This is a genomic window from Streptomyces sp. NPDC058335, assembly GCF_042723915.1.
Lineage (GTDB): Bacteria > Actinomycetota > Actinomycetes > Streptomycetales > Streptomycetaceae > Streptomyces.
On record NZ_JBHXHX010000017.1, the window covers coordinates 80,042 to 134,785 of the forward strand.

A 54,744-nucleotide genomic window follows, 5' to 3' on the forward strand; every position below is an offset into this window, starting at 1 on the left:
GTCGGGACGAAGGACCACAAGGTCGAGGACGTCACCCTCGCCTCCCTCACCGTCACCGGCTTCACCCGCAGTGGGGTGTACGCCGTCGCCACCGACGGGCTGACCGTGCGCAACGTCACCGCGGTGAAGAACGGGGTGTGGGGCATCGCCCAGGAAGGGTCGGTCCGCGGTGTGTTCCGCGCCAACACCGCCCGGGACAACGGCGACGCCGGTCTCTTCCTCGCCAACACCATCAGCGCCGAACAGGGCGCCACCGACTCCGGCGGCACGCTCGTCGAGCGCAACCGGCTGGAGGGCAACCGGATCGGCGTCACCGTCCGCCGGCTGCGCAACCTCACCGTCGCCGGCAACCACCTCACCGGCAACTGTGCGGGAGTGTTCGTCGTCGGCGACGAGAACAAGCCCAGGGCCGGCGCCGTGACCGTCGCCGAGAACCGCATCGTGCGCAACAACAAGTCCTGCCCCAAGACCGCGCGGCTGGACGCCCTCCAGGGTTCCGGCATCGTCCTGACCGGCACCGAGGACACGCTGATCACGCGGAACGTCATCCGGGACAACGCCGGCGAGTCCCCGCTGTCCGGCGGCATCGTGCTGTTCAAGAGCTTCGTCGGCACGGCCAGCGAGCGGAACCGGATCACCGACAACGAACTGAGCGGCAACTCCCCGGCCGACCTCGTCGACCAGGAGACCGGCAAGACCAACACCTTCGAGGCCAACACCTGCCAGGTGTCCAGGCCCGCGGGCCTGTGCTGACCGGCCGTAGCCACCCGTGAACACGACGAAAGAGGAAAGGCGGCACATGACGACCGCAGAAACTGCCCCGGCGCCGTCCATGCGGCTGCGGGAGCTGGTGTTCGGGGCGGCCTGTGCCGCCGCCCTCCGTGCGACGGCCCGCCTGGGCGTCGCCGACGCCCTCGGCGACAGCCCCATGGCCGTGGAGGACCTCGCGGCCGCGGTGAAGACCGAACCCAAGCCCCTGCGACGGCTGTTGCGGGCCATGTCCTGCTACGGCGTCTTCGCCGAACAGGGCGACGGAACCTTCGCGCACACGGAGATGTCGCGCCTGCTGCGCGAGGACGACCCGAACAGCCTGCGCTACATCACCCTGTGGTGCACCGAGCCGTGGACCTGGGACGCCTGGCCCAAGCTCGACGAGGCCGTGCGCACCGGCCACAACGTCGTCCAGGACCTGTACGGCAAGGAGTTCTTCACCTACCTCAACGAGGACGCGCCCGAATCCGCGCTCGTCTTCAACCGCGCCATGACGACGTCCAGCGCGCAGTCCGCACGGGACGTCGCGCAGCTCCTCGACCTGTCGGGGAGCGCCTCCGTCGCCGACATCGGCGGCGGTCAGGGGCATGTGGTGGCGAGCCTGCTGGAGAAGTACCCCACGCTCCACGGGACGCTGCTCGACCTGCCCCGCGTGGTGGAGAACGCCGACCCGCGGCTGCGTCCGGGCGGCGTGCTCGCGGACCGGATGCGCATCGTGCCCGGCGACTGCCGCGAGGCCATCCCCGTCCAGGCCGATGTGTACATCATCAAGAACATCCTGGAGTGGGACGACGACAGCACCGCCAGGACCCTGCGCAACGTCATGGCGGCCGGCGGGCCCGGCGCACGGGTCGTCGTCATCGAGAACCTCGTCGACGACTCGCCCTCGATGCGCTTCAGCACCGCGATGGACCTGCTGCTGCTCCTCAACGTGGGCGGCGCGAAGCACACCACCGAGAGCATGGTGGGCCGGCTGACCGGGGCGGGCCTGGTCATCGACGACATCCGGCCGGTCAATCCCTACCTGCACGCGTTCGACTGCACCGTGCCCGCGTGACACCCCGGACCACCGGTGGCCGGGCCCGCGACGAACGCGGACCCGGCCACCGGTGGCCACCGGCGTCTCAGGCCGTGGAGTCCCGCTCCCAGCGGTAGAAGCAGTGCGCCATCGCGTCCTTCGGCGAACGCCAGGTCGCGGGGTCGTACGCGCTGACGTACGCGGTCAGCCGCTCGCTGATGTCCCGGAACTCGGGGTGCCCGGCCACCTTGGCGATCGCGGGTCCCGGGTCCTGCTCGGACTCGATGAGATGCAGGTACACGTCGTCGAACTGGAAGAGACTGCGTCGGGAGACGCCCACGAGGTGCGGCAGCTCCCCACGGTCCGACTCCTCGAACAGCTTCGCGATGTCCGGGGCGGACCCCGGGGCCATCCGGGCGACGATCAGGGCTTGGTGCGTCATCCTGTCCTCCGTCCGGTTCAGTCGGCCAGGCTCGGCACGGGCCGGTGCTCCGTGGCCGCCTGCTCGATGCGGTCCCGGATCAGGGCCATCTGGACCTTGGAGTTCCGGTTGATGTTGTCGGTCATCCAGGCGTCGTCCACCGGGGCCTCGGGCTTCATCTCGAAGTCCTGGGTCCACACCATCCGGGTGCCCTGCGGCACCTCCTCGTACCGCCACCGGATGTTCATGAAGGCGAACGGGCCGGTCTCGACGCGGCGGGCCCGCACGGTGAGCGTGTCGCGGTCCGCCTCCCGCTCGGAGACCCAGCTCCACACCTTGCCGTTCTCGTCGGGGTGCATGGTGAGCCGGAAGGTGGTCTTCTCGCCCTCCTGCCGCAGGATCTCGGCCGAGGCGTACTCGGTGAACAACTGCGGCCAGTTCGCCACGTCGTTGGTCATGTCCCAGACCAGGTCCAGCGGAGCGGCGATCACGATCTCGTTCTCGGTGTGTGCGGACATGTCACGCCCCTGCCATGAGAGCACTGTTGACCTGGTCGAGGAACTGCCGGGGCGTCTTGCTGCGCTCCGCGTCCGGTGGCATCGGCGTGCCGTAGCGGTTCTCCAGCTCGCCCACGATGCCGAGCAGTCCGAGCGAGTCGATGCCGAGGGCGTCGAAGCCGATGTCGTACTGCCGCTGGAGGTCGTCCGAGGCGACGGTGATGCCGGCGGACTTCTTCATCAGCTCGGCCAGTTCCTCGACGGTGATGCGGTCACTCATGCGGTACCTCTCCCTTTGCTCTGTTCCTCTGGTTGTCCTGCGCCTCTTGTTCCGCGCCCCGTCATGAGGCGTCGGTGGCGCCGTGCCGCAGCACCAGCGCCGAGTTCGACCCCATGAGGCCCCTGCTGAGCACCAGTGCCGTGCGCAGTTCGGCGGGGCGGGCCCGGCCGGTCACGAGGTCGAGGTCGTGGCAGACGTCGAAGACATGCGGGGTTGGCGGGATCAGGCCGTGCTCCATGGCGAGCACCGCCGCCGCGCTGTCCAGCACCGGCGCCGCGCCGTAGCCCCGCCCGATCCCGGTCTTCGGCGCGGTGACCGGCACTCGCCTGCCGTGCGCACCGAGGGCGTCGGCGATGGCCAGCGCCTCGGCACGGTCCGCCGCAGGCACACCGAGCGCGTCGGCGAAGACCACGTCGATCTCCTCCGGCGCACAGTCGGCGTCCGCCAGGGCCGCGCGGACGGCTTCCGCGAGACCCTCCCGGGACTGCTCCCAGCGGGAGGCGCCGGTGAAGGTCGCCGCGTGCCCGGCGATCCTGGCCCGCACCCGCGCGCCGCGCTCCCGGGCCACCGACTCCTCCTCGACGACGAACATGGCGCCGCCCTCGGCCGGGACGAACCCGCAGGCCCCCTCCGTGAAGGGACGGTAGGCGCGCTCCGGGTCGTCGCAGGTGCTCAGCTCCTCGTACCCGAGCTGGCAGACCACCGAGTAGGGGGCGAGCGGCGCCTCGGTCGCACCGGCCACGATCACGTCGGTGCCGCGCCGTACCGCCCGCGCCGCGTGGGCCAGGGCGTCCAGTCCGCCGGCCTCGTCGGAGGCGACCACCGAGCAGGGCCCCTTGAAGCCGCGCCGGATGGAGATCTGGCCGGTGCTGGCGGCGTAGAACCAGGCGATCGACTGGTACGGCCCGACGAAACGGCTGCCCTTGCCCCACAGGCGCTGGAGCTCCCGCTGGCCGAACTCGCCGCCGCCGGAACCGGCCGCGGTGACCACGCCCACGGAGTACGGCGCGGCACCGGTGTCGGCCTGCCCGAGGCGGGCGTCCTCCAGCGCGAGGTCGGTCGCGGCCAGCGCGAAGTGCGTGAACCGGTCGGTCTGGACGACGTAACGCTCCTCGACCGCCGCCGACGGTTCGAACTCCCGCACTTCGCCCGCCACCCGCAGCGGCAGGTGCTCACAGCCCTCGCGGGTGACCGGGCCGAGGGCGCTGAGGCCCTCCTGGGTGGACTTCCAGAAGGACTCGGTGCTGGCTCCGTTGGGCGCGACCACACCGATACCGGTGACGGCGGCGCGCCTCGGATGGGGTTCGGTCATCTTTCCCTCTCCCTCGGCCGGTTCAGGACCACCGCCGACTGGAATCCGCCGAAGCCGCTGCCCACGGAGAGCACGCTGTTCAGCTTCCGCTCGCGCGCGTCACGCGGCACGTAGTCCAGGTCGCACTCGGGGTCCGGGGTCTCGTAGTTCGCGGTGGGCGGCACCACCTGGTGGGCCAGGGCCAGCACACAGGCGACGACCTCTATCGCGCCGATCGCGCCCAGGGAGTGCCCCACCATCGACTTGATGGAACTCATCGGCGTGTCATAGGCGTGCTGCCCCAGGGTCCGCTTCACGGCGGCGGTCTCGTGCCGGTCGTTCTGCTTGGTTCCCGAGCCGTGCGCGTTGACGTAGTCGACCGCCGTGGGATCGACCCGGGCGTGGTCGAGGGCCTCCTCGATGGCCCGCGCCATCTCCAGGCCCTCGCTGGTCAGACCGGTCATGTGGTACGCGTTGCCGAAGGTCGCGTAGCCGCCCAGCTCGCAGTAGACGTGCGCACCGCGGGCCCTGGCGTGCTCCAGTTCCTCCAGGACGAGCACCGCACCGCCCTCGCCCATGACGAAGCCGTCACGGTTGGCGTCGAAGGGACGCGAGGCGTGCGCCGGATCGTCGTTGTTGCACGAGGTGGCCTTGATGGCGTCGAAGCAGGCCATGGTGATCGGGGAGATCGGCGAGTCCGAGGCGCCGGCGATGCAGACGTCGGCCCGGCCCTCCTCGATGGTGTGGAAGGCGTACCCGACCGCGTCGAGCCCGGAGGTGCAGCCCGTCGACACCGTCTGCACCGGCCCCCGCGCCTCGAACCGCTCCGCCACCGTGGAGGCCAGCGTGCTGGGGGAGAAGGCACGGTGCAGCTGCGGCCGAGCCCGGTCGTGGTCCACGTCCCAGCGCTGTCCACCGTGGCTGACCAGCACATAGTCCTGTTCCAGCCGGGTGGTTCCGCCGACCGCGGTGCCCAGCGACACCCCGACCCGCCAGGGGTTCTCCCGGCCGAGGTCGAGACCGGAGTCCCGGACCGCCTCCTCCCCGGCGACCAGGGCGAACTGGATGTACCGGTCGCACCGGGCGACCTGCTCCGCGTCCAGCCCGTGCGCCGCCGGGTCGAAGTCGCACTCGGCCGCGATCCGCGACCGCAGCCCCGTCGGGTCGAAGAAGGTGATGCCCCGCGTCGCGGTGCGCCCGTGGGACAGCTGGTCCCAGAACGCCGGCACGCCTATGCCTCCCGGAGCGACGACGCCTATGCCCGTGACGGCCACCCGCCGGGTCATGAACCGGCCTGCCGACGCTCGGCCGTTCGGACCGCGCCGCCGTGGGCCCCCTCCGCCGCGACGGCGACGGGCTCGGTCTCCTCGGTGTCGACGTGCCCGAGCGGCGGGCTCGGCGCCAGCGGACCGAGGTGGAAGACGAGGCGCGCCTCCACCTTGCCCACATTGCGGAACCGGTGCCGCATGTGCATCGGGATCATCAGCCCCTGCTCGGGCCGGAGCGGGTGCGGTTCGCCGTCGAGGTCGACCTCCAGCTGCCCGCACACGACGTACACGAACTCCTCGGAGTACGGGTGGTAGTGCTCACCGATGCGGTCACCCGGCTGGACGATGGCCACGCCCATGAAGCCGCTGGTGGCGCCGGACGTGGTGGGCGTGAGCATGGCGCGCAGGTCACCGCCGCGCCGGGTGTTGGGCTCGACCTCGCTGAGGTCCACGATTCTGGGACGGGATGTGATCACGACGTTGCTCCGTTTCGTGTGCTGTGTCGGCGTGGGCGACCGGCGCCCCGCCTGCCGGACGGCTCAGGCGTCGGGCGAGCGGCGGTCGGTGACGAGTTCCATGCGGGCGAGCGTGAGGAGCCGGGCGGCCGCGCCCTCCCGCAGTGCGGAGGCGTCCACACCGAGGGCGTCGGTGTCCAGCAGGGCCGTCACCTCGGCCGTCCGGGCCCGGTCCGTCAGACCGAGCACCTGACCGGGGTCGGTGTCGCCGCCGCGTACGTCGACCAGGCGCACGACGACGTCGTCGCGCTGGAAGATCGTGCTGCGCAGCACCGGGCTGTGCGGGTCGTCCGCCGCCTTCTCGTCCTGCTGGGAGAGGAGTTGGGCCAGCCGCAGACCGCCGCCGTCCCGCGCCGGGTAGTACAGCGCGTGCCGTACGGCGTCCGGCTTCGCCTCGCCCGCCGTCACATGGTGGACGGCCGGCAGTGCCGCGCGGGTGAAGAAGACGCGGGCCGACTCGGGGTCGTCGAGGTCCCGGTCCTGCTCCAGATAGGGGTTGATGGCCTCCTCGACGGCCCGCACCTCGGGCTGCCGGGCGACGTGCCGCAGCGCCGCGAGCAGGTCGCCCCGCACCTCGATGGCCCGCACCACGCGGTTGCCGTGCATGAAGAGGGAGGTGCGGATCAGCCGGGTCGTGTCGTCGACCCGGGGTTCGGGCGAGGCGTAGTCGGCGAGGATCTTCGCGACGGCCTCCTCACTGCCCGGCTTGACCGTGAAGGTGAGCGCGTGACGGATCACGCCGTCGCCGATCCGGGGCGACGACTGGAGCCTGCGCTCGCCGGGCTCGGCGTGCGCGGCCGGGCCGCCGGTCTCGCGGACGACGTGGAACCGCAGCGACCGGGTGTCGCGCACGCAGCTGTGCAGCGGCTCCACCATCCGGACGTGCTCCTCGCTGTTGACCCAGGTCAGGAACGGCGGGGCACTCTCCCACTCACTGGTGATGAGCCACTGCGAGGGGTTCTCGATCGACTGGCACAACTGGTCGCTGACGTGTCCGGGGACCGACGCGACCTGGTTGCAGAGCTGCTCGTACGCCTCCAGGAACTGCTGCTGGGCTCCGTCGTAGACGTCCACCAGAAGGACGACCCGGAGGTGGGAGCCGTCGAAGACGGACTGGGAGACGCGCTGCGACACCTGACGTGTCAGCGCTTCCGAAACGGGGGCGGAAGTGGTGGTCATCGTGGGAAATCTCCTTCGGGGAGCGAGACGGAACCTCGGCTGCGGTGAAGCGACGTGAGCGTGACTTGATCCTGTGGCGGTCCAGACCGGTGCGCGACCGGGAGGGACTACGCGGGTGACCTGCTCCCCTCGTCCGTGTGATGTCGCGTCACCTGAGGTGCGCGAAGACCACGAGGTTCTCCGTGTAGTCCTTGACCGTGCGGTCGTAGTCCCCCGCGCAGGTGATGAGGCGCACCTGGGCGTCGGCGGTGTCGGCGTACACCCGTCGGCTGGGGAAGCGGTCCTTGTCGAACGTCTCCACACTGTCGACGACGAAGACGGGCGCGCGTCCGTCGGCCCGCCGCACGCGGAAGACGTCGCCCTTCTTCAGTTCGCCCAGTTCGGCGAAGACGGCGGCGGAGGTGGCGGTGTCGACGTGCCCGGCGATGATCGAGGTGCCCGTCTCGCCGGGGGAGGCGCCCTTGGCGTACCACCCGACGAGGTTGGTGTTGTGCGGCGGCGGGGCCTGGAGCTGCCCGTTGGCGCCGATGGCGAGGTCGGTGAAGGGGGCGTCGACGGAGATCTTCGGGATGAGCAGGCGCACGGGGCTGGACCGTGGCAGGTGCTCTGCCACCGGCCGGGCGTCGGGCGAGGCCGGTGCGGCGGCCCGCGGGGCGGCCCGCGGGGCGGACTGCGCGTCGGGCGGCGGACTGGGCGCGCCGGCCTGCGGGGTGTCGTCGCCGAGCAGGCGCACCGCCAGCAGCAGCAACGCCCCGGCACACAGCATGGTCAGCCCCCGGCGGGGCTGCCGGGCCGACGCCGGCCCGTCTGCGGAGGAGTCGGAGGCGGAGGAGTCGGAGGAGTGGACAGCCATCTGAGGTGACCTCACTAGCTGGTTCACGGCAGCGGGAGGGGGCGGAAAGCGAGCCGGGCCGCCACATGGAGCTCAGGTGGCGGCCACGGCTGCTATGTCGCCCGGCATGGGTCAGGCCAGGCCGTGGGCCGACTTCTTACGGCGCGCGGCGTACAGGCCGGTCGCGGCGACGGCGAGGACGGCGATGCCGCCCGCGGTCGCGGTGGGCGCGTCGAGCGCGCCGCCACCGGTGTGCATGCCGCCGCGCGGCTTCTCCTCGCCGCTCCAGGACTCCTTCTGCTCGCTGTCCTTGGTCCAGGAGGAGTCCTTGCTCTGCTCGCTGTCCTTCTTGTACGTCTCCGGGTCGTGCTTCGGGTCCCGCGCGGTGCCCCAGTCGTCCGCCGTGACCGAGGCCAGCGCACCGCCACCCGTGTGCATTCCACCGCGCGGCGCGTCGTGCTTGCTCCCGTTGTCCTGCTCCTTCTCCTTGCTGTAGGAGGAGTCTTCGTGCTCCCAGTCACCGCCCGCCGCGTACGCGCCGGGCGCGGCGAGGGCGAGGGCGGCCGAGGCCGCCGCGGTGGCCAGGATCATGCGTGCTGAGCGCATATGTGGGTCCTTCCGTCGGCCGGGCAGCTGGCGGTTGGTCAGCTGAGGTGACCCGGCCCCGACGTGATCCACCGTCAGTCACCCCGCGGACTTCCACCACTCAAGGCGCTCAGCCGGGTGAGGGCGGGCGGCACCCGGGGGAATGCCGAAGGGCCTGTGCCGGCCTCCCCGAGGGACGGCCGCCACAGGCCCCGCGGACGCCCGTACGGCGTCCGACGACCGGTCAGGTCAGGTCAGCGCCAGCACCGTGGTCAGGACCCGCCGCAGCACGCCTTCGGCCTCCGGGACCGGGCCGGGTGAGCGCCAGGCGACGAACCCGTCGGGCCGCACCAGGACGGCTCCGCCGTGCGCCGTGCCGTGGCGCTCCCGCCAGTCCGCGCCGTCCTCGGGCACCAATTCGGCGTCCGGTCCCGCTCCCACGCGGTACGACACCAGGGGGACGGACAGTTCACCGGCGAGGCGGACGGCGGCCTCGTGCCATCCGCTCGGCCCGTCGGCGTCCGCTCCGGCGTCGCCGTCGCTCAGCAGGACCAGGGACCGCTCGTACAGGTCGAGCGTGGACAGCCGCCTGCCCTCGTGGCGGACCCACAGGTGGGGCGCCCGGGTGCCGGGGTCGCCGTTCAGGCCGAGTTTCTCCGGCACGACCGGCGAGGTGGGGTCGGTGCCGACGACGGCGCCCTGCGGGTAGCGGTAGCCGAGGGCCACGTTGAGGATGCCGCGCTGCGGCCCGCCTCCGGGCGCACCACCGCCCCCGCCCGCCGGCGGGGCGAAGCCGGGGTGGCTGTGCTCGGCCGACCGGACGGCGGCGCGGGCACTGGTCGCCTCCGCCACCGGGCGGCGTTCGAGGTCGTAGGAGTCCAGCAGTCCGTGTCCCGCCCAGCCCCCGAGCACCGCCGCCAGCTTCCACGCCAGGTTGTGCGCGTCCTGGATGCCGGTGTTGGAGCCGAAGGCCCCGGTGGGGGACATCTCGTGGGCCGAGTCCCCGGCGAGCAGGACGCGGCCCGAGCGGTAGCCGCGGGCCACCCGCTGGGCGGCGTGCCAGGGCGCCCGCCCGGTGATCTCGATGTCCAGGTCCGCCCGGCCGACCGCACGGCGGATGTGCTCCGCGCAGCGCTCGTCGGTGAAGTCCTCCAGCGTCTCCCCGCGTTCGGGGTGCCAGGGGGCGTGGAAGACCCAGTTCTCCCGGTTGTCCACGGGCAGCAGCGCACCGTCGCCGTCGGGACCGGTGAGGTAGCAGACGATGAACCGGCGCTCGCCCACCACGTCGGCGAGGAGGCGGGACCGGAAGGTGATGCTGACATTGCTGAACAGCTCGCCGGGGCCGCTCTGGCCGATGCCGAGCTGCTCGCGGACGGGGCTGCGGGGGCCGTCGGCGGCGACCAGGTAGTCGGCGCGGATCTTGGTGTGCTCGCCCGTGTCCCGGCTCTTGACGATCGCGGTGACACCGTCGGAGTCGGTGTCGAACGACAGCAGTTCGGTGGAGTACCGCAGGTCGCCGCCAAGCCCGGTGGCGTGGTCGAGCAGGACCGGCTCCAGGTCGTTCTGGCTGCACAGGCACCAGGAACTCGGGCTGAAGCGGGCCAACCCGCCGCCCGGGTCGATGTCCTTGACCAGCCACTCACCCGGGTCGCCGACCAGGTCGCGGGCCTGGAGGATGCCGTGGTTGTCGGCCAGGGTGGCCGCGGCCCGATGGATCGCCGGCTCGACGCCGGCCACCCGGAACAGCTCCATCGTGCGGACGTTGTTGCCGCGTCCGCGGGGGTGGCGGGAGGTGCCGGAATGGCGCTCCACCAGGGTGTGCCGTACCCCCAGACGGCCCAGGAACAGTGAGGTCGACAGGCCCACGAGGGAGCCGCCGACGATCAGGACGGGGACCCTGTGGATCGCGCCGCCCGGTTGGTCGGTTCTTTGGTTCATGATGTGTCTCCAGCACGTCGTGTCCGCCGACTCGGCCGGTGCGGCCGGGACGGCCGGGACTCTCATGCATGCCCCACACGACGAACGGCGGCTCAGGCTTCACCCACCTGACCCTGCGCAGCCGGAGCGGCCGCCGCGGCTGGGGTCCTGGCGCGCGCGAGGGCCGCCGCACGCGCCGGTGAGCCATGGAGCACGGACCGGCAGCGGCGACGGCCCTCAGGGCTGGTTCGGGCCTCTCAGATGCCCGAACCCAGAGACCTCGTCGTGTAGGCGCACTCGGTGTAGATGTAGCCGGACTCCAGCTTCGCGGTGTCCGTGGCCGGGGTGGAGATGGAGTCCGAGGTCGACTTGTGCACGAAGTAGGTGGTGCCGGGCGGCAGGCTGATCGTGCGCTGCGGGTAGCTCTTGCTGCCGCTGCACGGCTCGAACGAGGGGTTGAGGGTGCTGGACAGGGAGTATGCCTTGCAGCTGCCGCAGCCCTTGAGGGTGAGGCTGCCCGTCACCGGACCGGTGTAGAGGACGGTGACCTCGTCGGGGCTGTCGTTCTTCACCGTGACGGAGATGCTGCCGCCGGACCGGGTCGTGGGCAGGGTCTTGCCCGCGGCGGGCAGGGTCTGGGCGATCTCCGCCCCGATCGCGATCTTCTTCGCGCGGGCCGCGTTCTTGGCCGTCCTGTGCGCCGAGACGTACTCGTTCATCGTCTTCTGCGCGGCCTCGAAGTCACCGTCCCGGTACTGGTCCACCCCGCAGGTGTACGTGCCCGCGTCGGCGCTGCTCGTGGCGCGCCCGGCGTCCGCGGTGAGGGCGGCCTCGATGCCCGCCTCGTCTCCCGGCAGGTCCGCGATGCGGGAGCCGAGGTCGTTCAGCCGCTCGACCGCCGTGCAGGGTTCGGCTCCGGAGAGGCCCTTGACCTCGCGGGTGACGGCGGCGGCCACGGCCGGCTGGACCTTGGCGGCCTGGTCGGAGTCGGGGAAGGTGGTCAGCAGCTCGCCGAACTGTGCCGCCCAGGTGGACTGGTCGGAGGCGAGGCCCCGCGAGGCGCACTCGTACAGGGACGTGGCCAGCCGGTCGTCGGGCCACTTCTCCAGGCTCCCGAGGTCCGTGGACGGCATGTCCTCGGGGACGGTGCGCAGATAGGTGAGGGGCGCTATGGCCGTGCAGTAGTCGGCGTCCTCGTAGGGGGCGGCGATCGTGGTGTAGAAGGTCTTCATCCGGGTCGGCACCCGCTCGGCCGCCCGCGAGTCGGGGTGGTCGGATCTGAGGTCCTCGTAGGCCTTCAGCGCCTCGCGGTAGCCGGCCTGGCCGCTGCCGAACTCCTTCTTGCCGGACGCGGTGACCAGCTTGTCGGCCTCGTCGAGCCGGTCGAGGAGCATCTGCTCCGTCGCCTCCTTGCGCGCGTCGTCGTACAGGACGACACCACCGGCCGGTACGGCGAGCAGGACCAGACCCAGCAGCAGGGCGACGGGCGCCCGTCGGAGGATGGCCGTGCGGGAGCGCAGGCCGACGAGCGCGCCGTGCGCCGCGGCCCCGGCGAGGAACACGGCGTACAGCAGGAGGGCCGCCACCGGGACGCCGTCCGGGTCGGCCGGCAGCGCCACGAGGAGCAGCACGGCGGTGGCGGTCCAGCACAGCAGCATGAGCACCCAGCGGCGCAGCAGCGCGTACCCGAGCCCCAGGCCGCTGAGGTTGAGCACCGCGACCGCGACGGCCCGCGCGCCGTCCGGCGGCGCGGGCGGGGCCGGCGGCGGCCCCGACGGCATGGGTGGCACGTGGAAACTGTGGTCCTGCATGCCGTACGGATCCCCGGACATGGCTGTCCTCCCCCATCAACAGCGCCCGAACTTCGGTGACTTGTCAGTCTACGGGCGCCGATGCACGGCTGACAGAGGCGGCGGGTACCGATCCCCCCGTTCGCCCGATCATGCCCGACGTGCGGCGGGATCACCCCTTCGGCCCAGCGACGAATCGATTCGCTGGGTGAAACGGGTGCGACGTCCGACCCGGCGGGGGAGCGCCCGGTGATGCTGGCGCAGGCCTTTCCATGACTCTTCCTCAAGGAGTTCCGCTGTGCGTTTTCCTCGTACGGTGCTCAGCACCCTCGGTTCCGCCGCTCTCGTTCTCGCGTCCCTGGGTGCGGTGACCGCCGTCACCGCGAGCCCCGCCGCCGCGGACCCCTGCGGCTTCTACGAGACCGGCTCCGACGCCTACTACAACCACTGCACCTCCGACGGCTCGCGCGTGATCGTCAAGGTGGAGGTGGCGTGGGCGCCCGACTACGAGCGGTGCGTCGCGCCCGGCAAGACCTGGCTGGGCTCCGCCGGTGAGATCCAGGGCGCCTACTACACCGGGCGCACCTGCTGACCGGAGCGGTGGCGGTGCGGAGGGCCGGGACGGCTTCGTCCCGGCCCTCCGGCATGCGGTCCTCCGGAACGGAACGGAGTGCGACAGGGGCTGGAAAATGAAAATGGTTATCGCTAGCGTGTGGATGCGCGCAGCCCGGCATCCTCGCTTCCGGCGAGGGTTCGCCGGGCTGCCCTGGCGCGCCCGAACTCGCGGCTCGAAAAGGGGAATTGTGGCTCATCTGCTGATGGTCGAGAGCTGGGTCGGATCGATGAGCAGGCTGCTGCCCCGGGCGATCGGGGAGGGCGGGCACACGTTCACCTTCCTCACCCGCGACCTGCACCACTACCTGCGGTCGGCCCCCGAAGGGACGGCACACCCGCTGCTCGGCGCCCGCAACGTCGTCACGGCGGACACCAACGACGTCGACACCCTGCTCCCCGAAGCAGAGCGGCTGCACGCGGCGCTGGGCTTCGACGGCGTCCTCACCTCCTGCGACTACTACCTGCCGGCCGTGGCCCTGATCGCCGACCGCCTCGGCCTGCCCGGCCCCGGCCCCGAAGCGGTCGGGAACGCCTGCCGCAAGGACGCCACCCGCCGCGTCCTCGGCGAGGCCGCGGTGCCCGGCCCCCGCTTCGCCCTGCACGAGGAGTGGGCCGACCTCGCCCGGTCCGCGCGGGAGATCGGTTACCCGCTGGTCGCCAAGCCGGTCGACCTGTGCGCCGGCATGTACGTGCGCCGCGTGGACGACGAACGCCAACTCGCCGACGCCGTACGGGCGATGGCTGGATTCCCGGTGAACGCGCGCGGGCAGCGCCGGTCGCCCGCCGTCCTGCTGGAGGAACTGCTGGACGGGCCCGAGGTGAGCGTCGAGACGGTGTCGCACGCGGGCGCGGTCCATGTGGTCGGTGTGACCGACAAGAGCGTCGGCGGGGCACCCGCCTTCATCGAGACCGGCCACATGTTCCCCGCCGACCTGACGCCCGCCGACACCGAGGCCGCCGAACAGACCGCGCTGAGCGCGCTCAAGGCCCTCGGCCTGACCGACGGGGTCGTGGCGCACACCGAGATCAAGCTGACCTCCGCCGGACCGCGCGTCGTCGAGGTCAACCCCCGCCCGGCCGGAAACCGCATCACCGAGCTGGTCCGCCATGTCACCGGCGTCGACCTCGCCGCCGCCTTCGTGGACGTCGCCCTCGGCCGCGCGCCCGACCTGCGGCGCACCGACACCGGGGTGCGCAGCGCCGCGATCGGCTTCCTCGTCCCGGAGCGCGCCGGCACCCTGGAGGCGCTCGACGGAAGCGGCGTACGGGACGCGGACGGCGTGCTGGAGGTGGAACTCGCCGAACCCGGCCGGGCGGTGAAGGCGGCGGGCAGCAACAACGAGTACCTGGGGCACGTCATGACCGCGGACACCGGCGGCCCCGGCGCCCGCGCCCGCGTCGAGGACCTGCTGTCCGGGCTGCGCGCGGGACTGGTCGTCCGATGACCACCGCGACCTTCCACGCCTACGACGATCTCGTCGACCGCGTCCGGGCCGGCGCCCTCGGCCCCGACCCGGCCACGCGGCGGATCGCCGTCGCCTTCACCACCCGGCAGGCCGTACGCCACGACGGGCGCGGCACCGGCTACCGCAACGAGGTGCTCAGCCTGCGCCTCGCCGAGGCCGTCGGTTCCTGCGCCGTCGAACCCGGGGAACTGCCGGACAGCGCGCTCGACGACTGCGTCGGCGCCGACGTGGCCGGGCTCCTGGAGCACCCTCTGCTGCCGGTGCGGGTCGCGGCGCTCGACGCCTACCTCCTGCACGTCACCCCGCACATTCCCGAGCACGGCGCCCTTCCGGTCCCGCTGCCCGCCGGGTCCTCGCTGGAGAAGTCCCGCGCCCGCGCCCGCGCCGTCGTCGAACTGCTCGACCTGCCCGCCGGGGCGACGGTCCTCGTCGTGGGCGTCGTCAACTCCCTCCTCGAAGCGCTCCGTTCCCGCGGACTCCGCTACCTGCCGAGCGACCTCAAGGGCGGCACCACCGAGTGGGGCGAGCCGGTCCTCACCGACGCGCTCGCCGCCGCCGACCGCTGCGACGCCCTGCTCGTCTCCGGTATGACCCTCGGCAACGGAACCTTCGAACCCCTGCGCCGGCACGCGCAGACGCACGGCAAACAACTGGTCGCGTTCGCCCAGACCGGCAGCGCCGTGCTGCCCCGCCTCCTCGGCCACGGGGTGAGCGCCGTGTGCGCCGAGCCCTACCCCTTCTTCTGGCTCGACGGCGGACCAGGAACCGTCCACCGCTACGGCTGTCCGGGAGGCGTGCGATGACCACGACCGCCGTTCTCCCCGACGCCCGCCGCGAACTCCTCGCGCTCCTCGGCCGTACGCCCGTGGTGCGTGTCACCGCCGACCTGCCCGGCGCCCACCCCGGGTTCTGGGCCAAGCTCGAGGCGCTCTCGGCCGGCGGGATGAAGGCACGGGCCGCGGTGTCCATGCTGCTCGGCGCCCGCGAACGCGGCGAACTGCGGCCCGGCGCCCCCGTGGTGGAGTCCACCTCGGGCACCCTCGGCATCGGCCTGGCCTTCGCCGGGCAGGCCCTCGGCCATCCGGTCGTGCTGGTCGGCGACCGTGAACTGGAACCGTCGATGCGGCAGTTGCTGCGCGCCCACGGCGTCCGCCTGGAGATCGCCGACCGCCCCGCGCTCCAGGGCGGCTGGCAGGCCGCCCGCCTCGCCCGCCTCCGCGAACTCCTCGCCGAACTCCCCGGCGCCTACTGGCCCGACCAGTACAACAACCCCGACAACACCGCCGGTTACGCCTCCCTCGCCGCCGAACTCGCCACCCAGCTCGACCACCTGGACATCCTGGTGTGCAGCGTCGGCACCGGCGGCCACAGCGCCGGCGTCGTCGGACCGCTGCGCCGCCACTGGCCCGCGCTGCGGCTGATCGGCGTCGACGCCACCGGCTCCACCATCTTCGGCCAGCCCGCCCGCCCCCGCCTGATGCGCGGCCTCGGCAGCAGCATCCACCCGCGCAACGTGGCCTACGACGCCTTCGACGAGGTCCACTGGATCGGCCCCGCCGAGGCCGTCGACAGCTGCCGCAGACTCGCCCGCGGCAGCTTCGTCACCGGTGGCTGGAGCACCGGCGCGGTCGCCCGTGTCTCCGCCTGGGCGGCCCGTGTGCACCCCGGCGCGGTCGTCGCGACCGTCTTCCCCGACGGCCCGCACCGCTACCTCGGCACCGTCTACGACGACGACTTCACCGCCGCGCACGGCGTCGACCCCGCCACCGCGGCCACCCGGCCCGTGGAGATACCGCACCCGCACACCGCCGAGGCGACCGGCTGGGCGCGCTGCACCCGGGTCACCGACCCGCTCGGCGCCCTCCGAGGCGGGGAGGCGAACCGGTGAAGACCCGCCTGCGCACCGTACGCCTCGTCCTCGCCGAGCCGCTGCGCATCTCCCGTTCCACCATGGCCGCCCGCGACGCCGTGTGGCTGACCGTCGAGCACGACGGACTGTGCGGCCATGGCGAGGCCGTCACCAGCGTGTACTACGGCCTCGACACCGACACGCTGCAACGCCTCCTCGCCGACGTCGACCTGGGCCGCTTCGCGGATCCGGAGAGCGCCCTGGAAGCCCTGCGCGAGGACGGACCCCTCTCGCCGCCGGCCGTGACCGCCGCCGTCGAGGCCGCGCTCCTCGACCTCGTGGGCAAGCGCGCGAACGCTCCCGTCCACCGGCTCCTCGGCGCGCCCGCGCCCCCCGTGGCCGCCACCGCCCGCACCCTCGGCATCATCTCGCTCACCCATGCGGCGGCGGAGGCCCGCCGGCTCGCCGCGAGCGGCTTCCAGGTCCTGAAGGTGAAGGCGGGCAGCCCCGACCCCGAGGACGACGTGGAACGCGTCCGCGTCGTGCGCGACGCGGCCCCCGGAGTGCGTGTGCTCCTGGATCCCAACGGGGCCTGGACGCTCCGTCAGGCCGAGAAACTCCTCCCCCGCTACGCCGAACTCGGCGTCGAGGCCGTCGAACAGCCCCTCGCCCCCGGCGACCCGGAGACGCTGGCCGCCCTCGCCGAGCGGTCACCGCTGCCCGTCATCGCCGACGAGGACGCCGTCGGCCTGGAGGACGCCCGCCGCCTCGCCGGACGCGTGCACGGCGTCAACGTCAAGCTCGCCAAGTGCGGCGGCGTCCACGCGGCCCTGCGCATCGCCGAGGCCGTCGAGGGCAGCGGCACCGCGCTGATGCTCGGCTGCCTCACCGCCAGCAGCCTGGGCCTCGCGCCCGCCGTCCACCTCGCCGACCGCGCCCGCTGGACCGACCTCGACGGACACCTGCTCCTCGCCGACGACCCGTGGAGCGGCATCGGCGGCGCCGACGGCCTCGTCCGCGCGAGCGACCGGCCGGGACTGGGGGTGACGCATGCGGACCTGGCGTGAGATACGCGGCTTCCCGGTCGCCGTCCGGCTGCTGCTGGTCAACCAGCTCGGCGTCAACACCGGCTTCTATCTCCTCATCCCCTACCTCGCCGTCCACCTCGGCGAGAACCTGGGCATGTCGGCGGCCGTCGTCGGCATCGTCCTCGGCGTGCGCAACCTCAGCCAGCAGGGCCTGTTCCTCATCGGCGGCTCCGCGGCCGACCGGCTCGGCGCGCGCGGCGTGATCATCGCCGGGTGCGCCCTGCGGACGGTCGGGTTCGCGCTGTTCGCGCTGGGCGACGGGCTGCCCGTGCTGCTCGCCGCGTCGGTGCTGAGCGGACTCGCGGGCGCCCTGTTCAACCCGGCCGTGCGCACCTACCTCTCCCAGGAGGCCGGAGAGCGCAAGGCGGAGGCGTTCGCCCTGTTCAACGTGTTCGCCACCACCGGCGCCCTGATCGGCCCGCTGCTGGGCAGCGTCCTCCTCCTCGTCGACTTCCGCGCCTCCGCGCTGACCGCCGCCGGCATCTTCGCCGTCCTCACCGTGGCGCAGGCGCTGGTGCTGCCCGCCCGGAAGGTGCCGCCCAGCCAGGGGAGCGTCCTCGCGGACTGGCGCGAGGTGGCCGGCAACCGGGCCTTCCTCGGCTTCGCCCTCGCCATGGTCGGCATGTTCACCCTGGAGAACCAGCTCTACCTGCTGCTGCCCGACGGCGCCCGGCGGGCCACCGGCTGGGACGGCGCGGCAGGCCTCGTCTTCCTCGTCGGCACGCTCGCCAACCTGGCGCTCCAGCTGCGCGTCACCCGGGTCCTCAAGTCCCGCGGCCACCGGGCCCGTTGGATAGCCACCGGACTCACCCTGATGGGCCTGGCGTTCCTGCCCCCGGCGGCGGTGGCCGGATCGTCGTCCGAGGGATGGATGGCCGCCGTGCCCGTGCTGCTCGGCGCCCTGCTGCTGCATCTCGGCGTCATGATCGCCTCGCCGTTCGTCATGGAACTCATCCCCGGCTTCGGCCGCCCCGGGCTGACCGGCACCTACTTCGGGATCTTCTACGTCGTCTCGGGCGTCGCCGCCGCCATCGGCAACACGGTCGTCGGCTGGGCGATGGACACGGGCGAGCGGATCGGTGCCGAGTGGCTGCCGTGGATGTGCTGCGTGGTGTTCGGGCTCGCGTCGGCGGCCGGGGTGGCGTGGCTGCACCGGCGGGGAGCGCTGCCCGGAACCCCGGTGCCCGGCCCGGCCGGCCCGGCTGACCTGACGGGCCAGGCCGCCCCGGCCGCTTCGGGGGCGTCCGCCGCGTCCGCCGCTCAGGCCGACGAGAGGAGCAACGCGTGACGGTCCACACCGGCGGAAACCTGCTCACCGACAACCCCGCCCTCTACGAGGCCCGTTTCCCCGACCCCGACCGGCTCGCCGGACGCTGGGCCGAGGACCGGCTGCGCCGTCACGGAGCCGGCCCGCGCGTCCTCGACATGGGCTGCGGCACCGGCCGCGACGCCGCCCACCTGCACCGGGCCGGCCGTACGGTGACCGGCGCCGACCTCTCCGAGGCGATGCTCGGCCACGCCCGCGCCCACCATCCCGGACCTGCCTACCTCCGGGCCGACCTGCACGGCTTCGACCTGGGCCGGGCCGCCTTCGACGCGGTGGTCTGCCTGGACAGCTCCCTGCTGTACTGCCACACCAACGACCAGCTCGACGGCTTCCTCGCCTCCTGCCGCCACGCCCTCACGCCCGGCGGGCTGCTGGTCGCGGAGATGCGCAACGGGGCCTATTTCCTGGGTCGTACGGACCTCCTGGACACCCCGAAGGTCGACTCCTTCACCTGGCGGGACGTCAACTACCGCTCCGCCACCAACCTGTTCGTCGACCGAGACGCCCAACTCCTGCGCCGAATCCGCGTATGGACCGCCGACGACGGCACACCACCGGTCGAACAGCACTCCGCCTGGCGGCTGCTGTTCCCGCAGGAACTGCGGCACTTCCTCGCCGCGCACGGATTCGAGGTCCTCGAACTGCACGACGGCCCCGGCCCGCGCACCCAACCCCCATGGCGGGAGGGCGAATCGCCCGGCACCACGGCCGACGGGGACCGCCTGCACCTCGTGGCCCGCCTGAACACCACCCCCTGACCCGCCAACGCTCCGCTCCACTCGGCTCCACTTCATTCCAAGGAACAGCCATGCATGACGAACGTTTCTCCGGGCTGCGCCGACGCGGCTTCCTCGCCGCCGGCACCGGGGCCGCCGCCCTCGCCCTCGTCGGCTGCGGCAGCGGCAGCGGCACCGGCGACGACCCGGCCGGCAGCGGTGACGGCAAGCCCGCCAAGGGCGGGCGGCTGCGCGCCGCGTTCGCCGGCGGCGGCGCGAGCGAGACCCTCGACCCGCACCTGGCCAACCTGTTCGGCGACGCCGCCCGCGCCAAGGCCCTCTACGACAAGCTCGCCGACTACGGCGCCGACCTCTCGGCACGACCCCGCCTCGCCGCGTCATGGGAGCCCGACAAGACCCTCGCCCGCTGGAAGGTCACCCTGCGCCGGGCCACCTTCCACGACGGCAGGCCGGTCACCGCCAAGGACGTCCTGTACAGCTACCGCCGTATCGCCGACCCGAAGCAGGCCTACCGCGCGAAGGCGTCCCTGGAACCCATCGACCTCGACGCGAGCCGCGCCACCGGCGACCGGGTCATCGAGTTCGTGCTCAAGCGGCCGACGGCCGAGTTCCCCAACGTGCTCGCCGCGTTCGGCGCGTACATCGTCCCCGAGAACGCCACCGACTTCGACAGGAAGCCGATCGGCTCCGGGCCCTTCCGGTTCGTCTCCTTCGCGCCGGGCCGCTCCGCCGTCTTCCGCCGCAACGACGCCTACTGGGACGGCGCCCCGCATCTCGACGAGCTGGAACTCGTCGTCGTCAACGAGGAGTCGGCCCGCGTGAACGCCCTCCTCGGGGGCCAGATCGAGTACGCCCACGAGCTCGCCCCGACGACCGCCCGCGCCCACGAGGGCAAGGGCCAGATCGAGATCGTGCGGCTGCGGGGCAGCTCCATGCAGGCCTTCTGCATGAAGACCGACCGCGCTCCCTTCGACGACAAGCGGGTGCGCGAGGCGTTCTTCCTCATCGCCGACCGCCAGGAACTCGTCGACGGCGCCCTGTCCGGCGCGGGCGTCGTCGGCAACGACCTGTTCGGCAAGGGCTACGAGTACTACGCCGACGGCCTCCCGCAGCGCGCCCAGGACCTCGACAGGGCCCGTGCCCTGCTGAAGCAGGCCGGCGCCGAGAAACTGAAGGTCACCCTGGACACCTCGGCCGTCGCCGCCGGATTCACGGAGGCCGCCGGCATCTTCCGCGACCAGGCCGCCCAGGCAGGGGTCACCGTCGACGTGAAGGTGGGCAGCAAGGACTCCTACTGGAGCGACATCCTCGACAACGGCTCCCTGTGCTGCTATCGCTCCGGCGCCATGCCCATCGAGGCGCACATCTCGCAGCGCCTGCTCACCGACTCCACCACCAACGCCACCAAGTGGAAGCACAAGGACTTCGACGCCCTCTACCAGCAGGCGCAGGCCACCCGCGACAAGACCGAACGAGCGGCGGTCTACGAGCGCATGCAGCGCCGCCTGTACGCCGAGGGCGGTTTCCTGATCTGGGGGTTCGCCGACTGGATCATCGGAACGGCCCGCACCGTGAAGGGGGTCGAGACCGAGGCGCCCGCCAACACGCTCGACTGGGCCCGCTTCGACAAGGTCTGGCTGGCGTGACGGAGAGCCTGAGGACGAGTGGCCTGCGCTCGTTCGTCGCCCGGCGGCTGCTCCTGGGTGTCGCACAGACCGTGGCCGTCGTGCTGCTGGTCTTCGCGCTCACCGAGGCGCTGCCGGGCGACGCGGCCGTCGCCCTCGCAGGCGACCAGCCCGACCCGGCGCGCATCGCCGCCATCCGCGAGGCGATGGACCTCGACCGGCCCGCGTACGAGCGGCTCGCGGACTGGGCCGCGGGTCTGACGCACGGCGACTTCGGCACCTCCCTGGCCTCCGGCCGCCCGGTGTCCCAGTACCTCGGCGACGGTTTCGGACCCACGCTGCTGCTGGCCTCCCTCACCCTGGCGCTGCTCGTCCCGCTCGGTCTCGGCCTGGGCGTGCTCGCCGCCCGCCACGAGGGGCGACTGGTGGACCGGCTGGTCAGTTCCGTCACCCTCGCGGTGTACGCGGTCCCCGAGTTCGCCCTCGGGGTGCTGCTGGTGACGGTCGTCGCGCTGAAGCTGGCCTGGCTGCCGCCGACCGCCGTCGGCTACGGCTCCGACCTGCTCGCCCATCCGGCCGCCCTGGTCCTGCCGGTGCTCGTCCTCCTCTCCCGGCCGGTCTGTTCGCTGTCCCGCCTGGTCCGGGCCGGCATGGTGGACGCCCTCGCCGCGCCCTACGCCGCCCACGCCCGCCGGTGCGGCGTCCCCGGCGCCCGCGTCCGCTACGCCCACGCCCTGCCCAACGCCCTCGCCCCGGCCGTCCAGCAACTGGCCCGTACCGCCGACTGGCTGCTGTGCGGGGTCATCGTCGTGGAGGCGCTGTTCGTCATCCCGGGCCTCGGCACGGTCCTGCTCAATGCCGTCGCCGAACGGGACGTACCGGTGGTGCAGGGGCTGGCCGTGGTCTTCGGGGTGCTGACCGTCGTCCTCAACCTGGGCGCGGACCTGGTGGCGCACCGGCTGACGCCCCGCTCGGAGGTGGCCGCGTGACCCGCAGCCGCTTCGCCCTCGGCCTCGCGGTCGTCGCCGTCCCGCTCGGCCTCGCCCTCCTGGGCCCCCTGTTCGCCGGCGAACCCGGCCCCCGCTCCCTGTCCTTCGCCCTCGGCGAAGGCCACCCGCTGCTCGGCACCGACTTCGTCGGCCGGGACGTCTGGCGGCAGGTCCTGCACGGCGGCCGTACGGTCGTGCTGACCGCCCTCGCCGCGACCGCCCTGGCCTACCTGGTCGCGCTGCCGGTGGGACTGACCGCCGCGCTCACCCACGTACGGCGTCTGGAGGAGCTGCTGATGCGGCCGCTGGACGTGCTGCTCGCCGTACCGTCGCTGCTGCTGATCCTGCTCGTGGCGTCCGTGTTCTCGCCGGGCGCGACCGGGCTCGCCCTGCTCGTCGCGATGGTGAACGTGCCCGACGCGGCCCGGATCGTGCGCGCGGCGGCCGGCGAGGCCGCGGCCCGTCCGGCGGTCGAGGCGCTGCGCATGCAGGGCGAGACCTGGTGGCGCATCGCCGTGGGCTACGTCGGCCGGGCCACCCTGCGCACCCTCGCCGCCGACGCCGGGATCCGGCTGACCGGCGTGCTGTACCTGGTGTCCACGGCCGCCTTCCTCGGCGTGGGCGTCGCGCCGGACGCCGCCGACTGGGCGGTCATGGTCGACCGCAACCGCACCGGACTGTTCGTGCAGCCCTGGGCGGTCGTGGTGCCCGCCCTGCTGATCGTGGCCCTGACGACGGGCACGAACCTCGTCTTCGACGCCGCCCTGGAGAAGAACCCGCGACGGAAGGGACGACGTCCGTGAGCCACCAGCCGGCGCCGAAGACCGGCGAGACCGCCCTCGCGGCGGAGATCCGCGATCTGCGCGTCGAGATCGACGGAAGGGCCATCGTCGACGGGGTGAACCTGCGCGTGCCGCCCGGCCGGGTGACCGCCCTGGTCGGGGCCTCAGGCAGCGGCAAGACCACGACCGGCCTCGCGCTGCTGGGGGAGTACCCGCCCGGCGCCCGCGTCACGGGGGAGGTGCGCCGCCCCGGTGACGGGCCGGTCGGCTACGTGCCCCAGCAGCCCGCCGCCGTCCTCAACCCGGCCCGCCGCGTCAGCGCCCTCCTCCACGACATCGCCCGCCCCCAGGTACGTCACCTGCCACGCGCCGAACGCCGCACGGCCGCCCGCCAACTGGTCCTGCGCGCCCTGGACGACGCCCAGCTCGCCGACGGGGCGGCCCTGTTGCGCCGTTATCCGCATCAGCTCTCCGGTGGCCAGCAGCAGCGGGTCGTCCTCGCCCAGGCCCTGCTGCTCGGCGCCCGTGTCGTCGTCGCCGACGAACCCACCACCGGACAGGACGCGTTGACCAAGAGCCGGATCGTCGACCAGCTGGCGGCGGTCGCGGCCGGCGGCATCGCGGTCGTCCTGCTCAGCCACGACCTGGACGTGGTGCGCGCCCTCGCCGACGAGGTCCTGGTGATGCGCGCGGGCCGGGTCGTGGAGTCAGGCCCGGCCGAACGGCTGTGGCTGGCGCCCCGGCACGAGTGGACCCGCCGGCTCCTCGACGAACACCGGGCCGACCCACCGGGGGACACCGGCCCCGACGCCGCCCGGCCCGTGCTGACAGTCCGCGACCTGACCGCCGTACACGGCACCACCACGGTGCTGCGCGCCCCGCACCTCACCCTGGGCGCCGGGGAATGCCTGGCCGTCGTCGGCCGGTCGGGCAGCGGCAAGACCACCCTCGCCCGCTGCCTGGCCGGGCTGCACCGCGACCACACCGGCGAGATCCTGCTCGACGGGACGGCCCTCCCGCGCAGCCTGCGACGCCGCGACCGGGACCGGCTCGCCGCCGTGCAGTACGTGTTCCAGGACGCCCGCGCCGCGTTCGACGAGTTCCGTCCCGTCCTCGCGCAGGTCGCCCGCACGGCGGTCCGGCTGCGCGGCGCAGGCGAACAGGCGGCGACCGACGAGGCGACGGCAACCCTGGCCCGCCTGGGCCTGCCGGAGGAGCTGGCCCACCGTCCGCCCGGCGCCCTCTCCGGCGGCGAACTCCAGCGGGCCGCCCTCGCCCGCGCCCTGCTCGCCCGGCCCCGCGTCCTGATCTGCGACGAGATCACCTCCGGCCTCGACACGGTCACCCGGCGCGGCATCCTCGACCTCCTGGCCGGCCTCCTGAGCGACGGTGACGACCTCGCCCTCGTCCTCATCACCCACGACCTGGACACCGCACGCCTCGCCCACCGCATCGCCGTACTGGAAGCGGGCGAACTGGTCGAACAGGGACCGGCGGAGCGGATTCTGACATCTCCCCGACACCCCTTCACCGTCTCGCTGATGGAGACCACGGCACGTCTGGGGGCGGCGACGCGGCCGTGACGGGCGTCAGGGGGTCGGGATTCCGGCCGGGCGTGCCGGGCGGCCCAGGCGCACGGGTACGCCCGGCGAGTACAGGACACTGACCGGCGCCTCCCGAGGCGCCGGCAGTCCGGCCGCGGCGACCAGATCCTCGTCGCAGACGAGCAGCTCCGCCCGGTGCAGGGGCCATCGCGGATGGTCGTTGGGCAGATAGGCGGCGCCGCCGAAGAACGCGTTGTGCATCCCCCAGCGGGCGGTGAGGAAATGCTCCAGCTCCGTGGGCTCCTCGATGCGCTCGCCCCGGCGCACCACGATCCGGCTCGACGCACCGCGTGGCCCCGGCCACCGGCGCGAACTCGTGTACGCGACGGTGTCGCCGTCCGCGCGCACCCGCATCCGCGACCACAGATACGGCAGCCGGAAGCCGACGCGCCCCATCACCACCGGGATCAGCCGCGCCGCGTCCATCGACCGGAACACCACCCCGCGCCGCCCGTGCCCGTCCGCCGAGTACAGCCGCACGTTGGTCTCCGGGAACGACCCGAGATACGGCACCCCGGGCAGTCGCAGCCAGCCCACCCGGTGCATCCGGAAGGCGACGAGACCGACGTACGTCGACCCCTCGTGGACGTCGGGAACGGTGCCCGGTGGCAGGAGCCCCGCCACTGTCTCCGGCGCCACCGCCCAGTGGACGAAGCAGAGGTCGAGCCACTGCTGGGTCAGCAAGGGCATCCCGACGGGGTCGGGGGCGTCGGGGGTGACGGAGGCGGGCTGCTGCACGGCGCCAGAATGCCAGACGGCCGGTGACGCCCACGCATCACCTCTGAATCGACAGGGCGAATCCCGGGCGTGGAATCCGTCCAGGAGCGCACCCGTGCTGTCTAATGCCGGGGCAGGTCGTGGGCGTGGGCGTGGAGGTGGGGCGGATGGCCGGACGGCTGCGTGGCACTGCGGTCGTCATCGTGATCGCCGTCGCCCTCAGTGGGTGCGGCGCGGTGTCGGAACGGCGCGACGACGTACGCGCCGCCACGGTCGCCTTCGAGAAGGCGCTCGGCGCGCGCGACTACGCGCGCGTGTGCAGGGGCCTGGCTCCGGCGACCGTCGAGGAACTGGAGCAGTCGGCCGGCGCCCCGTGCGCACAGGCGCTCGGCGAGGAGTCCCTGAAGCCGGGCGGCGCCGTGCGCGTGGTGGACGTGTACGGCAACCAGGCGCGGGCGGTACTGGCCGAGGACACCCTGTTCCTCTCCCACTTCTCCGCCGGATGGAAGGTCGTGGCCGCCGGCTGCACACCTCGCCCCGGCACCCCGTACCAGTGCCAGGTCAAAGGTGGGTGAGCCCGTGAGAACCATGTTCGTCACCATCCTGCTGATCGTCGGGGTCGGCCTCGCCTACCTCGCCACGCTGGGACTGATGCAGCGATGAGCGGGGACGCCACCGAAGCCCGTCCCACCGAACGCGGCAGCTTCCGGGCCTTCGTCAAGGACAACGGGCTGGGGCTGTTCTTCACCCTCGCGTTCCTGCTGACCGTGGTCGGGCAGGCGTTCGCCGGACAGGCCGACTTCAACAACCAGATGGCGGCCGACCAGCTCCAGCCCGTCGGCTTCCTCGCCTATGTCACCTCGTCCGACTTCGCGGTCGACGTGGCGGAGAACTGGCAGTCGGAGTACCTCCAGTTCTTCCTCTTCATCGGGGTGACCGTCTGGCTGCTCCAGCGCGGTTCCCCGGAGTCCAAGGAACCCGGCAAGTCCGGCACCGAGTCCGACAAGGACCAGATGGTGGGCGAGCACGCGGTGAAGACCTCGCCCAGGTGGGCGGCGGCCTCCGGCTGGCGGCGCACGGTGTACTCGCACTCCCTGCTGCTGGTCATGGGCACCATCTTCGTGCTGTCCTGGCTGGTGCAGTCGATCACCGGGGTGGCCGCCTACAACGAGCAGCGGCTGCGCCGGTTGCAGGCCCCGATGAGCTGGGCCGACTACCTCGGTGCCGCCGACTTCTGGAACCGCACGCTCCAGAACTGGCAGTCCGAACTCCTGGCCGTCGCCTCCATGGCGGTGCTGTCGATCTACCTGCGCCAGCGGGGCTCACCGGAGTCCAAGCCGGTCGGCGCGGCACACGACGCCACCGGCGTCGAGGGCTGACGCCACAGGCGTCACGGTGGATCTCCCGCCCCCGCACCCGCCGCGCCGGGGCCGTACGCGCTCCGGTCAGCGGCCGTGCCAGTCCAGGCACACCACCAGCGCGTCGTCCGCCGGCACGGATCCGGCGCGGTGGCCCGTCAGTTCGCGCAGCACGGCCCGTGGGACCTCGGCCGCCGGCAGCAGCCGGGTCGAGGAGATCGCCCGCGCCAGGGCGGCGTCCCCGTACGCCTCTCCGCCGGGCGAGGCGACCGCGTGGACGCCGTCGCTGACGAAGACCAGCCGGTCACCGGGCTCCACCCGGAACGGCTGCGCCGCATAGTCGGTCTCCTCGAACATGCCCAACGGCAACTGGGCCTCGAAGTCGACCCGTTCGACGGTGCCCGCGCGCAGCCGCAGCAGTCGGGGCGAGCCGGCGTCCACCACCTCGGCCCGCCCCGTGGCGAGTTCGACGTCCAGCATCAGCACCGACAGATAGCTGCGGCCGCCGTAGTGGGCGTGCACCGCCTGGTCGGCCAGCGCGGCCTGGTCGGCGATGGGGAGGCCGGCCCGCCGGGCGTTGCGCAGCGCGTTGACCGCGAGGTTCGTCAGCAGGGCCGCTTCCGTGCCCTCGCCCATGCCGTTGCTGACGTACAGGGTGAGGCGGTCGGCCGTCGCGGACCAGTCGAAGTTGTCGCCGTGGACGGCGTAGGCGGGCTCCAGTTGGGCGCCGAGCGCGTACTCGGGGCCGGTGCACGAGCGGGCCGGGAGGAGCTGCCACTGCATCTCGGCGGCCAGGGTGAGCCGGTCCCTGCGCCGGGCCCGGAGGTACAGGTCGGTGGCCCGGTCGGCCACCACCACCTCGTGCCCGAGCACCTGGGCGACCTCCGTCAGCTCGCCCAGCACCTCGGGCACCTCGCCGTCCCCGGGCAGCGTCACCGACAGCACCCCGAGCCGGTCGCCGCGCACCGTGACCGGCAGATGCGCCCGCACCCGCCCGCCGCCGGCCGGCTCGACGTACGGCTCCTGCGCGCCGAACGCCCGCCCGGCCACGCTGTCGTACACCGACAGGGCCTCCCGGCCGTGCGGGCCGCAGACCGGTTGCAGCACGGTGAGGCCGTAGTCGGCCATGAGCAGCTCGACGGCGACCGCCGCGTACTGCTCGACGAGGGCCCGGCGGACGGCGTCCACCAGCTCGTGCGGTGCCGCCGTCCGCAGGGCGCGTTCGGCGGTGGCGAATCTGTTCGTGACGGGAGATACCACGATGGGAGTTACACCGATCCTTCGCTCTGTGGCCGGACTGCCGGCCGGGTGTCCCGCGGGCGCTCGGACGGCGCCGCGGCTTCGAAAGGTTCTGAGGCGCCGGGGGAGCCGCTAGTACGCTGGCGGTCGTCCCAGTGCCTGCGAAAGTGTGACCGTGACTGCCTTCCGCCATCGCCCGGACCCCGACGAGGTCGCACGGGTGACAGCGACGGCCGCGGAACTGCTGGAAGTGCTGTGGGGACGGGCCTCGACGGCACCCGCGTCCGCGTCCCAGCTGCGCGTGCTGTTCGTCCTGGAGCACCAGGAGGGCATCAACCTGCGGACCCTCGCCGACGCGCTGGCCTCGACCCCTCCGTCGACCAGCCGGCTGTGCGACCGGCTCCAGGCGGCCGGGTTCGTGGAACGGGTGGTGAGCCCCTCCGACCGGCGTGAGCTGCGGCTGCGCCTCAGCGGCCGGGGGCGGGCCTTCCTCGCCGACCTCCGGAAGCGCCGGGAGGCGGAGCTGCGGGCGGTGCTGGCCGGGATGCCCGCGGGGAAGCGGGTCGCGCTGCTGGAGGGGCTCGACGCGTTCTGCGACGCGGCGGCGGCCCGGTCCCGCGACGGGGTGCCGGATTCCGGCAGCCGTACGGCCTGACCGGCGGACCGCGTCAGCGGCGGCACCGGCACCTCCCGGAACCGGGAGCCGGCGCGCGGGGCCGTGGCCCACCCGAGAACTGCGCACGAGACACACACAGAGGCACTGTTACCCCCAGCCGGCGCCAACCTGTACCGGCTGTGGCCGAGGTCTCCGAAAAGGCGCATGGAACGGTCCGCCGGGGTTACTCCGTCGCTATGGCACGGACATCGAGAAACCGACCGGACGAGCAGGTGGAGCGTCGGGAGCCGGATGGACCGAGCGGGCTGCCCAAGCGTTCCTGGCTGGCGGTTCTGAAGGGCACGATCAAGGAGTTCAAGGACGACGAACTCACCGATCGCGCCGCCGCCCTCACCTACTACGGGGTGCTGTCGCTGTTCCCCGCCCTGCTGGTCCTGGTGTCACTGCTGGGCCTCGCCGGCAAGTCGGCGACCGACGAGATCCTGGAGAACATCCAGAAACTCGCCCCGGGGTCGGCCCGGGACATCCTCAGCGACGCGGTCACCCAGCTCCAGGGCCGCGGTGGGATCGGCTCGATCATGGCGCTGGTCGGCATCGTGCTGGCCGTGTGGTCGGCCTCCGGCTATGTCGCCGCCTTCATCCGCAGCGCGAACGCCGTGTACGACGTGCCGGAGGGCCGGCCCGTGTGGAAGGTGCTGCCGGTCCGCGTCGGCGTGACGGTGCTGCTGCTGGTGCTGGCCGTGATCAGTGCCCTGATCGTGGTGTTCACCGGTGACCTCGCACGCCGGGCCGGCACGGCGCTCGGCATCGGCGACACCGCCCTGACGGTGTGGTCGATCGCCAAGTGGCCGGTCCTGGTCGTCCTGGTCACCATCATGATCGCGCTGCTGTACTGGGCGACCCCCAACGTGAAGGGCCGCGGTTTCCGGTGGATCACCCCGGGCAGCGTGCTGGCCCTGGTGATCTGGCTGATCGCCTCGGCAGGCTTCGCCTTCTACGTGGCCAACTTCGGCTCGTACAACAAGACCTACGGCACGCTCGCCGGCGTCATCGTGTTCCTGGTGTGGCTGTGGATCAGCAACATCGCCATCCTGCTCGGCCTGGAGTTCGACGCGGAGCTGGCCCGTCAGCGGGCCGTCGCGGGCGGACTGCCGCCGGACGAGGAACCGTACGTGGCGCCCCGGGACACCCGCGCCTGGAGCGAGGAGGATCAGCGCCGTATGACGTGAGAGACGCCCGGTGATCTCCCCGTTAGGGACCCGGCAGGGAGGGGAAGTCGCAGGCCATGAGGGTTTGGGCGGATCTCAGGGACGGCGACCGGCGGCTCACCAGGCGGGTGGCGTCATGGCGGTCGGCTGGCGCGCGGCGGGCGCTGCCGGCGGTGGAGGAGGCGGCGCAGCACACCAAGCTCTGGTGCGGCGCCGCCTTCCTGATGGCGACGGCCGGCGGGTGGCGGGGACGCCGGGCCGCCGCGGCGGGAGTGGTCAGCATGGCCGTGGCGGAGGCGGTGTCCAACGGCCTGGTCAAGCACCTCTGGGAGCGGCGCAGGCCGCCGCAGGAGTGGGTCTCGCACGAGCAGGTCCAAGACCGGCCCGACTCCTCCTCGTTCCCCTCCGGGCACACGGCGGCCGCCGTCGGCTTCACCGCCGCCGTCGCCGGGGTCTGGCCCCTGGCCGGCGCGCTCTGCGCGGTGCCGGCGGTGATGGTGGCGGGCGAACGGGTCTACACCGGTGCCCACTACCCCTCGGACGTCGCCGCCGGCGCGCTGATCGGCCTGTCCGCCGCCGCGCTGACCCACCGCGCTCCCCGGCTGGCCGCCCGCGCGGCACTGACCTGACGAGCCCGTGAAGTCGGGTGGTCGCGCCCGCGCACCTGAGTAGTCGAACACATGAGCGATCCGCTCGGCTCGCGCAGGCTGGTCGTGTCAGCCGCCGAGAAGTCGAGTCGTCGAGACCATCGACGAGCCGTCGAGAAGCCGAGCAGGAGCCGGCCGTGCAGACGAGCCACCGGGTGCAGCACCCGTCCGCCACCCGCCGCGGGACCACGAGATCGGTCTGGGCCTTCGTGCCGGCCGGGGTGACCGCCGCGGTCCTGACCGGCTGCTCCTTCCAGATCGAGGAGGCGATCTGTGGTGGCGGCGAGTACCCGGTGCCGACGGTGGGCAGCACGGGCGGCGACTGTGTCCCGAACGGCGAGGCGCCCCCGGCGGGCTACGCACGCCACCCGGAGGGGAAGGTCGCAGAGCACGTCGGCGACAAGTGGGACACCTACTGGAGCACCCACACCCTCGACGAGCAGGGGAACATCGTCGACGCCCCGACCGCTGGTCGAACCCCGGTCAACCAGCCAGCGTGCGGTGCGGCGGGTGGCCGTACGCCGAGCGGTACAGGGTGGCGAAGCGGCCGGGATGGAAGAAGCCCCAGCGGGCCGCGACGTCGGTGACCGTGGTGCCGTCGAGCGGGTCCGCGGCCCGCAGGTCGTCGTGGGCGTGGGCGAGCCGGACCCGGCGCAGCTGCGCCAGCGGTGTGGTGTCGAGGTGCCGGCGGAACGCGTACTGGACGGCCCGCACGGTGACATGCGCGGCCGCGGCGATGTCGGCGACCGTGATCGGTTCGCCGGCGTGGTCGTCGATGTAGGCCAGCGCGCGGCGCAGCGTGGCCGGCCGGGCGTCGTTGCGGTCGGTCGCGGTGGGATCGGTGAGCGCCGTGTTGGGGAACGCGGCGAGCACTCCCGCCGCCAGGTGCTGGGCGGCGGTGGAGGCGACGAGCGGCTGGTCGGCGAGGCCGGGCGCGGCCAGCACATGGTCACGGACATAGCCGACGGTCTGCCGCAGCTGACGGGCCGCGGCCGGGGAGTGCGGCCGGTGACCGGTCAGCCGGACCGGTCCCGGCCCGCGGCCCGGGGCGCCGGCGGCCACCTGGGCGAGCAGGTCGGTGTCGAGCATGGTGATGTTGTAGCGGGCGTTGCAGATCCGACCCGAGTACGGCAGCTCCGGCGGGGCCAAGGACACCACGTCGCCCGGCCCGAAGGCGTCCTGGACACCGTCGAAGGTGTGGTCCTGGATGGTGCCCTCGTGGACGAGGCACAGACAGATCCGGCCCAGCGGGGTGACGGAGTAGGTCATCTCGAAGCCGACGTCGAGCTCGTCGACGCTCACCGAGGGCATCGCGGCACGGCTGATGCGCGCCCGGCCGGCCCTCGGGTCGCTGCTGCCGATGTGCATGCCGGCGTAGGCCCGGCTGAGGAAGTCCTCGGTCAGGCCGAGGTCGTCACTGTCGAAGAACAGCGTCTCCATGAAACCTTCGTCCGGTGGGTCGGGCGGCCCCGCGTTCCGCGGGCCGGGCGGTCGCCGGACCGACGTCCGTCCGCTCCGCACACTTTCCCCGCATCCCGTTGCGCATTCGTTTTCCGGATCGGCCCCGGCGATGTTGTTCGTCCTGCGTGCGGCCGTACCGGTCCTTTCTGTGCAGGCTGGACGGGGACGGCACATCGACACCGGCGGGGCCTGCTGCTTCGCCGGCCCTTGGCGAGGAGAGAGAAGGACAGTGGAGCGGGGCATGGCTGTGGAGGAGGACGTCGAGGCGCGTGTCGCCGCCTTGCGGCAGGAGGTGGCCCAGCTGCGGCAGGCCGTCGCCTCCCACGCCGTGGTCGACCAGGCGATCGGGGTGGTCGTCGCCGTGGGCCGACTGCGTCCCGAGCAGGGCTGGCAGGTTCTGCTGGAGATCTCCCAGCGCACCAACACCAAACTTCGCGAGGTCGCCGAGTACGTGGTGCAGGGCGCCCACTGCCGCTGGCTCCCCGACGAGATCCACCAGGCGCTGTCGGCCGCGCTGGCCCGCGCCCGGTCGGCATGATCCACACGCGTGGCCCTAACTCTCGGTAACCCCCTCAGTGACGTAGGGTCGACCTCTGGGGAGTGACACCGGAGGGGGAAGACGTGCCGCTGGAGTCCGTGCGGTTCGCGGTTCTGGGGCCCGTGAGGGTGCGCCGGGGGAACACGGAGCTGGAGCCGGGCGCCCCGCAGGAGCGGGCCTTCCTGGCGCTGCTGCTGGTCAAGGCGGGCCAGCCGGTCAGCATGGACGAGATAGTCGACACCCTGTGGGGAACCGACCCGCCCCGCAGCGCGGTCAACGTGGTCCGCCGGCACGTGGGTTCACTGCGGCGGCTGCTCGAGCCCGGCCTCCCCGCCCGCGCGGAGGGCCGGCTGGTGCGCGACGCGGGCGGCTACCGGCTCGTGACCGACGGTGACTCGCTGGACCTCGTCCGGTTCCGCGCCCTGCGGGAGGCCGGGCAGCGGACCGTGCGGGAGTCGCCCGCGCACGCCCTCGGGCTGTTCACCGAGGCGCTCTCCCTGTGGCGCGGGCCGGTCGCGGCCGGGCTGCCCGCGGCGGCGCGCGCCCGCCCCGCGTTCGAGGCCGTGGACCGCGAACGCCTCGCCGCCGTGCGCGAAGCGGCCGACGCCGCCCTGCGCGCCGGCCTTTCCGGGACCGTCCTGCCCGAACTGCACCGCGCCGCCGCCGAACACCCCCTGGACGAACCCGTACAGGCCGGCCTGATCCTCGCCCTCGCGGCGGCGGGCCACCGCTCCCAGGCCCTCGGCGTGTACGACGCCGTACGGGCCCGGCTCGCCGAGGAGCTGGGGATCGACCCCGGGGCGGAACTGCGCGGGGCCCGGGAGACCGTGCTGCGAGGGGGGCCCGGCGGGGCCGGGGGAGAGGCGACGGCCGCCGACGCCCCGCTCACGGAGACCGACGAACCCCCGGCCCCGGCCCGCGAGGAGCCCGCCGCCGGTCTCCCCTCCTTCCCGGCACCCGCCCAACTTCCGCACGACATACCGGCGTTCACCGGCCGGGGCGGCGAACTCGACGAGATGCCCGCCCTGCCGGGCGGCGAAGCCGGCGCGCCCCACACCGTGGTGATCAGCGCCATCGGTGGCATGGCCGGCATCGGCAAGACCACCCTCGCCGTGCACTGGGCGCACCGCGTCGCCGACCGCTTCCCCGACGGGCAGCTCTACGTCAACCTGCGCGGCTACGACCCCTCCGGCGCCGTCATGGAGGCGGGCGAGGCCGTCCGCGGCTTCCTGGACGCGCTCGGCGTACCGCCCGGCCGGATACCGAACGGCGTGGACGCGCAGGCCGCCCTCTACCGCAGTGTGCTGGCCGGGCGGCGGATCCTCGTCGTCCTGGACAACGCCCGCGACAGCGACCACGTACGGCCGCTGCTGCCCGGCTCGCCCGGCTGCCTCACCCTCGTCACCAGCCGCGACGCCCTGTCCGGGCTGGTCGCCGCGCACGGCGCCCACTCCCTGACGCTGCGGCCCTTCGACACCGAGCAGGCGCGCGACCTCCTGGTCCGACGCCTGGGCGCCGAACGCGTAGGGGCCGAACCGCGCGCCGCCGACGAGATCACCGAACTCTGCGCCGGACTGCCCCTCGCGCTCGCCTGCGTCGCCGCCCGCGCCGCCGCCCATCCCCACTTCCCGCTCTCCGCGGTCGCCGCCGAACTGCGCGAGGCCCACGGCAGCCTCGACGCGTTCGCCCGCTCCGACGCCTCCGTCGACGTCGGCACCGTCTTCTCCTGGTCCTCCCGTCAGATCTCCGGCGCCGCCGCCCGGCTGTTCCGGCTGCTCGCCCTGCACCCCGGCCCCGACTTCACCCTGCCGGCCGCCGCCGCCCTGGCCGGACTGCCGGTGCGCCGGACCCGACCACTGCTGGCCGAACTGACCGGCCTGCACCTCGTCACCGAACACAGCCCCGGCCGGCACGCCTTCCACGACCTGCTCCGCGCCCACGCCGGCGAACTCCTCGAGGAACGGCACACCGAAGCCGAACAGCGGGCGGCCCTGCACCGGCTGTACCACCACTACCTGCACACCGCCCACGCCGCCGACCGGCTGCTCGCCCCCAACGCCGACCCGCTGCCCCCGCCGCCCGCGCCCGACGGGGTACGTCCCGAACCGCTCGCCGACGACGACCGGGCCCTGGCCTGGCTCACCGCGGAACACGCGGTGCTCCTCGCCGTCGTCGACACCGCCGCCGCCACCGGGCAGGAACGTCTCGCCTGCCATCTGGCCTGGTCCCTGGAACCGTTCTTCGACCGCCGGGGCCACTGGCACGACGCGCTCACCGTCCAGCGCACCGCCCTCGACGCCGCCCGACGGCTCGCCGAACCCGCCCTCGAGGCCCGCGGACTGCGCGGACTCGGCCGCATCGAGGGCCGGCTCGGCCTCCACGACCAGTCCGTGCCCCGCCTCGAACACGCCCTGGAGCTGTTCACCCGCCTGGGCGACGACACCGGCCGCGCGCACACCCACCGCAGCCTCGGCTGGGAGAGCGAGCAGCGCGACGACCTGCCCGGCGCCCTGCGCCACAATCAGCTCGCCCTCGCCCTGTTCCGCGCGCTCGGCGACCGGGCCGCGCAGGCCAGCGTCCTGAACTCGGTCGGCTGGTACCACGCCCGGCTCGGCGACCACCGGCAGGCCCTGACGCACTGCTCCGACGCCCTGACCATGCTGCAGGACCTCGGCGACCGCTACGGCCAGGCAGCCACCTGGGACAGCATCGGCTACGCCCACCAGCACCTCGGCCGCCACCCGCAGGCCCTCCTCGCCTACCGCAACGCCCTCACCCTCCTCCGCGACCTCGGCGCGCCCTACGCGGAGGCCGACATCCTCGCCCGGGTCGGTGACACCCACCGCGCCATGGGCGACGAGGACAGCGCCCGCACCGCCTGGACCGACGCCCTCCGTCTCCTCAGGACCCTGGACCACCCCGACGCCGAGCGGGTCCGCGCCCGCCTGACCGGACGCGACGGGCACGCCGATGTGTGCTGACCCCGCCCGCCGGAAGGCACAGGGCGCGGTGATGCGGTTCGAACTGCTGGGACCGGTCCGGGTGTGCCGCGATGCGGCGGAACTCGACCTCGGATTTCCCCAGCAGCGCGCCCTGCTCGCCCTGCTCCTGGCCTACGCGGGCCGTCCGGTGCCGACCGGCGAGCTGCTCGACCTGCTCTGGCCGGGACACCCGCCGGCCAGCGCGCTGAACGTGGTGCGCCGTTACGTCGGCGCGCTGCGACGCCTCCTGGAACCGGGACTGCCGCCCCGCGCCCCCGGCCGACGGCTGCTGCGCCGTCCCGGCGGCTACCTCCTGGAGGTGAGCCCGGACGAGGTCGACCTGCTGCGCTTCCGTGAGCTGACCCGGCAGGGCAAGCGGGCGGCCGTCACCGGGCGGGCCGAGACGGCCGCGCTGCGCTTCACCGAGGCCCTGGCGGAGTGGCGCGGTCCGGTGGCGATGGGCATCGCGGCCGCCGCGCGCGAACACGTCCAGTTCACGGCCGTCGGCCGCGAACTCCTGCGGACGGCCCGGCTGGCGGCCGACGCCGCCCTGCTCTGCGGCCGGACCGCCCAGGTCCTGCCCGCACTGCGCCGGGCCACCGCCCTCGACCCGCTCGACGAACCGCTGCACGCCCGGCTGATCCTCTCCCTCGCCGCCTGCGGCCTCCAGGCGGAGGCCCTCACGGCGTACGAGGACGTCCGCCGCCGGCTGGCCACCGAACTCGGCATCACGCCCGGCGCCGAACTGGCGGCGGCGCACACGCGCGTGCTGCGCCAGGACGTGCGCCGGCTGACATCGGGGCCACGGGTGGACCTCGGCCGGCAGACCCCGGTCGTACGGATCGGTGCGGAGCCGCGGGGCGACGACGGCGCGCCGGGTACCGCCCCCGCCGTACCGGACCGGACGGCGTCCACGGGGCACACCCGACTGCCTCCGGACATCCACGGCTTCACCGGCCGGGAGGCCGAGCTGGAGTGGCTGACGGCGACCCGGGAGGCGGTCACCGGGACCGCCGGCACCCCGGCGGCCGTATGGATCGGGGGCATGGCGGGCGTCGGCAAGACCGCCCTCGCCGTGCACTGGGCGCACCGGGCCGCCGACCGTTTCCCCGACGGACACCTGTACGTCGCGCTGCGCGGCAGCGACCCGGCCAGGCCCGCGGCCGAGCCCGAGGAGGCGCTGCGCGCGATGCTCACCGCCCTCGGTGTGTCCGCGGCCCGGATGCCGGCCGGGGCAGCGGGCCTGACCGGCCTGTACCGCACCCTGCTGGCAGGCCGGCGCGTCCTCGTGGTCCTCGACGACGCGGCCGGCACGGAACAACTGCGTCCGCTGCTGCCCGCCGCGCCGGGCTGCCTGGCCCTGGTCACCAGCCGCCACGCCCTGCCCGGCCTGATCGCCTCGGGCGCCCGCCCACTGCGCCTGGAGCCGCCCCCGGCCGCGGACGCGCGCGAGATGCTGGCCCGGTTGATCGGCGCCGACCGCACCGCGGCCGAACCCGTGGCCGCCGACGAGATCCTCATCCGGAGCGGCCGGCTGCCCCTCGCGCTGACCGCCGTCGCCGTACGGGCCGCCGCCCACCGCGAGATTCCCCTCGCGGACACCGCCGCGTACCTGCGTGAGACGGAAGGCACCCTGGACGCCTTCACCGGCGGCGGAACGGCCGACGTCCGCGCCGCCTTCCTGGGTTCCTACCGGCTGCTGTCCCCGGAGGCCGCCCGGCTGTTCCGGCTCCTGCCCCGCCACGCGGGGCCCGACCTCACCCCTGCGTCGGCGGCGGCACTCACCGGGCAGCCGGTCCGCGGGGCCCGCCGGCTCCTCGGCGAACTCGCCGACACCCACCTGATCACCGAGCACACGCCCGGCCACTACACCCTGCACCGCCTGCTGCGGGCCTTCGCCGCCGAAGCGCCCGACGCGTGAGGCGCCCGGCCGTCGTCACTGCGTTGTCACTCTTTTTGCACACCCCCCGGCCTACGGTCCGGGCGACGAGACCGACAGTCGCTCGCTCAGGAGGCAACGGCGGAAGATGTCCACCACCAGCACGATCGACGCACCCATCTGCAGGACGCCCCTGGGCGTCGACATCATGACCGCCGAGACCGGCCCCGGCCGACTGCCGGGCGAGCGGGCACCGCAGCCGGAGCACCGGCCGCACGCGCGGGAGGCCGGCGAGTACCTCTTCGTGGGACTGCGAGGCGCCACCCGCCTCCCGGACACCGACCCGGTGAGCGTGCGCCTCGCCCCCGGCGACATCTGCTTCTACGACGCACACCGGCCGCCCGCACTGGACTTCCCCGAGCGGTTCCGCGCCACGGTCTTCCTGGTGCCGGCCGACCTGCTGGGAATCACCCCCGCCGACGCCGGCCGGATCACCCGCACCCCGGTCGCCCGGACCTCCCGGCTCGGCGCGCTGCTCTCACCGCTGCTGTCCGACCTGGCCCGCACCGCGGCGCGGGCCAGGCCGCCGGTGGGCGACATGCTCGCCGGGAACGCCGTGAACCTCCTGGCGACCCTCGCCGCCGAACGGCTCGGCAGCCACGCCGCGGGCCCGCCGGACGGCCAGGCACCGCCGGTGCTGGCCCGCATCCTGGAGTTCATCGAGCTGCACCTGACCGAACCGGACCTCTCCCCGGAGACCCTCGCCCGCGCCCACCACATCTCCGTGCGCTACCTGCACAAGCTGTTCCAGCAGGAGGGCACCACTCTCGGCCGCTGGATCCTGCGCCGCCGGCTGGAGGAGTGCCGCCGCGACCTGCTGCGGGAGGGCCGCCGAAGCCGCACCATCGCCGCCGTGGCGGGCCGGTGGGGCTTCACGAGCGCCACGCACTTCAGCCGCGTCTTCCGCACCGCCTACGGCATGTCCCCCCGCGAGTGGCGGGACAGCGCGGGCCGGGGCTGACGGCTCCGGCCCTCTGACTCCGACTGATTCCGACCCCCTGGTTCAGCTCCGGAGCCGTGCCCACGGTGCGTCCGGGGCGGACAGCCGGTGCGCGGCCACGGCCGTGACCGCGAGCAGCAGCAGGGCCAGTCCCAGCGTGAGGACGAGGTGGCCGTGCAGCAGCACCGCGCCGACCAGGGCGCCGAGGAACATCGCCAGCACGGACAGGATCCGTCGGCCCGGCCGCGGGGCCTCCCCGCCGGCCGGACCGGAGCCGGCGGCCAGACCCGTCAGGGTCAGCGTCAGCACCGTCGTGGTGAGATCGGGGACGCCCAGCCGCCGGGCCACCGCGTTCCGGAGACCCATGGCGTGCCCCATCAGCACGATCAGCGTGTACTGGACACCGGTGCCCACCCGCCCGTCGGTGACCGCGGCGACCACCACCGTCCCGGCGACCAGCACCGTCTGCACGACCGTGGCCGCCCGCAGCAGGTGTCCGCGGTGATCCGCGAACCGGGTGCCGAGCCCGCCGCCCGCCAGCGCCCCCGTGAGGAAGGACGCCAGCGAGACGACGGAGGCGAGCGCCGACAGGTTCCCCGCACCGGCGAGCGCGAAGCCCGGGAACACCACGTTGCCCGTCATGTGCGGCCGCTGACCAGCCAGTGCAGGGCGACCCAGGGGTTGTACGTGGAGACCCGGGTGGCGTCCGTGCCGGCGGCGACGGTCAGTCCGCGCTCCAGCACGGCGGTGACCGGCGGGGCGTCGGCGGCGGCGCCGACGCCGTAGCGCCGGAGGAACGCCTCGCCCTGGAAGGACAGGCGGTTCTGCACGGAGACGGCGCCGCCGAGGGCCGCGATGCGGTCGAGGCTCCCCGAGGGAGACCGTCTCGGCGTGGTCGAACAGCCAGCGGTTGCCGGCCGGGAAGAGGCCCTCGGCGGCGAGTTTCTCGAACACCGCGAGATCGCGCCGGATGGTCTCGTCGCAGGTGGCGCGCAGCCGGAATCCCCAGCCGTTCTCCATGAGAAGACGAACCGCCTTCTCGATTCCGGTTCGTAATCGGCGAGTTCTGGCCGCGGCTGGGCGAAGTTCTCGAAATCGGTCGCCGCCCAGGTGAGGTTCTCGCCCGCGCCGTTGAGGCACAGCCAGGCGTCACCGTCGTCCGGGTCGGCCATTTCCATCCAGCGGGTGAGATCGTCGACCTCCTGTCCCGGAGTCTGCGGAAAAGGATGGTAGGCGATGCGCAGCGACAACTGGCCCGATTTTGCCAGGTCCACGACGGTCGAGTAGTTCTCGGGGAAGTTCTGGAATCCGTCGGCGGCGTCGATGGCCGAGGTCAGCCCGAACCGATTGAGTTCGCGCAGGCAGTGCCGGGTCGAGGTCCTGCGGTCCTCGCCCGCCGGCGGTGGCGCCTTGGCGAGCGTCGAGGACAGGATGAGGGCGCCGGGCGCGGCCAGCAGCATGCCCGTCGGTTCGCCGTCCCCGCCGCGGACGATCTGCCCGCCCTTCGGGTCCGGTGTGCCCCGGTCGTAGCCCGCGGCCTTCAGGGCGGCCCGGTTGAGCACGGCTGACTGGTAGAGGTGCAGGACGAACACCGGGGTGTCCGGCGCGGCGGCGTTCAGCTCCGCGACCGTCGGCAGCCGCCGCTCGGCGAACTGCTCCGCCGACCAGCCGCCGACCACGCGCACCCACTGGCCCTTCGGTGTGCGGGCGGCCTGCTCGCGCAGTATCGCCAGCCCCTGGCGCAGCGTGCGCACACCGTCCCAGCGCGGCTCCAGCACGTAGTTGAGCCCGCCGCGGATGACGTGCAGAGGGGCGTCGTTGAGGCCCGGCGCCACCCGCCGGCCGAGCGCGTCGACGACCCGCGTGTCCGGACCGATGTGCCCGGCCGTGTCCCGGTCGTCGCCGACGGCGGTGACGACACCGCCGCGCACGGCGAGCGCCCCGGCCTGCGGGCGGCGCGGGTCCTGGGTATGGATCCGCGCATTGCGGACGACGAGTTCCGCGGCATTCTCGGCGGCCTGCGGAACCAGCCCGCCAACCGGCATGGTCGACACGGTGTGAACCCCTCCTGGAATTCCCGGAATTGCGTCCGGCGGACGGGCTACGGTCGCTTCGCCGACAACTCAAACGGGTGGGGGGACTACGGTGTGTTCCCTGAGTGCACCGAATGATTTTCCACCGTGCACCGCACGCTGTGCGCTCTGAGCACACTGCCGGTGCACGCGCGGACAATGTCCGGCCGTGCGGCGCGTTTAACGTGAATGAGCAGAACAACGCACACCGCCAACAGCAGGAGATTCTCATGTCCGACGTCGTCGAGCCGGCCGCGCCGGTGCTGGAACCCGCCGCTCAGGCGTTCGTGGAGGCGACCGCGAACCCGCCGTACCTGTTCGATCTGGCACCGGCCGAGGGACGCAAGGCCGTCGACGAGGTCCAGTCCGGCGAGATCGACAAGCCCGCCGTGGACGAGGAGTGGATCACCGTCTCCGGCGGTCCCACGGGCAGTGTCCGCGCCCGCATCGTCAAGCCCGCCGGCAGCCAGGGCACCCTGCCCGTCATCCTCTACATCCACGGCGCCGGCTGGGTCTTCGGCAACGCCCACACCCACGACCGCCTCGTGCGTGAACTCGCCGTCGGCGCCGGGGCGGCCGTCGTCTTCCCCGAGTACGACCTCTCGCCCGAGGCCCGCTACCCCGTCGCCATCGAGCAGAACTACGCCGTCGCCCGCTGGATCGTCGAACAGGGCGCCACCAAGGGCCTGGACGCCACCCGCATCGCCGCCGCAGGCGACTCCGTCGGCGGCAACATGACCGCCGCCCTCACCCTGATGGCCAAGGAACGCGGCGATGTGCCGCTGGTGCAGCAGGTGCTGTTCTACCCGGTGACCGACGCGAGTTTCGACACCGGTTCCTACCACCAGTTCGCCACCGGCTACTTCCTGCGCCGCGACGGCATGCAGTGGTTCTGGGACCAGTACACGACCGACGAGGCCGACCGCGCCCAGATCACCGCGTCCCCGCTGCGGGCCACCACCGAGCAGCTCACCGGGCTGCCCCCGGCCCTGATCATCACCGGCGAGGCCGACGTCCTGCGCGACGAGGGCGAGGCCTACGCCAACAAGCTCCGCCAGGCCGGCGTCCCCGTCACCGCCGTCCGCTACCAGGGCATCATCCACGACTTCGTCATGCTCAACGCCCTGCGCGGGACGCACGCCGCCGAAGCCGCCATCACCCAGGCCGTCGGCACCCTGCGCGCCGCCCTGCACACGGCCTGATGGAGGAGAGAAACCCCGCATGAGCACCACTCCCACCGTCCTCCTCGTCCACGGCGCGTTCGCGGACGCGGCCGGCTGGTCCGGCGTCATCGCCGAGCTCCAGCGCGACGGCATCCCCGTGATCGCCCCGCCGAACCCGCTGCGCGGCCTTGCCTCCGACGCGGCGTACGTCGCCTCCGTCGCCGCCCAGATCGACGGCCCCGTCGTCCTCGTCGGTCACTCCTACGGCGGCGCCCTCATCACCGTGGCCGGCGTCACCGAGAACGTCGTCGGCCTCGTGTACGTCGCCGCCTACGTCCTGGAGGAGGGCGAGAGCCTCGGCGAGCTACAGGGCCGCTTCCCGCTGTCCCCGCTGGTAAGCAACCTCAAGCAGTGGACGTACCCGGTGCCGGGCGGCGAGCCCGCCGCCGAGGTCACCATCGCCGAGGACGCCTTCCCGTCGGTGTTCGCCGCCGATGTGCCGGCCGAGGTCACCAAGATCCTCGCCGCCGCCCAGCGCCCGCTGGCGGCCGCCGCGTTCGAGGAGACCGCTGCCGCGGCCGCCTGGAGGACCAAGCCGTCCTGGGCGCTGATCGCCGCCGCGGACAACGCCATCAACCCCGAGGTCGAGCGCTTCGGCGCCAAGCGTGCCGACGCGACGATCGTCGAACTCGAGGGCGCCTCGCACGCCGTCGCCGTGTCCCGGCCGAAGGAGGTCGCGGACCTGATCCGTACGGCGGTCCGCGCGACGAGCTGACCCCCTCATGAGCAGCCGCGCGGACGCGTCCCCCGTATCAGGTCCGCGCGGCCCCCGCGCTTTCCGCCGAGGAGGTCTCGGCCCCGCCGCGCCTCCGCCGTACCAGGTCCCCGGCCGCTTCCGGCCATTCGGGGTGGTCGAAGGCGAAGCCCGCTTCGAGGAGGCGGCCGGGGACGACGCGGCGGCTCTTGAGCAGGAGTTCCGTGTCCGAGCGGAGGGCGAAGGCACCCAGCGCGGCCATCGATCTCGTCGCCGGGAGGCCCACCGGGACGCCCCATGCTCCCCGCAGCGCGCGCATGAACGCGCGGTGCGGCAGCGGTGCCGGGGCCGCGAGGTTCACGGGTCCGGCGAGGTCCTCCCGGTCGATCAGGAAGCCGACCGCGCGCACGAAGTCACGCTCGTGGATCCAGGACACGTACTGCGCGCCGCCGGCGACCGGACCGCCGAGCCCGAGGCGGGTCAGCTTCGACAGCACGTCGAACACCCCGCCCCGGTCGGGACTCATCACCATGGCCGACCGCAGGGCGACCTTGCGGGTGTGCGGGGTGTCGGCCGCCTCCTGCTCCCGCTCCCAGTTCCGGGCGATGTCGACGCTGTAGGACCAGTAGCCGGGGACGTCGGGCTCGGCGCCTCCGACGATCCCCGTGGCCTCGTCGTTGGGTGCGTCGAAGCGGTGGGCGTAGATCGTGGCGGTGCTCATCTGGAGCCAGAGCCGGGGAGGCCGGTCGGCCCCGGCGATCGCCTCGCCGACGACCCGCGCCGAGTCCACCCGCGAGTCCATCATCTCCCGCAGGTTGGCCGGGGTGTAGCGGCAGCTGACGCTCCGCCCGGCCAGGTTGATCACGACGTCACTGCCGTCGACGGCATCCGTCCAGGGCCCGAGGGTCCTGCCGTCCCAGGCCAGGTCGCCGGGCCGCTCCGGGCGCCTGCTCAGCACCACGACCTCGTGTCCGGCCGCGCTGAGCGCCCGGCGCAGGACCGTGCCCACCTGCCCGGTCCCGCCGGGTACGACGATCTTCATGGTGAGGCTCCCCTCCCTCGTGTCCGTTGTCCGAAGGGGAGCCTACCTGATATTTGAACGCGTTCAAAAATGGCTCGGCGGGGTTGTCCTCACCCCCGGTGCACCTCCAGCGCCGCCCGCACGGCGGACTCCACCGCCCCCTCGATCCAGGACGGCTTGACCGAGGTGTGGTCGCCCGCGAAATGCAGCGGACCCTCGGGGGAGCGGATCGCGGCGAGCAGTTCCGTGTGCTGGCCGGGGAGCAGGACGGACGCCTCCCCGTAGGCGTAGGGGTCCCGCAGCCAGCTCTGGGTGCGGCCGGCGCCGGTGTAGAAGACCTCGATCCGCCGGCCGTAGACCTGCTGGAGGCCGCGCAGGGCGTGCGGGTAGCGGGCGTCGTCGTCGAGGGAGTCCCAGCGGGAGGCGTCGTCGGCCCAGCTGTAGGAGGCGAGGACGACCCCGCCCCGGCTGCCCTCGACCGGATGGGACGGGTTGATCATGAAGCGGTTGGAGTTGTCCGAGACGGAGGCCCCGCCGACGATGTGCGCCGCCTCCGGCTGGTCCCGGCCGGCCCACCGGTTGGCCGCGTAGTGGATCCGCTGCCCCGCCGTGATGTGCCCCGGCGGCACGGACGGGTGCACCCCGAGCAGACTTCCGTCGGCCGGCGCCTTCCCCGCCCGGTACTCGTCGTACAGCCCCGCCCGTACGGCGTCCAGCTCCCGCTTCCAGTCGGCCTCCGTGAACTCCCACCAGCGCCGGCTGAACTCCAGCAGCACCTTGGTCGCGCTGTCGTAGTGCAGCTCGGCGACGGCCCGCCGCTTCTTGTACGACATCAGCGGGCTGACCTGCACCTGGCGCAGCCCCGAGAACGGCACGGTGACGATCGCGACGTCACCGGTGAACTGCTCGCGCACCACCGTGCCGTCGCGGCCCTCGGACACGGTGTCGATCCACACGTGCGGGCCGTCCGCCCGGACGTGCGGAGTGTCGTCGGTGCCGGTCCGGTCCGGCGACCAGTACTCGATGCGGGTGGCACGCCGGTCGAGGCGCAGCACGTCGGACACCTCCCGCAGCAGCGCGTCCGGCAGCGTCGCCGTACCGCCGACCAGCTCCCAGAACGCGGTGTCCGGGCTGATCAGCGAGGCGCTGATGAAGCTGTGGATGAAGGAGAGCGGCAGCCGCGAGGTGAGGTTCTCCAGGGTGCCGATCAGATCGATGGTGCGCTCGTCGAGGCCGGCCTCCTCGGTCAGGAAGCGGTACATCGACCAGTCGCCGAACCGCTGCACGACCCGCGCCCAGCCCCGCACCCGCTCCGGCATCGGTTTGTCGACGCGCTTGCCGTCGGGGCCGACCGTGCTGAACTCGTCGCGGACCGGGTCGAGTGCCTCGCGCAGGATCGTCGAGGAGGGAGTGTCCCAGTATTCTCGCGGAACTCCGAACGACCGGTTGATCCTGCGGGGTGACCTCGCGTACGCGGAGCGGCGCACGCGGACGCCGTTGACGTGCAGCCAGGCGTGGTTGACGGGCTTGCCCTGGCCGTCGACGTCCACGAGGTGGAACGGGCGCCGCTCCACGTCGAGCTGGTCGATCAGGCTCATCACCAGCGGATGGCTGCCGGGGATCCGCATGGCGCCCGCCTCCGCGTACTGGCGGGCGTCGGCGAACGCCCGGGGCGCGTTCTCGTGCCCGCCGGTGCGGAAGGTCTTGACCCGGCCGCCGACGCGGTTGCCGTTGGCCTCCACGAGGGTGACGTGGTGCCCGGCCCGCTTCAGCAGCCAGGCGGCCACCAGTCCGGCGGGTCCCGCGCCGACGACGAGCACCTTCTTCGCGGTCTTCGTCCCGGCGCGGGGCAGCCCGCCGCCGAGGATCTTCCGATAGCCGGGGACGAGCGGCTCGTCCTGTGCGTCGACCACCAGCAGGGCCCGTGCGACCGCCAGACAGGTGGCCCAGTCGGCGGTGGACGCGGGCCGGGCCTGCGGTAGGGCCGCCGGCGCGGCGGTCGCGCCGGGCGCTGCGGCGAGGAGTGCCGCGGCGGCCGTACCGGCGGTGGCGGTCGCGGTGAAGTGCCTGCGGGAGAGGGAGCGGGGTTCGTCGGAGCCGTGGAGATTGTCCATGTGCCCTGGATACGGGCGGGCACGGGGCCGGTGCGGCGATCCACGGTGATCACCACCTGAACGTGGCAGCGCCACGGCGTGCACCCGCACCGGCCCGTGCCTCGGAACGGACCGCGCGCAACGGCATGCTCCCCGCGCAACCGAAAGGAGGCCGTCACGGGTTTGGGCGGATGAGCCCCCAGGACCGGGGCCTGCGGGTGAGTCCTCGGGTCAGGCCGCGTGCAGCTGGTACACGTTGAACGCCCGCCGGATCACCGGCTGGGCCACGTTCCGCACCCGGACCCCGCCGGCCGTCATCCCGTGCTCGGTGCCCATGTGGGCGTGCCCGTGGACGGAGAGGTCGGCGCCGGCCGTGTCGATCGCCTCGGCCAGCAGATAGCTGCCGAGGAACGGGTAGATCTCCGGCGGCTCACCGGCGAGGGTGTCGGCGACGGGGGAGAAGTGGGTGAGCGCGATCCGCATGTCGCAGCCGTCCCGGCCGAGGTCCTCCAGGGCGCCGTGCAGCGCGTCCGCGCTGCGCCGCGTGTAGCGGACGAACTCCTTCATCAGCGGTTCCCCGAACTCCCCGGCGCTGCGGCCGACGAACCCGCCGCAGAAGCCCTTGGTGCCGGCGATGCCGACGCGCCTCCCCGCGCACTCCACGACGGTTCCCTCGCCCTCCAGGACCGTCACACCCGCCTCCTGGAGGATGCCGGTGACCTTCTCGGGCTGCTCGTCGTGGTGGTCGTGGTTGCCGAGGACCGCGACCACCGGCACCGGCAGACCGCGCACCTCCCGGGCCACCACCCGCGCCTCCTCGGGCGTGCCGTGGCGGGTCAGGTCGCCCGCCAGCAGCAGCAGGTCGGCGCACTCGTCCAGGGTGTCGAAGGCGGGCCGCAGCAGGCCCTGGCTGTCGGGGCCCATGTGGATGTCCCCGACGGCGGCGACACGGATCATGGCAGGTCCTCCGCATGGTCGGGGGAGGCGGTCTCCGCCACCACGACATCGGTGTGCACGGCGAGCCCGGCCAGCTCCTCGTGGACGGTCCGCAGCAGCGTCTCGCGGCACTCCGCCGAGGGCACGGTGCCGGTCACCACGACCGACCCGGCCCGCACCTCGGCGCGCACGCCCAGCTCGGCCAGTTCCTCGGCGGCGAGCCGGTCGTGCAGATGGGCGACGCGGTACTCGATGTGCCCGGCGTTTCCTGTCCCGGCGTTCCCGGCGGGCCGGTCGGCCCCGCCGGTGCCCGTGCCGCCGCTCGCGGGCTGCGCGAAAGGCCTCATCGCCGGTCCTCCTTCGGCCTCGGCGGAATGACGTCCAGCCGTTCCAGGAAGTAGAAGAACGCGTCCGGCATCGGCTCGTCGCCGCGGGCGCGGCGCACCCGGTCCCAGTCGACCTTCTCCCGCAGCGTGCGGGCGATCGGCAGGACCGCCCCGAAGTCGCAGTGATGCTCGGAGAACGCGGCGATCAGACTGTTCACCAGGTCGGTCGGCGACAGGACCGGCATGAAGACCGAGTCGACGGAGAGCCTCTCCGCCCGCTCCAGCAGTTCCGCGCTGACGGGCTGATGGGCCAGCTCGAAGATCAGGTCGACCTGCTGGCCGAGACAGCCGGCCTTCAGCAGCCAGTCCTCCGGCGGCTCGTACACCACGAGCCCCGCCTCGCGCAGGGTCTCGGCGACGGCCTCCGCGTCCTCCGGACGGATGGCGAAGTCGACGTCGTGCTGGAGGTTCTGGGTGCCGCCGTGGGCGTAGACGGCGACGCTGCCCGCCAGGGCGAACAGGTGCCCCTTGCGTTTCAGGATCGAAGCCACCTGCTTGGTGGCCTGGAGGATCGCCTGATTGCGGTCCAACGGCAGATCCCCCGCGGGCACGTCGATCGGCGGGCCGAGATCCGGGTCCCCCGTCGCCAGCCGCAGTTCCGCGACGCCCGCGGCCTGCTCGAGAGCGTCGTCGTCCGCGTGCTGCGTCATTGCTGCCCCCTTTCCTGGACGGTCCGTCGCCCGGCGCGCCCGGCGGGCCGGTGCGAAGGATCCTGACGGCGAAATCTCCGAGTACCCGGCGGGACGCTCCCGACACCGGGCGCCCCGTGGGACCGGCCTCAGATCCGGTGGCCCTGCCCCGCCAGCCAGCGGTGTACGGCGTCCTTGTCGGCCGGGGTGATCCGGGTGGGCCCCTCGACGCGCGGGCCCTCGTCCTCGTTGAAGCCGGTGTCGGTGACCCTCGCGGTGACCCAGGTGGCGAGGTCCTGGGCGGCGCGGGCCGAGAGGGAACCGCGCTCCCACCCGGTGCGGGCCTCCCGGGCCGCGGCCGGATCGTGCCGCTCGGTCTCCGCGAGCCAGGCCGGGACCAGTCGTTCCACGGTGTGGCGCTCCTCGGTGTGGCGTTCCTTGGTGTGGCGCTCCTCGGGTGGGGAGGAACGTCCCGCGCCCTTGCCGTTCATGTGGTCCGTAGCGTTCTCGGCGTTCGTGTCGTTCATGCGGACCGGGTGCCCCGAAACGGGCACGTCTTCCGCCTGCCTTGCCCGTTCCGGGTGCCTGACGCACGCTGTACGCATGGGTGCGCAGGGCGGCCCGACGCTGATCACGTCCGTCCAGCGGGCCTTCCGCCTGCTGGAGGCGGTCGGCGCGCACGAGAACGGTGCCCCGGCGAAGCAACTGGCGCGCGAGACGGGCCTGCCCCTGGCCACCGCCTACCACCTGCTGCGGACGCTGGTCCACGACGGTTACGTGCGCAAGCTGGAGGACGGCGGCTTCGTCATGGGCGACAAGATCCAGACACTGCGCTCGACGGGCCGCGGTCAGGCGCTGCTCAGCCGGGTCCGTCCCACGCTCGCCGCGCTCCGGGACGAGCTGGCGACCGCCGCCTACCTCACCTTCTACGAGGAGGGCGAGATCAGGGTCGCCGAGATCGTCGACGGCCCCCGGGCGCCGCGCGTCGACCTCTGGGTGGGCTTCGAGGACGCCGGCCACGCCACCGCGCTCGGCAAGTCCGTCCTGCGCGAGCTGGACGACGAGGCCCGCCGGGACTACCTCTCCCGCCACCACCTCTCCGACCTCACCCCGCGGACGATCACCAGCCCGCCCGAGCTGCTGCGGCGCCTGGACTCCGCGCCGATGGCGCCGGCCGTCACCGACATGGAGGAGTACGCCCTCGGCACGGTCTGTGTCGCCGTGCCGGTCCACAGCGGGGACACGCTCGGCTCGCTCGGGGTGTCCCTGCCGGTGGACCGGCTGCCCCGGCTGCGGGAGATCCGGGAGCGGCTCATCCCGACCGCGAACCGCGTGACCAGGGGCCTGTCGCTCACTATCTGAAAACCCGCTCCTTGTGGCAGCCGGGTCGAACCCGTATTCCTGGATGAAACAGGCGTTTCAGGGGCGTTCCCCCGTGCACAGATGAGGACTGCGGACACACCATGAGTGAGGCCCGAGACCGTCGTGACGGCCGCCGGACCGTGCGGCGCTTCAGGAACCGGATGGACTTTCCCTGGGCGTCGGCGGTCAGGCGGGCCGCGGCACGGCCGGGCGCCGGGACGGCCGTACTGCCCGTGCTGCTCGTGGCCGTCGTCGTGCTGGCCGTGGACCTCGTCGGCGGAGCCGGGGTGATCTGGCTGCCGCTGCTCGCGGCCGGGCCGGCGCTGGCCGCCACCACCAACGGCCCGCGCGGTGTCCTGTGCGTCGGACTGCTCGCCGCGGCGTTCGGTGTCGTCCACGGCATGCGGCACGGCGTTCCGGGCCGTGAGCTGGCCGCCGTACTGTCCGTCCTGGTGGCCGTCACCCTGGCGAGCGGCCTGGCCAGTGTGCTGCGCGGACGCCGGGAACGGGTTCTTGCCGCCGTCCGCTCCGTCGCGGAGACCGCCCAGCACGCCCTGCTCGTGCCCGTGCCGCCGACGGTCGGCCCGTTCCAGGTCGCCGTCCGCTACAGCGCCGCCGCGGCCGAGGCCCGCATCGGCGGGGATCTCTACGCCCTGGTGTCCACCCCGTACGGCGTCCGGCTGATCGTCGGCGATGTGCGGGGCAAGGGGCTGCCGGCCGTGGGCACCGCCGCGCTGGTGCTCGGCGTCTTCCGGGAGGCCGCCCACGACGAACCCGACCTCCTGGCCGTCGTCGACCGGATCGAACGCAGTCTGGCGCGCAACCTCGGCCCCGACGACTTCGTGACCGCCGTGGTCGCCGGATACCCGCGCCCCGGCTACCTGGAGGTCGTGAACTGCGGACACGCGCCCCCGCTGCTGGTCCGTGCGACGGGAGGCGTCGTCCTGGTGGATCCCCCGCATCCGGCCCCGCCGCTCGGCCTGCGCGCCCTCACGGACCAGACCCCCGACCTCCATGTGCTGCCGTTCACCGACGGCGACCAACTGCTGCTCTACACCGACGGCGTCACGGAGGCACGTGACCGCGACCGCGAGTTCTACCCCCTCCACGACGGGCTGGCGCGCACGCTGACCGACGAGCCGGCGAGCACCCTCACCGCGCTCCACGACGACCTGCTGGCCCATGTGGGCGGCCGTCTGCACGACGACGCGGCGCTGCTCCTGATCCGCAAACCGCTCCTGCCCCACCAGTCGGTGCCGGCGTCCGCGCACGACGGTGAGACCCCCGTGGCGCGCGTGGCGGACTGAGTCCGGCGGCCCTCCTCGCATCGAGGAGGGCCGCCGGTACCAGAAGTGCGGGGGGGGCTCAGGTCAGGGTGTGGGTGAGCCAGCGGTGCAGCGCCGACTGGACGCCCTGGGGGAGCCCGCTGAGCTGGTCGATGGCTTCGCGGTCGCCGGGCATGGGGGCGATGCCGGCGGCGGTGAGAGCCGCGTGCAGCTCCAGGCGGCGCACGTCGCGGGGGTCGAGCGTCAGCTCGAAACGCTGGGCGGGGTCCGGCGGCGCGAGCGGGAAGTCCTCGCTCGCCCAGGAGGGCCGGCGGTGCGTCGTGGTGGTGTGGGCCATGGACTGATTCCTCTCCTGCATGGTGTGCAGAGGTTGCCGGGAGTGACTCCGCCGCCCCTGGCGCCGGTTCCACCGCGCCACCGGATCCACCCGGATGCAGCAGCGGGGCCGGTGGACGGGCGCTCGGCCGTCGCCCCGCCCGGTCGGCATCACACGCGAACACGGGCGCGACCGCGCGTCCTTCGGCGCGTTTCCGTCGCGCCGGCACCCGCCGGAGCGGCTCTGTCCCGGTCAGTGGAAGGCGGGCAGCGGGGGCTGGACGCGTCACGACACTGAGGGCATCCCGCCGGCCGGCGACGCGCGGCACCTGCGATGGACCGGTTCGGCTCGGCTCCTCCAGCCCGAGGGGGTGGGGCGGATTCGGCGCCCGCCCCCGGGACTTCGCGGAAGCGGTGATGGCGGTCGCGCGACGGGGCCGCGGGCCGGGTGGGCGGCGTCGTCGGGGTGCACCCGTGGGAGGCCGGGGTGAGGGCCGGTGCGGGGCGAGTCGCCGGTCGAACGGGTCGTAGGGGATGAGGCGGCACCATGACGGGCACCGTGGGCCGTTGCCGGACCGGGGCGGGAAACATGCGCGGCGGGGGCTGCCGGGCGCGCCCCCGGGCAGCCCCCGCGCGGGGTCGTTGTTCAGGCCGCCAGTGTGGCGACCCGGCCGCGTGCGGCTCTCGGTTCTAGGACGCGTTCGGCCAGGTAGCCGAACAGGAGCCCGAAGGCGGACCACAGCACGGCCTGGATACCGATCGACGCCAGGCGGAACTCCCAGAGGTCGGCGGCGGGGAAGCCCTTGGGGATGGCGTCCCCCTGCGGCAGGACCGCCATGGCGACCCCGACCACCGCCACGAACGCGGTACCGGCGGTGATGGAGGCGTTCCAGTCGCCCCAGGCCGGGGCGAGCCTGCGGCCCAGCAGGACGGCGGCCGTGCCCAGCAGCACGCTCAGGGCGATCATCAGCACGAACAGGCTGGTGCGCTTGCCGAGGGTGTCCGGGTCGCCGACGGCAGGCGGGTTCGCCGGGTACTTCAGGATCGGAACCAGGTAGACGAGCAGGAAACCGGCGAGCGCGGTCAGCGCGGCGGTCGCCCGCGAGCCGAACCGGCCGATGCGGCCCAGCGCGAAGCAGAACGCGAGCGCTGCGATGCCGCCGATGGCGACGCCGAAGACGAGCACGCCCGTGGCGAGGCCGGCCGTCGACTGGAGGGACCTGCTGACCAGTTCCTCGCCGTGCTCATGGGCGCCGGACTCCTCGAACGCGATGGCCGCGTCCACGGAGCCCTCTCCGACGAAGTAGGCGAAGACGAAGGCGAGCACGCCGGCGCCGAGGCCGGCGAGCATGCCACGCACCAGCAGGGTGCGTACGGTGGTGGAGTTCATGGAGGGGGCGCCCCGTCTAGTGGCAGGGGAAGCCGAGGAGGTGGCGGGCGTCGTGCACCCACTCGTGCACGCCCTCACCGGAGACCAGCGACGTGACGCCCTGCTCGGCGCCGACGAAGTACAGCAGGACGAGCATCAGGACGCCGACGAAGACGGCCCAGGGGGCGATCGCCCGCAACGGCAGCGGGGTGAGGGTCTGGGTGGTGGGGGTGGGGGCGGCAGTGGACTGCGCCATGGCGAGACCTCCTCGGGAACATCGCGTCCCGCATCGTGTGGAGCACGCGACGACGGCGTTGGGTCTGACTCACCGTCACCTCCGGGGAGGGACGGCACACAGTGGCGCGACCGTGCCGGGCTTGCACCGGCTTCCGTGGCGCCGTCGTCCTTGTCGCCCCCGATGGTAGGGGCACCGGCGGCGTCGGCCAACATGGCGTACGCCACCTACGATGAACCGCCCACCGGCGGGATCCGGCGAAGGGACCGTCATGACCGTCCGGCTCACCCTGCTGTGCGCCGCCGCCCCCGCGGAGCGCGACGTGCGCTTCGGAGACACCCACCTCGACGAGCGGGCGTTGCGCCGAGCGCGAGCGGTGGCGGCGACCGTCGCCGGAGCCCTGCCCGAGGGGGCCGCCTGCCGTACGGCGCCGTCGGAGCGCTGCCGGCGGACGGCACAGGCCCTGGGCTGGGACGTTCCCGTCGTCGAACCGTCGCTGCGGGACCTGGACATGGGCGACTGGCGGGGCCGGACACTCGACGAGGTCGCGGCCGGTGACGGTGCCGGGCTGGCCGCCTGGATGACGGATCCCGCAGCCGCACCGCACGGTGGTGAATCCGTGTCGGACGCCTGCGGCCGGGTCGCCGCCTGGCTGGACACGCTGTCGCCGGACGCGGGACGGGTGCTGGCCGTGGTGGAGCAGGCCGTGGCGCGGGCCGCGGTACTGCGTGCACTGGACGCGCCGTTGTCGTCGTTCTGGCGTGTGGACGTCCCGCCGCTGTCCGTGGTGCGCCTCACCGGCCGGAGCGGTCGCTGGAACCTGCGGATGGGCGCCCTCGGCACGGAGGTTCTCGGCGATGAAGGCTGAACACGTTCCGGCTGATCGCGCACGGCGCCTGGCGCACCCAGCGCACCCGGGACGGTCGGCGCGCCCTGGACATCGCGCGCGAGCGGGGGCACACGGATCTGCTGGAGCTTCTGGAGCCGGTCGTGGTGCGGCCGCTCCCGGCCCCTCCGGATGTGCTGGAACAGCACTTCCACGCGCTGCTGCGGGAGCGGACCGGCCGCTGCTTCGAGGAGATCGAGCACCTGCTGCCGCCGCTGTCCCCGCTGACCGAGGGACCGGCCGTGCAGATCGTCTTCCGGGTGGTCGGCATGATGGGCGGCTTCACCTACCGCCTCGGGGAGGACGTCCTGGAGGTGCACCACCAACTCGCCTGGTCGCCCAAGGGGTTGCTGCGCGTGCGCAGCGACCGGGGCGTGTGGCTGCTGCCCCCGTCGCTCGCCCTGTGGATCCCCGCCGCCCTTCCGCACGCCACCGAGTCGGCGGGCGACGCCGTCATGCGCAGCGCCTACGTCGCTCCGGCCTGCTGCCCGCACATCGACTGGCCGGAGCCGACCGTGCTGGCGGTCACGCCCCTGCTGCGTGCCCTCATCGACCACCTGGCCCGCACCGACCTCGCCGCAGGCGCCCGTACGCGCGCCGAGGCCGTCCTGCTCGACGAACTGCACCCCGTGCCGGTGACCAGCGTCTCGGCGCCCGCTCCCCGCGATCCACATGCCCGGACGGTGGCCGAGCGGCTCACCGCCGACCCCGCCGACGGCCGGACCCTGGCGTCCTGGGGCACCGAGGCAGGCACGAGCGCCCGTACCCTGGCCCGCCTCTTCGTCGCCGAGACGGGCCTCGCCTTCGGCCAGTGGCGTGAACGGCTCCGGATGCAGGCCGCGATGCCGCACCTAGCGGCGGGCCTGCCGATCGAGGCCGTGGCCCGCCGGGTCGGCTACGCCACGGCCAGCTCCTTCACGGCCGCATTCCACCGGCTGGTGGGGGTCACGCCGAGGCAGTATTTCCCGCTCGACGACCGGGGCACTTCCTGAGGCCGTAAGGCCGTGACGCCGTCAGTACCCAAGGGCAACGGGAGCAACGGGCCCTGCCGCGTTCGGGAACACGAGCGAGCGCACATCGACGCGGACACCATGTACGTCGCCTGCTGGCGGAGTCGCCGGACTGCCGCCGGGCCGCCACACCAAGGAGCAGACGAGTCGCGACCGGCCAGGTGCCGCCGGTGGCCCTGGGCGGGCGGGACCGGCGCCCCGATCCGGCTCCGGCGCGTCCTCACCCCGCAGCCCCGGCCGTACGGCGCCACCCGGCTGGAGCGGCTGGCGGTGACCGCCACGGCACCGTTGCTGCCCCTGCTGGGGGCGTGCGGGCACCGACCCCGCCACCGTCGACGTGCGCCGCCGCCCGGTCGCTGTCCTCGCGGACGGCGACCGGGCGGCGCTGCGCGGTGCGTCGGGGTGAGTGAGGGGCGGTGCTACTCGAAGGAGCGCAGGCGAAGGCTGTTGGTGACGACGAAGACCGACGAGAAGGCCATCGCGGCGCCGGCGATCATCGGGTTGAGCATCCCGAAGGCGGCCAGCGGCAGCGCGGCGATGTTGTAGCCGAAGGCCCAGAAGAGGTTGCCCTTGATGGTGGCGAGGGTCTTGCGGGAGAGACGGATCGCGTCCGCCGCCACCCGCAAATCGCCGCGTACGAGGGTCAGGTCGCCGGCCTCGATCGCCGCGTCCGTGCCGGTGCCCATGGCCAGACCGAGGTCGGCGGTGGCGAGGGCGGCCGCGTCGTTGACACCGTCGCCGACCATGGCGACCGTACGGCCCTCCGCCTGGAGCCGCTTGACGACGTCGACCTTGTCCTGCGGCAGCACCTCGGCGATGACCTCGTCGATGCCGACGGCACGGGCGACCGACTCGGCGACGAGCCGGTTGTCCCCGGTCAGCAGGACCGGCTTCAGCCCCAGCGCGCGCAGCTCGGCCACCGCCTGGGCACTTGTCTCCTTGACCGCGTCCGCGACGGTCAGGACACCGCGTGCCTCGCCGTCCCAGGCCACGGCGACCGCGGTACGCCCCTCGGCCTCCGCGGCGGCCTTGGCCTCGGCCAGCTCGTGGGGCAGCTCGATGGACCACTCCTTGAGGAGCTGCTCGCGGCCGACCAGTACGGCGTGTCCCTCGACGACGCCCTGGACGCCGAGACCG

General features: G+C 73.3%; 54 protein-coding genes, 1 pseudogene and 1 riboswitch (2 of these 56 only partly in view). Of the genes and pseudogenes, 29 read left to right on the top strand and 26 right to left on the bottom strand.

The window, feature by feature from the left end; genetic code table 11:
* Both ACFWJX_RS29700 and ACFWJX_RS29705 read left to right on the top strand, forming a co-directional pair.
* A protein-coding gene (locus tag ACFWJX_RS29700) for a nitrous oxide reductase family maturation protein NosD (protein ID WP_383249154.1) crosses the window boundary here: on the top strand, window positions 1–753 show its 3' portion. The gene continues 306 nt to the left of window position 1, outside the view; 753 of the gene's 1,059 nt are visible here — the last part of the coding sequence; its start codon lies off the left edge, out of view; the stop codon is at window positions 751–753.
* A 46-nt stretch (window positions 754–799) separates the two neighbouring features.
* Window positions 800–1,828, top strand: coding sequence for a methyltransferase (locus ACFWJX_RS29705; protein ID WP_383249156.1), 1,029 nt, complete (start codon window positions 800–802; stop codon window positions 1,826–1,828).
* 67 nt (window positions 1,829–1,895) lie between these two features.
* On the opposite strand, the gene ACFWJX_RS29710 is transcribed toward ACFWJX_RS29705, so the two are convergent.
* From ACFWJX_RS29710 to ACFWJX_RS29760, 11 genes are all read right to left on the bottom strand, one after another.
* A complete protein-coding gene (locus tag ACFWJX_RS29710) occupies window positions 1,896–2,231 on the bottom strand; it encodes a TcmI family type II polyketide cyclase (protein WP_383249158.1) in 336 nt (111 codons plus the stop codon).
* Between the two features lie 17 nt (window positions 2,232–2,248).
* Window positions 2,249–2,728, bottom strand: coding sequence for an SRPBCC family protein (locus ACFWJX_RS29715; RefSeq protein WP_383249160.1), 480 nt, complete (start codon window positions 2,726–2,728; stop codon window positions 2,249–2,251).
* Between the two features lies 1 nt (window position 2,729).
* Window positions 2,730–2,987, bottom strand: coding sequence for an acyl carrier protein (locus ACFWJX_RS29720; RefSeq protein ID WP_383249162.1), 258 nt, complete (start codon window positions 2,985–2,987; stop codon window positions 2,730–2,732).
* A gap of 61 nt (window positions 2,988–3,048) precedes the next feature.
* Window positions 3,049–4,299 carry a ketosynthase chain-length factor gene (locus tag ACFWJX_RS29725; protein ID WP_383249163.1) on the bottom strand — a complete coding sequence of 417 codons (1,251 nt, stop codon included), beginning with the start codon at window positions 4,297–4,299 and terminating at the stop codon, window positions 3,049–3,051.
* On the bottom strand, window positions 4,296–5,564 hold the full coding sequence (locus ACFWJX_RS29730) for a beta-ketoacyl-[acyl-carrier-protein] synthase family protein (protein WP_383249165.1): 1,269 nt from the start codon (window positions 5,562–5,564) through the stop codon (window positions 4,296–4,298). The genes ACFWJX_RS29725 and ACFWJX_RS29730 overlap by 4 nt, the downstream gene beginning before the upstream one ends.
* Complete coding sequence (locus ACFWJX_RS29735) at window positions 5,561–6,022, bottom strand: cupin domain-containing protein (RefSeq protein WP_383249166.1); 462 nt, start codon at window positions 6,020–6,022, stop codon at window positions 5,561–5,563. The genes ACFWJX_RS29730 and ACFWJX_RS29735 overlap by 4 nt, the downstream gene beginning before the upstream one ends.
* 63 nt (window positions 6,023–6,085) lie before the next feature.
* Window positions 6,086–7,240: a SchA/CurD-like domain-containing protein gene (locus ACFWJX_RS29740; RefSeq protein ID WP_383249167.1), complete on the bottom strand. Its 1,155-nt coding sequence runs from the start codon at window positions 7,238–7,240 to the stop codon at window positions 6,086–6,088.
* 148 nt (window positions 7,241–7,388) lie between these two features.
* Complete coding sequence (locus ACFWJX_RS29745) at window positions 7,389–8,093, bottom strand: class F sortase (protein ID WP_383249169.1); 705 nt, start codon at window positions 8,091–8,093, stop codon at window positions 7,389–7,391.
* A 111-nt stretch (window positions 8,094–8,204) separates the two neighbouring features.
* On the bottom strand, window positions 8,205–8,678 hold the full coding sequence (locus tag ACFWJX_RS29750) for a hypothetical protein (protein WP_383249171.1): 474 nt from the start codon (window positions 8,676–8,678) through the stop codon (window positions 8,205–8,207).
* Between the two features lie 228 nt (window positions 8,679–8,906).
* Window positions 8,907–10,595, bottom strand: a complete 1,689-nt coding sequence (locus ACFWJX_RS29755) for an FAD-dependent oxidoreductase (RefSeq protein ID WP_383249173.1) — start codon at window positions 10,593–10,595, stop codon at window positions 8,907–8,909.
* A 236-nt stretch (window positions 10,596–10,831) separates the two neighbouring features.
* On the bottom strand, window positions 10,832–12,406 hold the full coding sequence (locus ACFWJX_RS29760) for a hypothetical protein (protein ID WP_383249174.1): 1,575 nt from the start codon (window positions 12,404–12,406) through the stop codon (window positions 10,832–10,834).
* Between the two features lie 274 nt (window positions 12,407–12,680).
* Here ACFWJX_RS29760 and ACFWJX_RS29765 point away from each other — a divergent pair, with 274 nt between their 5' ends.
* The 11 genes from ACFWJX_RS29765 to ACFWJX_RS29815 all read left to right on the top strand — a co-directional run bounded on the left by ACFWJX_RS29765 (window position 12,681) and on the right by ACFWJX_RS29815 (window position 24,425).
* Window positions 12,681–12,956: a DUF6355 family natural product biosynthesis protein gene (locus tag ACFWJX_RS29765; protein ID WP_383249356.1), complete on the top strand. Its 276-nt coding sequence runs from the start codon at window positions 12,681–12,683 to the stop codon at window positions 12,954–12,956.
* A gap of 211 nt (window positions 12,957–13,167) precedes the next feature.
* Entirely contained in the window at window positions 13,168–14,424 is a 1,257-nt protein-coding gene (locus ACFWJX_RS29770; protein WP_383249176.1) for an ATP-grasp domain-containing protein, read from the top strand.
* Window positions 14,421–15,248 (top strand): Rossmann-like domain-containing protein, encoded by an 828-nt coding sequence (locus tag ACFWJX_RS29775; RefSeq protein ID WP_383249178.1) that lies wholly within the window; start codon window positions 14,421–14,423, stop codon window positions 15,246–15,248. The genes ACFWJX_RS29770 and ACFWJX_RS29775 overlap by 4 nt, the downstream gene beginning before the upstream one ends.
* Window positions 15,245–16,333, top strand: coding sequence for a PLP-dependent cysteine synthase family protein (locus ACFWJX_RS29780; protein ID WP_383249180.1), 1,089 nt, complete (start codon window positions 15,245–15,247; stop codon window positions 16,331–16,333). The genes ACFWJX_RS29775 and ACFWJX_RS29780 overlap by 4 nt, the downstream gene beginning before the upstream one ends.
* Window positions 16,330–17,361: a mandelate racemase/muconate lactonizing enzyme family protein gene (locus ACFWJX_RS29785; protein WP_383249182.1), complete on the top strand. Its 1,032-nt coding sequence runs from the start codon at window positions 16,330–16,332 to the stop codon at window positions 17,359–17,361. The genes ACFWJX_RS29780 and ACFWJX_RS29785 overlap by 4 nt, the downstream gene beginning before the upstream one ends.
* Complete coding sequence (locus ACFWJX_RS29790; protein WP_383249184.1) at window positions 17,345–18,670, top strand: MFS transporter; 1,326 nt, start codon at window positions 17,345–17,347, stop codon at window positions 18,668–18,670. Before ACFWJX_RS29785 ends, ACFWJX_RS29790 begins: the two co-directional genes overlap by 17 nt.
* Window positions 18,667–19,467, top strand: coding sequence for a class I SAM-dependent methyltransferase (locus ACFWJX_RS29795; protein WP_383249186.1), 801 nt, complete (start codon window positions 18,667–18,669; stop codon window positions 19,465–19,467). Before ACFWJX_RS29790 ends, ACFWJX_RS29795 begins: the two co-directional genes overlap by 4 nt.
* Window positions 19,468–19,517: 50 nt before the next feature.
* A complete protein-coding gene (locus ACFWJX_RS29800; protein WP_383249188.1) occupies window positions 19,518–21,092 on the top strand; it encodes an ABC transporter substrate-binding protein in 1,575 nt (524 codons plus the stop codon).
* An 8-nt stretch (window positions 21,093–21,100) separates the two neighbouring features.
* Window positions 21,101–22,060 carry an ABC transporter permease gene (locus ACFWJX_RS29805; RefSeq protein ID WP_383249358.1) on the top strand — a complete coding sequence of 320 codons (960 nt, stop codon included), beginning with the start codon at window positions 21,101–21,103 and terminating at the stop codon, window positions 22,058–22,060.
* Window positions 22,057–22,863 carry an ABC transporter permease gene (locus tag ACFWJX_RS29810; protein WP_383249190.1) on the top strand — a complete coding sequence of 269 codons (807 nt, stop codon included), beginning with the start codon at window positions 22,057–22,059 and terminating at the stop codon, window positions 22,861–22,863. Before ACFWJX_RS29805 ends, ACFWJX_RS29810 begins: the two co-directional genes overlap by 4 nt.
* Entirely contained in the window at window positions 22,860–24,425 is a 1,566-nt protein-coding gene (locus ACFWJX_RS29815) for an ABC transporter ATP-binding protein (protein WP_383249192.1), read from the top strand. Before ACFWJX_RS29810 ends, ACFWJX_RS29815 begins: the two co-directional genes overlap by 4 nt.
* 6 nt (window positions 24,426–24,431) lie before the next feature.
* On the opposite strand, the gene ACFWJX_RS29820 is transcribed toward ACFWJX_RS29815, so the two are convergent.
* A complete protein-coding gene (locus ACFWJX_RS29820) occupies window positions 24,432–25,184 on the bottom strand; it encodes a YqjF family protein (RefSeq protein WP_383249194.1) in 753 nt (250 codons plus the stop codon).
* A 146-nt stretch (window positions 25,185–25,330) separates the two neighbouring features.
* On the opposite strand from ACFWJX_RS29820, the gene ACFWJX_RS29825 reads away from it, so the two are divergent.
* Entirely contained in the window at window positions 25,331–25,738 is a 408-nt protein-coding gene (locus ACFWJX_RS29825; protein WP_383249196.1) for a hypothetical protein, read from the top strand.
* A gap of 84 nt (window positions 25,739–25,822) precedes the next feature.
* Window positions 25,823–26,542, top strand: a complete 720-nt coding sequence (locus ACFWJX_RS29830) for a DUF6766 family protein (protein WP_383249198.1) — start codon at window positions 25,823–25,825, stop codon at window positions 26,540–26,542.
* A gap of 66 nt (window positions 26,543–26,608) precedes the next feature.
* Here the strand turns inward: ACFWJX_RS29830 and ACFWJX_RS29835 are convergent, their stop codons facing one another.
* Complete coding sequence (locus ACFWJX_RS29835; protein ID WP_383249199.1) at window positions 26,609–27,781, bottom strand: PP2C family protein-serine/threonine phosphatase; 1,173 nt, start codon at window positions 27,779–27,781, stop codon at window positions 26,609–26,611.
* Window positions 27,782–27,929: 148 nt separating this feature from the next.
* Here ACFWJX_RS29835 and ACFWJX_RS29840 point away from each other — a divergent pair, with 148 nt between their 5' ends.
* The 4 genes and pseudogenes from ACFWJX_RS29840 to ACFWJX_RS29855 form a co-directional block, all read left to right on the top strand.
* On the top strand, window positions 27,930–28,415 hold the full coding sequence (locus ACFWJX_RS29840; protein ID WP_383249201.1) for a MarR family winged helix-turn-helix transcriptional regulator: 486 nt from the start codon (window positions 27,930–27,932) through the stop codon (window positions 28,413–28,415).
* A 197-nt stretch (window positions 28,416–28,612) separates the two neighbouring features.
* Window positions 28,613–29,605 (top strand): YihY/virulence factor BrkB family protein, encoded by a 993-nt coding sequence (locus tag ACFWJX_RS29845; protein ID WP_383249203.1) that lies wholly within the window; start codon window positions 28,613–28,615, stop codon window positions 29,603–29,605.
* A gap of 56 nt (window positions 29,606–29,661) precedes the next feature.
* Window positions 29,662–30,213, top strand: a complete 552-nt coding sequence (locus ACFWJX_RS29850) for a phosphatase PAP2 family protein (RefSeq protein WP_383249205.1) — start codon at window positions 29,662–29,664, stop codon at window positions 30,211–30,213.
* A 155-nt stretch (window positions 30,214–30,368) separates the two neighbouring features.
* Window positions 30,369–30,704 (top strand): annotated as a pseudogene (locus tag ACFWJX_RS29855) (SCO0607 family lipoprotein); the annotation flags it as partial.
* 10 nt (window positions 30,705–30,714) lie between these two features.
* Here ACFWJX_RS29855 and ACFWJX_RS29860 read toward each other — a convergent pair.
* Window positions 30,715–31,671 (bottom strand): helix-turn-helix transcriptional regulator, encoded by a 957-nt coding sequence (locus ACFWJX_RS29860; protein WP_383249207.1) that lies wholly within the window; start codon window positions 31,669–31,671, stop codon window positions 30,715–30,717.
* A gap of 262 nt (window positions 31,672–31,933) precedes the next feature.
* Between ACFWJX_RS29860 and ACFWJX_RS29865 the strand changes: the two genes are divergently transcribed.
* The 4 genes from ACFWJX_RS29865 (at window position 31,934) to ACFWJX_RS29880 (ending at window position 38,111) form a co-directional block, all read left to right on the top strand.
* A complete protein-coding gene (locus ACFWJX_RS29865; protein WP_383249209.1) occupies window positions 31,934–32,230 on the top strand; it encodes an ANTAR domain-containing protein in 297 nt (98 codons plus the stop codon).
* A gap of 83 nt (window positions 32,231–32,313) precedes the next feature.
* Window positions 32,314–35,211, top strand: a complete 2,898-nt coding sequence (locus ACFWJX_RS29870) for a BTAD domain-containing putative transcriptional regulator (RefSeq protein WP_383249211.1) — start codon at window positions 32,314–32,316, stop codon at window positions 35,209–35,211.
* The gene (locus tag ACFWJX_RS29875) at window positions 35,201–37,132 is read left to right on the top strand and encodes a BTAD domain-containing putative transcriptional regulator (RefSeq protein WP_383249213.1); all 1,932 of its coding nucleotides are present in this window, start codon (window positions 35,201–35,203) and stop codon (window positions 37,130–37,132) included. Before ACFWJX_RS29870 ends, ACFWJX_RS29875 begins: the two co-directional genes overlap by 11 nt.
* Before the next feature lie 106 nt (window positions 37,133–37,238).
* The gene (locus ACFWJX_RS29880; RefSeq protein ID WP_383249215.1) at window positions 37,239–38,111 is read left to right on the top strand and encodes a helix-turn-helix domain-containing protein; all 873 of its coding nucleotides are present in this window, start codon (window positions 37,239–37,241) and stop codon (window positions 38,109–38,111) included.
* A 42-nt stretch (window positions 38,112–38,153) separates the two neighbouring features.
* Here the strand turns inward: ACFWJX_RS29880 and ACFWJX_RS29885 are convergent, their stop codons facing one another.
* Window positions 38,154–38,732, bottom strand: a complete 579-nt coding sequence (locus tag ACFWJX_RS29885; protein ID WP_383249217.1) for a DUF1275 family protein — start codon at window positions 38,730–38,732, stop codon at window positions 38,154–38,156.
* Window positions 38,729–40,135: an amidohydrolase family protein gene (locus tag ACFWJX_RS29890; RefSeq protein WP_383249219.1), complete on the bottom strand. Its 1,407-nt coding sequence runs from the start codon at window positions 40,133–40,135 to the stop codon at window positions 38,729–38,731. The genes ACFWJX_RS29885 and ACFWJX_RS29890 overlap by 4 nt, the downstream gene beginning before the upstream one ends.
* 257 nt (window positions 40,136–40,392) lie before the next feature.
* On the opposite strand from ACFWJX_RS29890, the gene ACFWJX_RS29895 reads away from it, so the two are divergent.
* Window positions 40,393–41,364: an alpha/beta hydrolase gene (locus ACFWJX_RS29895; protein ID WP_383249221.1), complete on the top strand. Its 972-nt coding sequence runs from the start codon at window positions 40,393–40,395 to the stop codon at window positions 41,362–41,364.
* 19 nt (window positions 41,365–41,383) lie between these two features.
* Window positions 41,384–42,100 carry an alpha/beta fold hydrolase gene (locus ACFWJX_RS29900; protein ID WP_383249223.1) on the top strand — a complete coding sequence of 239 codons (717 nt, stop codon included), beginning with the start codon at window positions 41,384–41,386 and terminating at the stop codon, window positions 42,098–42,100.
* 37 nt (window positions 42,101–42,137) lie between these two features.
* Here the strand turns inward: ACFWJX_RS29900 and ACFWJX_RS29905 are convergent, their stop codons facing one another.
* The 6 genes from ACFWJX_RS29905 to ACFWJX_RS29930 form a co-directional block, all read right to left on the bottom strand.
* Entirely contained in the window at window positions 42,138–43,121 is a 984-nt protein-coding gene (locus ACFWJX_RS29905) for a TIGR01777 family oxidoreductase (RefSeq protein ID WP_383249225.1), read from the bottom strand.
* An 89-nt stretch (window positions 43,122–43,210) separates the two neighbouring features.
* Window positions 43,211–45,214 (bottom strand): flavin monoamine oxidase family protein, encoded by a 2,004-nt coding sequence (locus tag ACFWJX_RS29910; RefSeq protein ID WP_383249227.1) that lies wholly within the window; start codon window positions 45,212–45,214, stop codon window positions 43,211–43,213.
* A gap of 210 nt (window positions 45,215–45,424) precedes the next feature.
* Window positions 45,425–46,150, bottom strand: a complete 726-nt coding sequence (locus ACFWJX_RS29915; protein ID WP_383249229.1) for a metallophosphoesterase — start codon at window positions 46,148–46,150, stop codon at window positions 45,425–45,427.
* On the bottom strand, window positions 46,147–46,476 hold the full coding sequence (locus ACFWJX_RS29920; RefSeq protein WP_383249231.1) for a hypothetical protein: 330 nt from the start codon (window positions 46,474–46,476) through the stop codon (window positions 46,147–46,149). The genes ACFWJX_RS29915 and ACFWJX_RS29920 overlap by 4 nt, the downstream gene beginning before the upstream one ends.
* Window positions 46,473–47,165: a nucleotidyltransferase family protein gene (locus ACFWJX_RS29925; protein ID WP_383249233.1), complete on the bottom strand. Its 693-nt coding sequence runs from the start codon at window positions 47,163–47,165 to the stop codon at window positions 46,473–46,475. The genes ACFWJX_RS29920 and ACFWJX_RS29925 overlap by 4 nt, the downstream gene beginning before the upstream one ends.
* A 128-nt stretch (window positions 47,166–47,293) precedes the next feature.
* On the bottom strand, window positions 47,294–47,635 hold the full coding sequence (locus tag ACFWJX_RS29930; RefSeq protein ID WP_383249360.1) for a hypothetical protein: 342 nt from the start codon (window positions 47,633–47,635) through the stop codon (window positions 47,294–47,296).
* A gap of 112 nt (window positions 47,636–47,747) precedes the next feature.
* Between ACFWJX_RS29930 and ACFWJX_RS29935 the strand changes: the two genes are divergently transcribed.
* Window positions 47,748–48,506 carry an IclR family transcriptional regulator gene (locus tag ACFWJX_RS29935; RefSeq protein WP_383249235.1) on the top strand — a complete coding sequence of 253 codons (759 nt, stop codon included), beginning with the start codon at window positions 47,748–47,750 and terminating at the stop codon, window positions 48,504–48,506.
* A 101-nt stretch (window positions 48,507–48,607) separates the two neighbouring features.
* Window positions 48,608–49,813, top strand: a complete 1,206-nt coding sequence (locus tag ACFWJX_RS29940) for a PP2C family protein-serine/threonine phosphatase (protein WP_383249237.1) — start codon at window positions 48,608–48,610, stop codon at window positions 49,811–49,813.
* A gap of 58 nt (window positions 49,814–49,871) precedes the next feature.
* Here the strand turns inward: ACFWJX_RS29940 and ACFWJX_RS29945 are convergent, their stop codons facing one another.
* From ACFWJX_RS29945 to ACFWJX_RS29955, 3 genes are all read right to left on the bottom strand, one after another.
* Window positions 49,872–50,129: a hypothetical protein gene (locus tag ACFWJX_RS29945; RefSeq protein WP_383249239.1), complete on the bottom strand. Its 258-nt coding sequence runs from the start codon at window positions 50,127–50,129 to the stop codon at window positions 49,872–49,874.
* Window positions 50,130–50,753: 624 nt separating this feature from the next.
* Window positions 50,754–51,497, bottom strand: coding sequence for a CbtA family protein (locus ACFWJX_RS29950; protein WP_383249241.1), 744 nt, complete (start codon window positions 51,495–51,497; stop codon window positions 50,754–50,756).
* 16 nt (window positions 51,498–51,513) lie between these two features.
* Complete coding sequence (locus tag ACFWJX_RS29955) at window positions 51,514–51,732, bottom strand: CbtB domain-containing protein (protein WP_150469798.1); 219 nt, start codon at window positions 51,730–51,732, stop codon at window positions 51,514–51,516.
* Window positions 51,733–51,794: 62 nt separating this feature from the next.
* Window positions 51,795–51,867: riboswitch (cobalamin riboswitch) on the bottom strand.
* A gap of 115 nt (window positions 51,868–51,982) precedes the next feature.
* Here ACFWJX_RS29955 and ACFWJX_RS29960 point away from each other — a divergent pair.
* Both ACFWJX_RS29960 and ACFWJX_RS29965 read left to right on the top strand, forming a co-directional pair.
* Window positions 51,983–52,579 carry a histidine phosphatase family protein gene (locus tag ACFWJX_RS29960; RefSeq protein WP_383249243.1) on the top strand — a complete coding sequence of 199 codons (597 nt, stop codon included), beginning with the start codon at window positions 51,983–51,985 and terminating at the stop codon, window positions 52,577–52,579.
* A 122-nt stretch (window positions 52,580–52,701) separates the two neighbouring features.
* Window positions 52,702–53,589 (top strand): AraC family transcriptional regulator, encoded by an 888-nt coding sequence (locus ACFWJX_RS29965; RefSeq protein WP_383249244.1) that lies wholly within the window; start codon window positions 52,702–52,704, stop codon window positions 53,587–53,589.
* Between the two features lie 437 nt (window positions 53,590–54,026).
* Here the strand turns inward: ACFWJX_RS29965 and ACFWJX_RS29970 are convergent, their stop codons facing one another.
* Window positions 54,027–54,744: the 3' end of a heavy metal translocating P-type ATPase gene (locus ACFWJX_RS29970; protein WP_383249246.1), read on the bottom strand. 1,565 nt of this gene lie beyond the right edge of the window; only the last 718 of its 2,283 coding nucleotides appear in the window; its start codon lies off the right edge, out of view; it ends in the stop codon at window positions 54,027–54,029.

What these genes read in the sequence shown, in the direction of transcription:
- ACFWJX_RS29705 (WP_383249156.1), top strand. Translation starts at nt 800, where the DNA reads ATGACGACCGCAGAAACTGCCCCGGCGCCGTCCATGCGGCTGCGGGAG.
- ACFWJX_RS29710 (WP_383249158.1), bottom strand. Translation starts at nt 2,231, where the DNA reads ATGACGCACCAAGCCCTGATCGTCGCCCGGATGGCCCCGGGGTCCGCC.
- ACFWJX_RS29715 (WP_383249160.1), bottom strand. Translation starts at nt 2,728, where the DNA reads ATGTCCGCACACACCGAGAACGAGATCGTGATCGCCGCTCCGCTGGAC.
- ACFWJX_RS29720 (WP_383249162.1), bottom strand. Translation starts at nt 2,987, where the DNA reads ATGAGTGACCGCATCACCGTCGAGGAACTGGCCGAGCTGATGAAGAAG.
- ACFWJX_RS29725 (WP_383249163.1), bottom strand. Translation starts at nt 4,299, where the DNA reads ATGACCGAACCCCATCCGAGGCGCGCCGCCGTCACCGGTATCGGTGTG.
- ACFWJX_RS29730 (WP_383249165.1), bottom strand. Translation starts at nt 5,564, where the DNA reads ATGACCCGGCGGGTGGCCGTCACGGGCATAGGCGTCGTCGCTCCGGGA.
- ACFWJX_RS29740 (WP_383249167.1), bottom strand. Translation starts at nt 7,240, where the DNA reads ATGACCACCACTTCCGCCCCCGTTTCGGAAGCGCTGACACGTCAGGTG.
- ACFWJX_RS29745 (WP_383249169.1), bottom strand. Translation starts at nt 8,093, where the DNA reads ATGGCTGTCCACTCCTCCGACTCCTCCGCCTCCGACTCCTCCGCAGAC.
- ACFWJX_RS29750 (WP_383249171.1), bottom strand. Translation starts at nt 8,678, where the DNA reads ATGCGCTCAGCACGCATGATCCTGGCCACCGCGGCGGCCTCGGCCGCC.
- ACFWJX_RS29755 (WP_383249173.1), bottom strand. Translation starts at nt 10,595, where the DNA reads ATGAACCAAAGAACCGACCAACCGGGCGGCGCGATCCACAGGGTCCCC.
- ACFWJX_RS29760 (WP_383249174.1), bottom strand. Translation starts at nt 12,406, where the DNA reads ATGTCCGGGGATCCGTACGGCATGCAGGACCACAGTTTCCACGTGCCA.
- ACFWJX_RS29775 (WP_383249178.1), top strand. Translation starts at nt 14,421, where the DNA reads ATGACCACCGCGACCTTCCACGCCTACGACGATCTCGTCGACCGCGTC.
- ACFWJX_RS29780 (WP_383249180.1), top strand. Translation starts at nt 15,245, where the DNA reads ATGACCACGACCGCCGTTCTCCCCGACGCCCGCCGCGAACTCCTCGCG.
- ACFWJX_RS29790 (WP_383249184.1), top strand. Translation starts at nt 17,345, where the DNA reads ATGCGGACCTGGCGTGAGATACGCGGCTTCCCGGTCGCCGTCCGGCTG.
- ACFWJX_RS29800 (WP_383249188.1), top strand. Translation starts at nt 19,518, where the DNA reads ATGCATGACGAACGTTTCTCCGGGCTGCGCCGACGCGGCTTCCTCGCC.
- ACFWJX_RS29825 (WP_383249196.1), top strand. Translation starts at nt 25,331, where the DNA reads ATGGCCGGACGGCTGCGTGGCACTGCGGTCGTCATCGTGATCGCCGTC.
- ACFWJX_RS29830 (WP_383249198.1), top strand. Translation starts at nt 25,823, where the DNA reads ATGAGCGGGGACGCCACCGAAGCCCGTCCCACCGAACGCGGCAGCTTC.
- ACFWJX_RS29845 (WP_383249203.1), top strand. Translation starts at nt 28,613, where the DNA reads ATGGCACGGACATCGAGAAACCGACCGGACGAGCAGGTGGAGCGTCGG.
- ACFWJX_RS29850 (WP_383249205.1), top strand. Translation starts at nt 29,662, where the DNA reads ATGAGGGTTTGGGCGGATCTCAGGGACGGCGACCGGCGGCTCACCAGG.
- ACFWJX_RS29860 (WP_383249207.1), bottom strand. Translation starts at nt 31,671, where the DNA reads ATGGAGACGCTGTTCTTCGACAGTGACGACCTCGGCCTGACCGAGGAC.
- ACFWJX_RS29865 (WP_383249209.1), top strand. Translation starts at nt 31,934, where the DNA reads ATGGCTGTGGAGGAGGACGTCGAGGCGCGTGTCGCCGCCTTGCGGCAG.
- ACFWJX_RS29875 (WP_383249213.1), top strand. Translation starts at nt 35,201, where the DNA reads ATGTGTGCTGACCCCGCCCGCCGGAAGGCACAGGGCGCGGTGATGCGG.
- ACFWJX_RS29880 (WP_383249215.1), top strand. Translation starts at nt 37,239, where the DNA reads ATGTCCACCACCAGCACGATCGACGCACCCATCTGCAGGACGCCCCTG.
- ACFWJX_RS29885 (WP_383249217.1), bottom strand. Translation starts at nt 38,732, where the DNA reads ATGACGGGCAACGTGGTGTTCCCGGGCTTCGCGCTCGCCGGTGCGGGG.
- ACFWJX_RS29890 (WP_383249219.1), bottom strand. Translation starts at nt 40,135, where the DNA reads ATGCCGGTTGGCGGGCTGGTTCCGCAGGCCGCCGAGAATGCCGCGGAA.
- ACFWJX_RS29895 (WP_383249221.1), top strand. Translation starts at nt 40,393, where the DNA reads ATGTCCGACGTCGTCGAGCCGGCCGCGCCGGTGCTGGAACCCGCCGCT.
- ACFWJX_RS29900 (WP_383249223.1), top strand. Translation starts at nt 41,384, where the DNA reads ATGAGCACCACTCCCACCGTCCTCCTCGTCCACGGCGCGTTCGCGGAC.
- ACFWJX_RS29905 (WP_383249225.1), bottom strand. Translation starts at nt 43,121, where the DNA reads ATGAAGATCGTCGTACCCGGCGGGACCGGGCAGGTGGGCACGGTCCTG.
- ACFWJX_RS29910 (WP_383249227.1), bottom strand. Translation starts at nt 45,214, where the DNA reads ATGGACAATCTCCACGGCTCCGACGAACCCCGCTCCCTCTCCCGCAGG.
- ACFWJX_RS29915 (WP_383249229.1), bottom strand. Translation starts at nt 46,150, where the DNA reads ATGATCCGTGTCGCCGCCGTCGGGGACATCCACATGGGCCCCGACAGC.
- ACFWJX_RS29920 (WP_383249231.1), bottom strand. Translation starts at nt 46,476, where the DNA reads ATGAGGCCTTTCGCGCAGCCCGCGAGCGGCGGCACGGGCACCGGCGGG.
- ACFWJX_RS29925 (WP_383249233.1), bottom strand. Translation starts at nt 47,165, where the DNA reads ATGACGCAGCACGCGGACGACGACGCTCTCGAGCAGGCCGCGGGCGTC.
- ACFWJX_RS29930 (WP_383249360.1), bottom strand. Translation starts at nt 47,635, where the DNA reads ATGAACGGCAAGGGCGCGGGACGTTCCTCCCCACCCGAGGAGCGCCAC.
- ACFWJX_RS29935 (WP_383249235.1), top strand. Translation starts at nt 47,748, where the DNA reads ATGGGTGCGCAGGGCGGCCCGACGCTGATCACGTCCGTCCAGCGGGCC.
- ACFWJX_RS29940 (WP_383249237.1), top strand. Translation starts at nt 48,608, where the DNA reads ATGAGTGAGGCCCGAGACCGTCGTGACGGCCGCCGGACCGTGCGGCGC.
- ACFWJX_RS29945 (WP_383249239.1), bottom strand. Translation starts at nt 50,129, where the DNA reads ATGGCCCACACCACCACGACGCACCGCCGGCCCTCCTGGGCGAGCGAG.
- ACFWJX_RS29950 (WP_383249241.1), bottom strand. Translation starts at nt 51,497, where the DNA reads ATGAACTCCACCACCGTACGCACCCTGCTGGTGCGTGGCATGCTCGCC.
- ACFWJX_RS29955 (WP_150469798.1), bottom strand. Translation starts at nt 51,732, where the DNA reads ATGGCGCAGTCCACTGCCGCCCCCACCCCCACCACCCAGACCCTCACC.
- ACFWJX_RS29960 (WP_383249243.1), top strand. Translation starts at nt 51,983, where the DNA reads ATGACCGTCCGGCTCACCCTGCTGTGCGCCGCCGCCCCCGCGGAGCGC.